At 45.8% G+C, this 57,671-nt stretch carries 50 protein-coding genes (2 of these 50 only partly in view); 35 read left to right on the plus strand and 15 right to left on the minus strand.

Going from position 1 to position 57,671, the window contains the following annotated elements; translation table 11 throughout:
- From FJ444_RS02010 to FJ444_RS02035, 6 genes are all read left to right on the plus strand, one after another.
- On the plus strand, positions 1-392 hold the final stretch of the coding sequence (locus FJ444_RS02010; protein ID WP_140956231.1) for a GGDEF domain-containing protein. Its footprint begins 1,117 nt before the window's first position; the window shows 392 of its 1,509 coding nt (coding positions 1,118-1,509); the start codon falls outside the window, past its left edge; it ends in the stop codon at positions 390-392.
- Positions 389-1,750 (plus strand): nucleotide 5'-monophosphate nucleosidase PpnN, encoded by a 1,362-nt coding sequence (ppnN, locus tag FJ444_RS02015; protein ID WP_140956232.1) that lies wholly within the window; start codon positions 389-391, stop codon positions 1,748-1,750. Before FJ444_RS02010 ends, ppnN begins: the two co-directional genes overlap by 4 nt.
- A gap of 96 nt (positions 1,751-1,846) precedes the next feature.
- Positions 1,847-2,221, plus strand: coding sequence for a DUF3192 domain-containing protein (locus tag FJ444_RS02020; protein ID WP_140956233.1), 375 nt, complete (start codon positions 1,847-1,849; stop codon positions 2,219-2,221).
- A gap of 5 nt (positions 2,222-2,226) precedes the next feature.
- A complete protein-coding gene (locus FJ444_RS02025; protein WP_140956234.1) occupies positions 2,227-3,900 on the plus strand; it encodes an HDOD domain-containing protein in 1,674 nt (557 codons plus the stop codon).
- Between the two features lie 281 nt (positions 3,901-4,181).
- Complete coding sequence (locus FJ444_RS02030; RefSeq protein WP_140956235.1) at positions 4,182-5,189, plus strand: isocitrate dehydrogenase; 1,008 nt, start codon at positions 4,182-4,184, stop codon at positions 5,187-5,189.
- 239 nt (positions 5,190-5,428) lie between these two features.
- Positions 5,429-5,743 carry a ComEA family DNA-binding protein gene (locus FJ444_RS02035; protein ID WP_140956236.1) on the plus strand — a complete coding sequence of 105 codons (315 nt, stop codon included), beginning with the start codon at positions 5,429-5,431 and terminating at the stop codon, positions 5,741-5,743.
- A gap of 52 nt (positions 5,744-5,795) precedes the next feature.
- Here FJ444_RS02035 and secF read toward each other — a convergent pair whose 3' ends face one another.
- The 6 genes from secF to FJ444_RS02065 all read right to left on the minus strand — a co-directional run bounded on the left by secF (position 5,796) and on the right by FJ444_RS02065 (position 11,893).
- Complete coding sequence (gene secF / locus FJ444_RS02040; RefSeq protein WP_140956237.1) at positions 5,796-6,737, minus strand: protein translocase subunit SecF; 942 nt, start codon at positions 6,735-6,737, stop codon at positions 5,796-5,798.
- Between the two features lie 10 nt (positions 6,738-6,747).
- Positions 6,748-8,592 carry a protein translocase subunit SecD gene (gene secD / locus FJ444_RS02045; protein ID WP_140956238.1) on the minus strand — a complete coding sequence of 615 codons (1,845 nt, stop codon included), beginning with the start codon at positions 8,590-8,592 and terminating at the stop codon, positions 6,748-6,750.
- Positions 8,593-8,643: 51 nt separating this feature from the next.
- Entirely contained in the window at positions 8,644-8,982 is a 339-nt protein-coding gene (gene yajC / locus FJ444_RS02050) for a preprotein translocase subunit YajC (RefSeq protein ID WP_140956239.1), read from the minus strand.
- A 20-nt stretch (positions 8,983-9,002) separates the two neighbouring features.
- Entirely contained in the window at positions 9,003-10,115 is a 1,113-nt protein-coding gene (gene tgt, locus FJ444_RS02055; protein ID WP_140956240.1) for a tRNA guanosine(34) transglycosylase Tgt, read from the minus strand.
- Between the two features lie 104 nt (positions 10,116-10,219).
- The gene (gene queA, locus FJ444_RS02060) at positions 10,220-11,266 is read right to left on the minus strand and encodes a tRNA preQ1(34) S-adenosylmethionine ribosyltransferase-isomerase QueA (RefSeq protein WP_140956241.1); all 1,047 of its coding nucleotides are present in this window, start codon (positions 11,264-11,266) and stop codon (positions 10,220-10,222) included.
- A gap of 375 nt (positions 11,267-11,641) precedes the next feature.
- On the minus strand, positions 11,642-11,893 hold the full coding sequence (locus FJ444_RS02065; RefSeq protein WP_140956242.1) for a DUF6471 domain-containing protein: 252 nt from the start codon (positions 11,891-11,893) through the stop codon (positions 11,642-11,644).
- A 300-nt stretch (positions 11,894-12,193) separates the two neighbouring features.
- Here FJ444_RS02065 and FJ444_RS02070 point away from each other — a divergent pair, with 300 nt between their 5' ends.
- From FJ444_RS02070 to FJ444_RS02110, 9 genes are all read left to right on the plus strand, one after another.
- Positions 12,194-12,583 (plus strand): DUF2170 family protein, encoded by a 390-nt coding sequence (locus FJ444_RS02070; protein WP_140956243.1) that lies wholly within the window; start codon positions 12,194-12,196, stop codon positions 12,581-12,583.
- A gap of 16 nt (positions 12,584-12,599) precedes the next feature.
- Entirely contained in the window at positions 12,600-13,280 is a 681-nt protein-coding gene (locus tag FJ444_RS02075) for a PspA/IM30 family protein (protein WP_140956244.1), read from the plus strand.
- Between the two features lie 165 nt (positions 13,281-13,445).
- Positions 13,446-14,471 (plus strand): potassium channel family protein, encoded by a 1,026-nt coding sequence (locus FJ444_RS02080; protein WP_255438901.1) that lies wholly within the window; start codon positions 13,446-13,448, stop codon positions 14,469-14,471.
- Between the two features lie 4 nt (positions 14,472-14,475).
- Positions 14,476-15,120, plus strand: coding sequence for a YjfK family protein (locus FJ444_RS02085; protein WP_140956246.1), 645 nt, complete (start codon positions 14,476-14,478; stop codon positions 15,118-15,120).
- Positions 15,121-15,137: 17 nt separating this feature from the next.
- The gene (locus FJ444_RS02090; RefSeq protein WP_140956247.1) at positions 15,138-15,554 is read left to right on the plus strand and encodes a DUF350 domain-containing protein; all 417 of its coding nucleotides are present in this window, start codon (positions 15,138-15,140) and stop codon (positions 15,552-15,554) included.
- 10 nt (positions 15,555-15,564) lie between these two features.
- Positions 15,565-16,182 (plus strand): DUF1190 domain-containing protein, encoded by a 618-nt coding sequence (locus FJ444_RS02095; protein WP_140956248.1) that lies wholly within the window; start codon positions 15,565-15,567, stop codon positions 16,180-16,182.
- Between the two features lie 3 nt (positions 16,183-16,185).
- Positions 16,186-17,352, plus strand: a complete 1,167-nt coding sequence (locus FJ444_RS02100; RefSeq protein WP_140956249.1) for a glutathionylspermidine synthase family protein — start codon at positions 16,186-16,188, stop codon at positions 17,350-17,352.
- A gap of 8 nt (positions 17,353-17,360) precedes the next feature.
- Complete coding sequence (locus FJ444_RS02105) at positions 17,361-17,912, plus strand: rhomboid family intramembrane serine protease (protein ID WP_140956250.1); 552 nt, start codon at positions 17,361-17,363, stop codon at positions 17,910-17,912.
- 23 nt (positions 17,913-17,935) lie between these two features.
- Positions 17,936-18,643 (plus strand): VC0807 family protein, encoded by a 708-nt coding sequence (locus FJ444_RS02110; RefSeq protein WP_140956251.1) that lies wholly within the window; start codon positions 17,936-17,938, stop codon positions 18,641-18,643.
- A 90-nt stretch (positions 18,644-18,733) separates the two neighbouring features.
- Here the strand turns inward: FJ444_RS02110 and FJ444_RS02115 are convergent, their stop codons facing one another.
- Positions 18,734-20,173, minus strand: a complete 1,440-nt coding sequence (locus tag FJ444_RS02115) for an alkaline phosphatase (protein ID WP_370298007.1) — start codon at positions 20,171-20,173, stop codon at positions 18,734-18,736.
- Between the two features lie 172 nt (positions 20,174-20,345).
- Positions 20,346-21,290 carry a chemotaxis protein CheV gene (locus FJ444_RS02120; RefSeq protein WP_140956252.1) on the minus strand — a complete coding sequence of 315 codons (945 nt, stop codon included), beginning with the start codon at positions 21,288-21,290 and terminating at the stop codon, positions 20,346-20,348.
- A 248-nt stretch (positions 21,291-21,538) separates the two neighbouring features.
- Between FJ444_RS02120 and FJ444_RS02125 the strand changes: the two genes are divergently transcribed.
- From FJ444_RS02125 to FJ444_RS02140, 4 genes are all read left to right on the plus strand, one after another.
- A complete protein-coding gene (locus tag FJ444_RS02125; RefSeq protein ID WP_140956253.1) occupies positions 21,539-23,131 on the plus strand; it encodes an isocitrate lyase in 1,593 nt (530 codons plus the stop codon).
- A gap of 321 nt (positions 23,132-23,452) precedes the next feature.
- The gene (locus tag FJ444_RS02130; RefSeq protein ID WP_140956254.1) at positions 23,453-24,391 is read left to right on the plus strand and encodes a LysR family transcriptional regulator; all 939 of its coding nucleotides are present in this window, start codon (positions 23,453-23,455) and stop codon (positions 24,389-24,391) included.
- 175 nt (positions 24,392-24,566) lie between these two features.
- The gene (locus FJ444_RS02135) at positions 24,567-26,741 is read left to right on the plus strand and encodes a malate synthase G (RefSeq protein WP_140956255.1); all 2,175 of its coding nucleotides are present in this window, start codon (positions 24,567-24,569) and stop codon (positions 26,739-26,741) included.
- Between the two features lie 186 nt (positions 26,742-26,927).
- Positions 26,928-27,776, plus strand: coding sequence for a patatin-like phospholipase family protein (locus tag FJ444_RS02140; RefSeq protein WP_140956256.1), 849 nt, complete (start codon positions 26,928-26,930; stop codon positions 27,774-27,776).
- A 22-nt stretch (positions 27,777-27,798) separates the two neighbouring features.
- Here the strand turns inward: FJ444_RS02140 and FJ444_RS02145 are convergent, their stop codons facing one another.
- Positions 27,799-28,815: an NAD-dependent epimerase gene (locus FJ444_RS02145; RefSeq protein WP_140956257.1), complete on the minus strand. Its 1,017-nt coding sequence runs from the start codon at positions 28,813-28,815 to the stop codon at positions 27,799-27,801.
- Between the two features lie 193 nt (positions 28,816-29,008).
- On the minus strand, positions 29,009-29,770 hold the full coding sequence (locus FJ444_RS02150; protein WP_140956258.1) for a serine protease: 762 nt from the start codon (positions 29,768-29,770) through the stop codon (positions 29,009-29,011).
- A 57-nt stretch (positions 29,771-29,827) separates the two neighbouring features.
- On the opposite strand from FJ444_RS02150, the gene FJ444_RS02155 reads away from it, so the two are divergent.
- The 15 genes from FJ444_RS02155 to FJ444_RS02225 all read left to right on the plus strand — a co-directional run bounded on the left by FJ444_RS02155 (position 29,828) and on the right by FJ444_RS02225 (position 51,901).
- Positions 29,828-30,601, plus strand: a complete 774-nt coding sequence (locus tag FJ444_RS02155; protein WP_140956259.1) for a YdcF family protein — start codon at positions 29,828-29,830, stop codon at positions 30,599-30,601.
- 204 nt (positions 30,602-30,805) lie between these two features.
- Entirely contained in the window at positions 30,806-31,603 is a 798-nt protein-coding gene (locus tag FJ444_RS02160; protein ID WP_140956260.1) for a PEP-CTERM/exosortase system-associated acyltransferase, read from the plus strand.
- Positions 31,604-31,861: 258 nt separating this feature from the next.
- On the plus strand, positions 31,862-32,698 hold the full coding sequence (locus tag FJ444_RS02165) for a PEP-CTERM sorting domain-containing protein (protein ID WP_140956261.1): 837 nt from the start codon (positions 31,862-31,864) through the stop codon (positions 32,696-32,698).
- A gap of 174 nt (positions 32,699-32,872) precedes the next feature.
- Entirely contained in the window at positions 32,873-33,715 is an 843-nt protein-coding gene (locus tag FJ444_RS02170) for a PEP-CTERM sorting domain-containing protein (RefSeq protein WP_140956262.1), read from the plus strand.
- Positions 33,716-33,819: 104 nt separating this feature from the next.
- On the plus strand, positions 33,820-35,451 hold the full coding sequence (locus FJ444_RS02175) for an FAD-binding protein (protein ID WP_140956263.1): 1,632 nt from the start codon (positions 33,820-33,822) through the stop codon (positions 35,449-35,451).
- 127 nt (positions 35,452-35,578) lie between these two features.
- Positions 35,579-38,314: an XrtA/PEP-CTERM system TPR-repeat protein PrsT gene (gene prsT, locus FJ444_RS02180; protein WP_140956264.1), complete on the plus strand. Its 2,736-nt coding sequence runs from the start codon at positions 35,579-35,581 to the stop codon at positions 38,312-38,314.
- 21 nt (positions 38,315-38,335) lie between these two features.
- Positions 38,336-39,424, plus strand: coding sequence for a GNAT family N-acetyltransferase (locus FJ444_RS02185; protein WP_181405029.1), 1,089 nt, complete (start codon positions 38,336-38,338; stop codon positions 39,422-39,424).
- Between the two features lie 144 nt (positions 39,425-39,568).
- A complete protein-coding gene (locus FJ444_RS02190) occupies positions 39,569-42,151 on the plus strand; it encodes a hypothetical protein (protein WP_140956266.1) in 2,583 nt (860 codons plus the stop codon).
- The gene (locus FJ444_RS02195) at positions 42,148-43,119 is read left to right on the plus strand and encodes a glycosyltransferase family 2 protein (RefSeq protein WP_140956267.1); all 972 of its coding nucleotides are present in this window, start codon (positions 42,148-42,150) and stop codon (positions 43,117-43,119) included. Before FJ444_RS02190 ends, FJ444_RS02195 begins: the two co-directional genes overlap by 4 nt.
- Complete coding sequence (locus FJ444_RS02200) at positions 43,109-44,227, plus strand: glycosyltransferase (protein ID WP_140956268.1); 1,119 nt, start codon at positions 43,109-43,111, stop codon at positions 44,225-44,227. The genes FJ444_RS02195 and FJ444_RS02200 overlap by 11 nt, the downstream gene beginning before the upstream one ends.
- Positions 44,228-44,236: 9 nt before the next feature.
- Entirely contained in the window at positions 44,237-45,250 is a 1,014-nt protein-coding gene (locus FJ444_RS02205) for a polysaccharide deacetylase family protein (RefSeq protein WP_255438904.1), read from the plus strand.
- Positions 45,247-46,281 carry a GNAT family N-acetyltransferase gene (locus FJ444_RS02210; protein ID WP_140956270.1) on the plus strand — a complete coding sequence of 345 codons (1,035 nt, stop codon included), beginning with the start codon at positions 45,247-45,249 and terminating at the stop codon, positions 46,279-46,281. Before FJ444_RS02205 ends, FJ444_RS02210 begins: the two co-directional genes overlap by 4 nt.
- A gap of 14 nt (positions 46,282-46,295) precedes the next feature.
- Positions 46,296-48,194 (plus strand): asparagine synthase (glutamine-hydrolyzing), encoded by a 1,899-nt coding sequence (asnB, locus tag FJ444_RS02215; RefSeq protein WP_140956271.1) that lies wholly within the window; start codon positions 46,296-46,298, stop codon positions 48,192-48,194.
- Positions 48,191-49,309 (plus strand): glycosyltransferase family 4 protein, encoded by a 1,119-nt coding sequence (locus FJ444_RS02220; protein ID WP_370298008.1) that lies wholly within the window; start codon positions 48,191-48,193, stop codon positions 49,307-49,309. The genes asnB and FJ444_RS02220 overlap by 4 nt, the downstream gene beginning before the upstream one ends.
- A 39-nt stretch (positions 49,310-49,348) precedes the next feature.
- The gene (locus FJ444_RS02225; RefSeq protein ID WP_140956272.1) at positions 49,349-51,901 is read left to right on the plus strand and encodes a PHP domain-containing protein; all 2,553 of its coding nucleotides are present in this window, start codon (positions 49,349-49,351) and stop codon (positions 51,899-51,901) included.
- Positions 51,902-51,906: 5 nt separating this feature from the next.
- Here the strand turns inward: FJ444_RS02225 and FJ444_RS02230 are convergent, their stop codons facing one another.
- A complete protein-coding gene (locus FJ444_RS02230) occupies positions 51,907-52,800 on the minus strand; it encodes a hypothetical protein (protein ID WP_140956273.1) in 894 nt (297 codons plus the stop codon).
- Positions 52,801-53,109: 309 nt separating this feature from the next.
- Here FJ444_RS02230 and FJ444_RS02235 point away from each other — a divergent pair, with 309 nt between their 5' ends.
- Positions 53,110-53,949: a hypothetical protein gene (locus tag FJ444_RS02235; protein WP_140956274.1), complete on the plus strand. Its 840-nt coding sequence runs from the start codon at positions 53,110-53,112 to the stop codon at positions 53,947-53,949.
- Positions 53,950-53,994: 45 nt separating this feature from the next.
- On the opposite strand, the gene FJ444_RS02240 is transcribed toward FJ444_RS02235, so the two are convergent.
- From FJ444_RS02240 to FJ444_RS02255, 4 genes are all read right to left on the minus strand, one after another.
- Complete coding sequence (locus FJ444_RS02240) at positions 53,995-54,711, minus strand: glycosyltransferase family 25 protein (protein WP_140956275.1); 717 nt, start codon at positions 54,709-54,711, stop codon at positions 53,995-53,997.
- Positions 54,712-54,728: 17 nt separating this feature from the next.
- Positions 54,729-56,195 (minus strand): oligosaccharide flippase family protein, encoded by a 1,467-nt coding sequence (locus FJ444_RS02245; RefSeq protein WP_181405030.1) that lies wholly within the window; start codon positions 56,193-56,195, stop codon positions 54,729-54,731.
- Between the two features lie 145 nt (positions 56,196-56,340).
- Entirely contained in the window at positions 56,341-57,204 is an 864-nt protein-coding gene (locus FJ444_RS02250) for a glycosyltransferase family A protein (RefSeq protein WP_140956277.1), read from the minus strand.
- A 12-nt stretch (positions 57,205-57,216) separates the two neighbouring features.
- Positions 57,217-57,671, minus strand: the end of a protein-coding gene (locus tag FJ444_RS02255) for an O-antigen ligase family protein (RefSeq protein WP_140956278.1). 892 nt of this gene lie beyond the right edge of the window; only the last 455 of its 1,347 coding nucleotides appear in the window; its start codon lies beyond the right edge, outside the window; it ends in the stop codon at positions 57,217-57,219.

Consider the following 57,671-nt stretch of genomic DNA (forward strand, 5'->3'; position numbering starts at 1 on the left):
TTGCCGTAATCGATGTAGATCATTTTAAGCGCATCAACGACCAATATGGGCACGCCGCCGGCGATAAAACCCTGCAAGCAATTGCCCGATACCTGAAAAGCCGGCTTCACGCCAATGAATTTCTGGCCCGCTGGGGCGGCGAGGAATTTATTTTATTGATCCCCGATCTTACTAGTTCTCAGTTACCCGAACGATTAGACGAGTTGCGAATTGGCCTGGCCCAGCTACCCTTTAAGTTCAAGCAGGAAAGATTAACCGTTACGGTTTCTATTGGTGGCACGGAATGCCGCACAGGCGAACAACTCGATGCTGCGTTCGAACGCGCAGACAAATGTTTGTATCAAGCTAAAGCCGGTGGCCGTAACCTGGTAGTTGTACAGGAATCCGCATGAAAAAAATTCAGTTAAACCCGGTAGGCTGGATGAGTCAGCTCTCTCAGGTTGAAGTAAGCCGACTCGAAGACACCACCAACAGTGAGCTGTACCGGATGTTTCGAAACTGCTGTCTGGCGGTGTTAAACAGCGGTGTTGATGAAGATAACTACGAAGCACTATTCTCCCCTTACGATTCGTTCGAAATCCGCCTGATTAAGCGTGAGCGCGGCGTAAAACTGGAACTCATTAATCCACCAGAAGTGGGCTTCGTCGACAACCGGTTGGTTCGTGGCGTACATGAACATTTGTTTTCAGTACTACGCGACATGCTCTACATGGGTAACAAATACGCTTTTGTTCACCGGCAAGCGCCACTGGACAGCAGCGGAATTACCGACATGGTGTTCGACATGCTGCGTCACGCCAAGGTAATTGAGTCAAACAACGACCTCAATACCATTGTGTGTTGGGGTGGCCACTCAATTGGTTTAACCGAGTACAAGTACACCAAAGAGGTGGGATATCAGTTGGGATTGCGGGAGATGAACATCTGCACTGGCTGTGGCCCGGGAGCAATGAAAGGCCCGATGAAAGGCGCTGCGATTGGCCACGCCAAACAACGTTTTAAGGAAGGTCGCTATATTGGTATCTCAGAGCCGAGTATTATTGCCGCTGAGCCACCTAATGCCATCGTGAATGAACTGGTGATCATGCCAGACATCGAGAAGCGACTGGAAGCTTTTGTGCGAATTGCGCACGGGATTGTGATATTTCCAGGCGGTGTCGGTACCGCCGAAGAGCTGTTGTATTTGTTGGGTATATTGTCGCACGAGCGCAACGCTCAGCAACCTTATCCACTAGTGCTAACCGGGCCTGCCGGCAGCGAAGGCTATTTCGAAGCGATACACGACTTTATCGGCTCTACTCTGGGTAAAAGTGCGCAAAGCAAGTACCAAATTATTATTGACGATCCTGCTGAAGTGGCCAGAGTGTTGTGCCAGGGCAGTAAAAAAGTAGAGCAGTATCGCCTGGCGATGGGCGATGCGTTCAGTTTTAACTGGTCGCTAAAAATTGAAGACGATTTTCAGCAGCCTTTCATACCCAGCCATAAAAGCATGGCAGCGCTGAACCTGCATCGGGATCAGCCGCTATCAGATTTGGCCAGCAACTTACGCAAAGCATTTTCGGGCATCGTTGCAGGCAATGTAAAAGCCGAAGGCGTGAAACAAATTCGTGAACTTGGGCCATTTCACTTGTCCGGTGAAGCCGATATTATGTCGCGGATTGATGCCTTGTTAAAACAGTTCGTTACTCAGCAACGCATGAAATTACCGGGCACGGAGTATCAGCCGTGTTATACCATTAACCGCGATTAATAATCAGTAACATTCAAGGTGCTGACAGCCATACGGAAATTAGGGTAGACTGATTGCCGAATAGCGACTACCCACTCAAAAATAACGTATAAATACATGAATAGTAAAGTTATTAAACTTATCTTATTTGGCGTGGCATCTTATGCGGTGCTGGCCTTTATGCTGATTGCATTTTATCCCGACAAGCCAGAAAACATGGACTGGCAGGACCGGGAAGAATACAACAAAGTACAAATTTCCAAGCTGGCTTTGGGGATTACCCGTGCAGAAGTGCTGGCATTGTTGGGTGCACCTGATATCACTGAAGCAAAAATGCAGGGAAGCCGCGAGATTCAAGTGATGTTTTATCGCACCCAGCATGTTCGCGCAGACGGGCTGACTACGCAGGATGAGTGTACGCCGCTGTTATTCGAAAATGAAGCCTTAGTCGCCTGGGGTGAAGGGGCATATCAAACCTACCTGAGTAGCTAACAAATTTGGATGCATTTGCCGATCAACTGGCTGATATAACACAACAAAGCTTGTCGTTACCGGTGCTTCCGGCAAAGCAATCCAGTCAAATTAACGCCTATCTTACCGTTAGTGCCAACTGGCTTGCGCTGGCAGAGCAATCTTTGCCTTTACTAGCAGCTATAGCGTTTTTGCCAGCGTCTCAACTCCAACCGCAAAGCAAATTGTGGCGCCGGCATATTGCCTTGTATGTGTTGTTGGGTCTTCGTTCCAATACCAATCATCATACGCTGCAACAGGGTATTGCAGCGTTGCTGAGCTTTTATCAGCTCAAACAATCGCAAAGTGCGCCAGCTCAAAAAAAGCAGGTAGCAGCTCAACTTGCCCGACTAGATCAACATTATTGGGCATTCAGGTTATTAAGAATAGGCGCAAATGCGGCGAATTCCGACGATGTATTCACCCTTGCCTGGCGGTGGATCACTTTTTTACATCGGCAGCCAACTTCAAATGTGGCAGATATCATTCAGCATTTGGCTTTAGAGAATAATAATTTGCTCATTCGGTCATTGTCTGCACTACTGGATTATCCGGGACTTGTGCATGAAGGAAGCCGGGTAAAATGGCAACAACAGCCAGCGCTGTTGGTAGGCCAACTGCCAGACAAAGTATTGCTGTATTTGCCGAAAAGCGAACAGTTTAAATGGGATACCCAGGATCGCATCACACCCGATAACGGGAAATCGGTGTCATTAACACAGTGGATTCAGGTTGTTGAGCGACTGAATATTAATCAGGCCGAGCAAGTTACTACCAATGGTAACGAGCAGACATTTACCCTGCCTGACTATGACTGGGCGATGCCCACGAGTTACCCGGTAAGTCGCCCGCCAGTGACTCTGGAACGTCTGTTACGCGCATTAAATGATCCGGACATTGCTATTAAAAAAGTGGTAGAGCTTATCGGTTGCGAACCGGCCTTCACCACCTTTCTCACTCAGGCAGCATCCCAGGACAACCGAATGCAACTGCCGGTTCAGGATGTAAAACACAGTATACTTACTTATGGTCTTGACCGTGTCGGGCATATGCTGGTGCAACACGCACTGTATCAGCGCCTTTCTCAGCATTATTTTCCCTTATTACCCTGGTTCAGCAAACTCACTCAACTCGCTGCGCAAATTGCCAGCGAATTAGCATCGATTAGTACATCACTAACACCACAAAGTGCCGGGCTGGTTGTTACGGTAGCCTTGTCACCTTTATTCACGTTGCCATCGGCAAAAGCGCAGATTTATCTTCCCGTCAACGCAACGAAGCTGTTCAGTGTTGCCTCGTTGGTTTCAGCACAACCGGATAAATTAGTCGCGGTTATAAGGCAGCATCAACAGTCGCTGGCTGCGGCATGGCAACAACAAACACTACAAAGCAAACTTATCGCCTGTTGGGGCAAATTACCTGAAAACGTGCCCCCTGCATTGCGTCAGGCGCACTGTATCACGGGTTTAAGTTTGATTTGGGCAAGGCAATGGTTATTAAATCAATCTGCGTGTTCATCGACTCAGGCGTTTATTGCCCAGACAAAACAGGCCTATCCTGCTCTGACATCGCAGGAATCCACCATCAGAAATAGTCTGGCGAGTCAACTTGTGTGCCCTTTGAACGAATTTGCCAGCAATCGTCATTCACCAGATAAATAGCGACTACAGCCACTGGCAAAAAGGCATAATTCACTACTCATTTCCGGGCCGATCGTTTAGACTTACTACCGGCTGTGAAGGGTTGCCTAACGGTGTGAAGCCACGTGTATAACCACGTGCAAAACACAGAATAACATCACACTAAACGGCCCCCGGTGTAGCAAAAACCGGTAGTATGAATGAGCGTCATCGGTTCAAAATCTGTAATTACAGAAATTTACGCTACACTTACCCCAAAGCAAATTACCTAACGAATCAGTACAAGTTATTAAGGATCTCTGATGACTCAACAACGTATTACTGTCATCCGCGGAGATGGTATTGGCCCGGATATCATTGATGCTGCCACGCAAATTTTAGACAAAGTGGGTTGTGACTTTGCCTACGATTATGCCGACGCCGGTCTGGTAGCACTGGAAAATCACGGTGAATTACTGCCTCAGGAAACACTCGACCTGATCGCGAAAAACAAAGTAACCCTGAAAGGCCCGTTAACCACCCCGGTAGGCGAAGGATTTACGTCAATCAATGTTAGCCTGCGTAAACAGTTTAAGCTGTATGCAAACGTACGTCCTGTGTTGTCGTTTAAAGGCACTAAAGCACGTTACGAAGACATCGACATCATTACTGTGCGCGAAAACACGCAAGGTATGTATTCTGGCCTGGGACAGGTAGTTTCCGAAGATGGAACAGAAGCTGAAGCGCTGAGTAAAATCACTCGCGACGGCGCTGAAAAAATCGTGACCTTTGCGTACGAATTAGCGCGCCGTGAAGGCCGTAAACAAGTTACAGCAGTGCACAAAGCAAACATTCTGAAGTCTACATCGGGCTTGTTCCTGAAAGTGGCACGTGAAATCGGTGAAAAATACCCGGACATCGAGTCTAAGGAAATGATTGTCGATAACGCCTGTATGCAATTGGTAATGAACCCTCACCAATTCGACGTGATCGTAACCACCAACCTGTTTGGCGATATCCTGTCAGACCTGTGTGCAGGATTAGTTGGCGGTTTGGGTATGGCGCCTGGCGCTAACATAGGCGGCGACTGTGCCATTTTTGAAGCCGTTCACGGCTCTGCACCAGATATCGCTGGTAAAAACCTGGCGAATCCAACCAGTGTTATTCTCGCCTCTGTACAGATGCTCGAATACCTGGGTATGGCAGACAAAGCGGAACGTATCCGCGCTGCACTGAAAGACGTCATTGAAAGTGGCGATCGCACTACCCGCGATCTGGGTGGCCAGCACGGTACCACTGAGTTTACCCAGGCTGTGCTTGACCGCCTGTAAATCTCATATCCCCCTGTTCTAAAGCAAGCCAATTGGCTTGCTTTTTTTATGCCTGTCCTTCCTCACTTCACTTCACTTCACGTAGCGCAGTGCAAAAACTGGCCTTTTTCAGTACTGCCCGACAAACCGTAACGGCGTTAAGGTGTATACACCCAGCCAGAAATGAGCGTTAGCCTAGCTGACAATCTCAGGTAATGGCCAGGTAATCCCATACCCATTTTGAAAAAGGAAGATAAAACATGAATACCCGTTTAATCACATTTCTGGCATTACTACTGGCCTCAGTTTGCGGCGCAAGTGTTGCGTGTGCAGAGGCATTGTCTGTAACCGATAGCGTGGAACATGTTGCCAGTAAAGAAACACTGGTAAACCTGAATGCGGCTAATGTTGAGCAACTGATGACACTGCCGGGCATAGGTAAAAGCAAGGCTGAGGCAATTGTGGCATACCGTGAAGCCGAAGGCCCGTTCAATACCGTTGACGATCTGCTTGAGGTAAAGGGCATTGGCAAAAAGTTATTAGCTAAGCTGTCAGCGTCTGTTGAAGTGCGTTAACTAAAAAAGCCGCCCGGGAAAGGGCGGCTTTGAGTCAATCAGATCGCAACCCCTAAGGCATTGCGTCTAAATCTTCACCTTCTTTTTCTACTTGCGGCGGCATCAGATCTTCTTTACTGATCCCCAGCGACAGCGCAACAGAGCTGGCTATATAAATCGACGAGTAAGTACCTACCACAACACCAAATAGCAAGGCTGTAGCAAACCCGTGAATCAAAGCGCCACCTACAAAGAACAATGCCAGCAATACCAGCACCGTAGTTAACGATGTAATAATGGTACGATTCAGTGTTTGGGTAAGTGAAATATTGATGATCTCAATGGGTTCACCCTTGCGGATCTTACGGAAGTTTTCGCGAATCCGGTCGGATACAACAATGGTATCGTTAAGTGAGTAACCGATAACAGCCAGTACCGCAGCCAGTACAGTTAAGTCGAATTCGATTTGCAATACGGAAAACAAACCCAGCGTAAGAATCACGTCGTGTATTAACGCAGATACCGAACCCAGTGAAAACCGCCATTCAAAACGTGCGGCAACATAGATAAGAATACACACTAACGCAACCAGCATGGCCAGGCCACCCTGCTCTGTTAATTCCTCACCCACGTTTGGTCCTACGAATTCAATACGACGTTTTTCCACATCCGCATTGCCCTGACGCAAAATAGAAATAACCTGATCACCGATAGTAGTTGCATTAACGCCTTCACGTGGTGAAATGCGAATTAACACATCGGTACTACTGCCGAAGTTTTGTACAACGGCGTCAGGAAAATCATTTTCCGCCAATTGCACACGTATGGCGCCCAGATCTGCTGCGTCCGGATAACCCACTTCAATCAGGGTACCACCTGTGAAATCAAGACCCCAGTTGAGGCTGTTAACCCCCAGGGATACCAATGAACCAATAATAAGCACCGTTGACAACACCATGGCCGCCATTCGCAGCTTCATGAAGTTGATGGTGTCGTTTAATTGTAGTAGTTGCATGATCGTACTCCTAGATCGCCAGTTTGCTTACACGGCGGCCGCCCCATACAGCGTTTACGATAACTCTCGTTACCAGAATGGCTGTAAACATGGAGGTGGTAATACCGATCATCAGTGTTATGGAGAAGCCTTTAATTGGGCCTGTTCCAACGGCAAATAAGATAAGCCCGGCAATAAAGGTGGTAATGTTGGCATCTAAAATAGTGGAAAACGCACTATCGTATCCTTGATTGATAGCGTGTTGCGGGCTTCTTCCATCGCGAAGTTCTTCCCGAATACGCTCAAAAATCAGCACGTTGGCATCTACCGCCATACCTACTGTTAATACAATCCCAGCCATACCAGGTAATGTGAGTGTTGCACCGGGGATCATAGACATGATACCCACCATCATGATCAGGTTTACTGCCAGGGCAATATTGGCAACTAAACCAAACGCCTTGTAGTACACCAGCATGAACAGCATCACCAAAAACAGCCCCCACACAATGGCTTGCATACCCAAATCAATGTTTTCCTGACCCAGGCTTGGTCCAACCGTGCGTTCTTCAACAATTTGAATAGGCGCAATCAGCGCACCGGCGCGCAGCAGTAAACTCAGGTCGCGGGCTTCTTTTGGTGAATCCAGACCCGTAATACGGAAACTGCTACCAAACTGAGAGCGAATGGTCGCCACGTTGATCACTTCTTCGTGACGTTCAAAGATCAATTTGCCATTGGCGTCACGATCCCCTGTGGCTTTGTATTCAATGAATACCGTAGCCATTGGCTCGCCAATATTTTCACGGCTGGCACGCGACATTTTGTTGCCGCCTTCAGAATCCAGCGAAATACTTACCTGAGGTAAACCGTACTCATCCACACCACTGTTGGCGTCGATGATGTGGTTACCTTTAACAATAACGCGCTTATCCAGCAAAACCGGGCGACCGTCTTTGTCATTCAACAACTGAGAACCCGCAGGTACTCTACCCTGCTGCGCATCGCGCACATCGTTGTCCTGGTCGACCATGCGGAATTCCAGGGTAGCTGTTGCATTCAGAATTTCTTTCGCACGCGCGGTATCCTGAATACCAGGCAATTGCACAACAATGCGCTCTGCACCTTGTTTTTGAACAACAGGCTCAGCTACACCCAGTTGGTTTACCCGGTTGCGGATAATGGTGATGTTTTGCTTTACGGCGTAATCGCGAATTTCAGCCAGTTTGGTTTCGGCAAATTGTGCGCGAAGAACCAGACTGTCGAGTTCCTGATAAGTCAGGTCGCGGTTGCGGTTTTTCAGGAAGAATTCGGCTTTATCGAGCGTCTCTTCATCGCGGAACTGAATATCGATATGGCCATCGCGCACATCTACCGACCGATAACGCAATTTCTCTTCGCGCAATGCGGTACGAAAATCACTTTCAGCGTCTTCAAGTGCTTTGGAGATGGCTTCGTTCATATCAACTTCCATCAGGAAGTGAACACCACCCCGCAAATCCAGGCCCAGCTTCATTGGCTCACCACCCAAACCTTCAAGCCAGTCTGGTGTATCCGCCGCGAGGTTCATGGCTACCACGTAGTCGTCACCCAGTTCGCGATCTAACAAATCCCGAGCACGGAGCTGACTATCAGAGTCGGGTAAGCGGATTAATATCTGCTCGTTTTCGAACTCTATGGCTTTACTTGAGATGTTATTGGCGGCCAGAATATCAGACACTTTGGACTCAAGGGCCTCAGTAACCGTTGCGTTACGCGAAGCTGAAATTTGCACAGCATTATCTTCACCGTAAATATTGGGCAAAGCATACAAGCTGCACAATCCCACCAGCACAAGTACCAGCAGAACCTTAAAAATAGAATTTTGATTTAACACGGACATTCCCTTAACCGGGCACCTATGTCCAAGGTACCCGGTGAGCGGTTATTAAATAGACTTCATTGTACCTTTTGGCAGTACAGCGCTTACCGCTGTTTTCTGCACAACAATGTTGGTTGCGTCGTTCAATGCAATTTCAATAAAGTCTTTGTCGTCAGACACTTTTGTAACGCGTCCTACCAAACCACCCTGGGTGAGCACTTCGTCACCTTTGCCCAGTGAAGAAACCAGTGCTTTGTGCTCTTTTACACGTTTTGCCTGCGGACGATACAGCAGAAAGTAGAAAATCAAACCGAATACACCCAGCATGATCAACATTTCAAGACCGCCGCCCTGAGCGCTTCCACCGGCAGATTGTGCATAGGCGTTAGAAATAAATAAACTCATAATGTTCCCCGTTTAAATTGTTATAAAGCCGGTACCGGCATGTTTTTCTGTGCGTAAAATTCTTCTACAAATGCATCCAGTGAATCACTGGCAATGGCATCGCGCAACCCTTGCATAACACGCTGATAATACCGCAGATTGTGAATAGTATTCAGACGTGCGCCGAGGATTTCATTACATTTGTCCAGATGGTGTAAATATGACCGTGAATAGTTTTTACAAGTGTAACAATCACATTTTTCATCCAAAGGACCAGTATCGTTTTTGTGCTTTGCGTTGCGGATCTTTATCACACCTTCTGTGACAAACAAATGACCATTTCGCGCGTTGCGGGTTGGCATAACGCAGTCGAACATATCAATGCCGCGGCGCACTGCCTCTACGATGTCTTCTGGCTTGCCCACGCCCATTAGGTAACGCGGCTTATTTTCCGGTATTTTCGGTGCGGTGTGATTAATGATGCGAATCATGTCCTCTTTCGGTTCACCCACCGATAAACCGCCAATGGCGTACCCATCAAAGCCAATGTCTTCAAGCCCTGCCAGGGATACATCACGCAAATCCTCGAACATACCCCCCTGGATAATACCGAATAACGCGGACGGATTGTCGCCGTGCGCTTCTTTACTGCGCTTAGCCCAGCGCAACGACAACTCCATAGAGATGCGTGCTTCCTGTTCAGTTGCGGGATAAGGCGTACATTCGTCGAAAATCATCACGATGTCTGATCCCAGATCACGCTGCACTTCCATCGACTTTTCCGGTGTCAGCAGGATCTTTTCGCCGTTAATAGGCGAGCGGAAGGTTACCCCTTCTTCAGTGATCTTGCGCAGATCACCCAGACTAAACACCTGGAAACCACCGGAATCAGTAAGAATGGGCTTTTCCCAGTGCATAAAATCGTGCAGGTCGCCATGTTGCTTAATAATGCCCGTACCAGGGCGTAACATTAAGTGAAAGGTGTTACCCAAACATATGTGCGCGCCACTGTCTTCAAGCTCTTCCGGGGTCATCCCCTTCACTGTACCGTAAGTGCCCACAGGCATAAAAGCCGGTGTCTCCACAACGCCGCGCTCGAAAACGAGACGGCCGCGTCGGGCCTTACCATCGGTATGTAGTAATTCAAATTGCATTGTGTAGATTATCCTGTCTGAACCAGATCCCGGCCGCGAAATTGGCCAAAAGTCATCTGTCCGGGTTCAATTGAGGGCGGATTATACCAGCTATTAAGCAGAGATCATGCGTTTGTCGCTTTTTCGATAAACATGCTGTCGCCATAACTATAAAAACGGTACTCCTGCTGAATGGCCTGTTCATAGGCATACAGCACATTATCCCTGCCTGCAAAGGCACTTATCAGCATGATCAGGGTAGATTCAGGCAGATGAAAGTTAGTAAACATAGCGTCGACTACTTTAAATTCAAAACCGGGATAAATAAAAATATCGGTGTCAGACTGATACACCTGCAGGATCTCGTCTTTGCTTGCTGCCAGCGCGGATGACTCCAACGAACGAACTGATGTTGTTCCCACTGCTATTACGCGTTTTCCAGCGGCTTTGGTCGCCCGCACTGCATCTACAACCTCCTGCGGCACAATGGCGAATTCGCTGTGCATCTTGTGTTCAAGAATGTTGTCAACCCGGACTGGCTGGAATGTGCCTGCACCAACGTGCAGTGTGACATACGCCAGTTTTACGCCCTTGGCTTTGAGTTTTTCAAGCAGTTGCTGATCGAAATGCAACCCTGCGGTAGGCGCGGCTACTGCACCCGGCGCCTGGTTATACACGGTTTGATAACGTTCCTTGTCACTATTTTCATCGGGTCTGTCAATATAAGGTGGCAGCGGCATGTGCCCATACTGCTCCAATTGTTCAAGTACCGTCGCATCTCCGTTAAATCGCAGTTCAAACAACGCATCCTGGCGTCCGGTCACTGTTACACTGACGGCATTTTCCAACAGTAAATCTGCACCTGGTTTCGGAGCTTTACTTGCACGTACGTGAGCCAGCGCATTGTGGTCATCCAGGATACGCTCTATCAGCACTTCAACTTTACCGCCACTGGCCTTTTGACCCAGCATGCGGGCAGGAATCACACGGGTATTGTTAAATACCAATAAATCACCAGGTTGAACTAAATCCAGCATGTGCTGGAACTGGGAGTGAGCAACCTCTCCCGTATTGCCGTTTAAATGGAGCAAGCGACTCGCGGTGCGGTCTGGGGTGGGATATTTGGCAATAAGATGTTCAGGGAGCGTAAAGCTAAAATCAGATAATTTCATGGGCATCGATACTAAATTTATAATTTTCTATGGCCGGTAACGACTAAATCATTAAACAAAAGGTTAAAAACAGTACAATTAGTTTTTTCCATACTTAATCGTTAAAGATAAGAAGAATCCTCGCAATCACACGTATTTAAGGGGATTCAGAGCAACACATTTTTTCTCGCATTAAGTTTAGGTATATTTTTCAATACTCAGGGATGCTCATTTATACACCAACGCTCTTCCCTAGTTGAATATTAGGTTTAGTATATATCCAGAAGCGATGATGTTCTCCCATCTTCCTTTTCCTTCTTACCCAGCCTTTTTGGCTGGGTTTTTATTTTCTATGGTTCTGCTGTACAAGTCCATTCATCTCTTCAGCGCTATCGGTCATTCGTGTTCATCAAGCACCGATGCAATGGTTTCAACTGATAGCGCTCTGGCGTTCAGCACAAACAATATCTGGAGTAGCAGGTCGGCCCCCAGAATCCCTTTGTTCACTTTATTTCTCAAATTATCGGCAGTTTGATCAATTCCCACTTCAGCAAGCCTGTCACTGAGCCCCTGATATTTCACGCCGCGTATCGACATTTCAGATCGCACAATGCGTTGCACCGCCATTCGCCATTGATTCCGGTCCATTAAAAACCCTTTTGTGAATTATATTTTACATTGACACATCTTTTTACACATAAAGACATAATAATTATTGACGACAATTACGCTCTTTGTCTACACTTTGTTGCGTTGATATTGAGAAAGCAACACAACAACACAGCATTGGTGGGATTTCCCAACAGGGTTTCCCAGCAGGATTTCCCAACAGGGTTTCTCAACAGGGTTTCCGATTGGGTTTCCCGCTAATTGTAGCAAAGTTGTTGCAACCAACCGATGATTCTGACTAGAGTGGTCGCGTTACTTTAATCGCTTAGGAGAGACGTTATGGAGTGGGATCTGGAAAAACTTGAATCCCTGTTTACCGACATGGATGACCTGGTAGTCACCCGCGAAAAGGAATGTTTGTTAATTGCTAATCAGGACGGGCTTGATGCCTGGCTGGCCATTAGCGGTGAACAAATAATAGTGGAGAGTTTGTTGTTTGAATCGTCGCAGGTAAAAGACAAAGCGGCTTTAGATCACGATATTCTGTCTACGCACATGTTGTTTCCATTAACTACCGTTGCCATCTCAAATATCAATGGAGAGGAATATTACACTGCTTTTGGTGCGTTAAGCGCGAAGTCGAAAGCAGAAACTATTCAGATTGAAGTTACAACGTTATTCCAAAACGTTGCGGCATTTCTTGATGCGTACGAAGCGCACCTGAAGTAACCCAAAGGAGAGTATTATGTCTGTTTGGAAAAAACTCATTACTGCGGTAAAAGGCGGGGCAACTGAAGCGGCTCAGGCAGTCGCAGACAGCCAGGCAATCAGAATCCTTGAACAGGAAATTCGGGAAGCAAAGGATGAATTGCGTAAATCAGACCATGCACGTACGCAAATTCTGGCCAAATGCAAACTGTCGCAGCAGAAAGTAGATGGTTACAGCAAGTCTATTGCTGAATATGAAGCACATGCCAGAAAAGCAATCGAAACAGATCGCCAGTTAGCTCTGGACTGTGCACAAAAAGTGAGCGACCTCAAAGAGGAGCGTGCACAAGAGCAACAATTCCTGGATCAGTTTAATGCCTCTGAAGCACAGCTGGCCAAAAACATTCAGCAGGCCAAAGAGAATCTGCGCCGCTTAGAGCAGCAGGTAGATATGGTAAAGGCAACTGAAAGTGTGCAAAAAGCGCAGGTAGCTGTGTCATCACGCCATATGGGCGCGAACAGCAAAATGAAAACAGCAACTGAATCGTTAAGTCGCATTCAGGAAAAGCAGAAGATGCGCAGTGCTGAATTGGAAGCCGCAGAAGAACTGGCCGCCAACGAATCGTCCAGCGATTTGGAAAAGCGTCTGGCCCAGGCTGGTATTAAAGGCGGCACGACGTCAGCTGATGACGAACTGGCAAGAATCCTGGGCAAATAAGCAGAATATGCTTTTGATACCCTGGCTACAAGCCAACCAACAGGGCATGCAATCCGTATGATTACGGGTTGTCATGCCCTTTCTTTTTTTGCGAAGATATAACATTCAATGTTAATAACACGGACGACTTTCTGACGCATTATGTGGATAAAAATACGACGCGTTATGCTGCATTATTTTGCAGGTTCAAGGTGGTATACCATTGCACTGGCTACCGCATTTTATGCAGCCTCTTCATGGATACTGCTGTGGGCTGCCGACGAATCGGCATTAACAGAAAGCGTTAATTTTCTGTACTGGCTGGCAGTGACGGGATCTACCGTAGGCTATGGCGATTTATCACCGCAAACAGACGCCGGCAAACTCGTTGTAGCATTTTATGTTATCCCGCTTGGGCTAAGCATTTTTGCTATGGTGATAGGCAGGATTGCGGCCTTTGTTGGCAACCAATGGAGAAAAGGATTAATGGGATTATCTGGTCTGTCGGTGTCTGATCACATTCTGGTTATTGGCTGGAACGAACAGCGCACCTTATTACTTTTAAAACTGCTGTTGCGAGAGCGCGAATCGCTTCAGGAACGCCCTGATATTGTATTGTGTGTCCGGGCAGACATCACCAACCCCATGCCGGGCAAAATTGAGTTTGTTAAAGTGGAGTCGTTCAACCGCGATGAAGATATGGACAAAGCTTGTATTGCCAGTGCGTCCACTATTCTTATTGATAATCCGCAGGACGATCTGACACTCACTACAGCGTTGTACTGTTCGCAAAAGAATCCATCAGCTCATCAGGTGGCGTATTTCGCTGATGAAAGCCTGGTGGGCTTGCTGCATCAACACTGCCCCCAAATTGAATGCACACCCAGTGTAGCAGTTGAAATGCTGGCAAAAGCCGCTTTTGATCCTGGCTCGAGTGCCCTGCATCACGATTTACTGAGTGTCGACGACGATGGACAGGCGCAATTTTCTATCACGGTGCCCGCTGCGACACAATCGGTAACATATCAGCAGTTATTTTTTGCATTCAAGCAGCGTTATGATGCTACGTTAATCGGTTTTGCGCCGTCTGGTCGTGCGCAGGATGTTACCCTTAACCCATCGCTTGATACTGTGATAGCGCCACAAGACAAGCTTTATTACATAGCAAAACAGCGTATTACCGAACTCGATTGGCATGCTGTAACGGAGTAACTTTATGTTCAGTAAATGGTTTAAATCAGACGAGCCTAAAAAACCCCGAGCGCCAGAAGTAATGGGGCTGTATCTGGGCGGGTCCTTCGAACTGGATCCCCTGAAACTCAAGTTGATCACGCCCGAGTTATGTATAGAAAATCCTGCGAATAAACACCTTATTCAGGCGGTTGGACAAGCCGAGCTCGACAGTGGCGGCACGCTATTGCGTTTCTATACTGACGACGACGCCTTTTTGCAGGTCGTGCTGGATGGTGGCATGACAGAAAACCACATCACTGACGTTAAGCTGTGGTATTTCTATTCCACCACGACGGTAGGCAACGAATCCCAGTGGAAACACTGTCTGGCGAATGACATTTCTAAACCAGAATATGCCCTGGAAGGGCATTCGTTTAAACGAGTTTGGGATGCAGTAGGCAACGATTCCCCGCCCGTCGCGGTAACAGAAAAGACCTATGAAGAAGACGGTGACGTAAGCGAGACCGACCAGTTTATGATGCTTTATGAACGAGAATTGTCAGATGGCAATACCGAATCACTACTGGTGGCGGGCGAAGAAAAAATTGTTGGGCATAACGCCGACCGCTGTCTGGTAATCAGTACAGGCTTTGATATTCAACCAGCGGATATCCGCATTAACGGCTAACAGAAGAGGAACAGAACATGGAAATAGTAATGGAATCGCTGGCCGGGTTAGCGAGTTTTGCAATGTATTTTGCCATCTCAATTGTGTACTTATTTATTTTTAAAATTGTCTATGCATTTGTTACCCCCCATGACGAATGGAAGCTGGTAAAAGAGCAACAAAATGTATCGGCTGCCATTGGTTTTGGCGGTGCCATGATTGGCTTCAGTCTTGCGTTAGCCAGTGCCGCGTCTAACTCGCTGGGACTGGTTGATTTTACTATTTGGGGCGTGGTGGCTGTATTAGCGCAAAGCTTTGCATTTGCTTTATTGCGCTTTACTTTTATGCCCAGAATTGCCGAACGCATCAGCAACAATGAAATGTCGGCGGGCGTAATGCTGGCAGCAGTTTCAGTGGCGGTAGGATTACTCAACGCGGCTTGTATGACCTATTAGGAGCCTACCGATGAGCCATTCACAAAAACGTTCAAAACATATTAATTTGCATAAAATGCGCAAGGCGTTTTCGTTAAAGCCTTTAGCAATTGGTGTTGCCATAGTGTTTTTGTCTGCCTGTGGTGAAGACGGTGATGCCTCCAAAATTTATGTGTCGGTTGATGATTGTCAGAAAGAAAACCCTGATGCAGTCAGCCAGTGTCAGGCCGCTTTCGAATCAGCAATAGAAGAGCACAACCGCACAGCGCCGCGATTTAACAGCCAGAATGATTGTGAGTATGAATTTGGCAGTGACCGTTGCCAATATGTACAGTCGCAATCCGGCAGCTTTTTCATGCCCTTTATGGCTGGATTTATTGTAAGCAGGTTATTGCAACCTTCACCCTATTATTCGCAGCCTTTGTATACCTCATTTTCTCCCTACTCGCCCTTTCGGTCGCGATGGGTTACCTCAAATGGCTACGTATTTGACGGCGATATTCGCCGCCGCTCTTATTACGCCCCATCGTCGGTCTACAAGCCCAAACCAGCGGTAAACCGCACTATTAACCGAGGCGGCTTTGGTAGCACGGTGCGCGCTAAGTCAAGCTGGGGCAGCAGTGGTAAATCCAGTGGCTGGGGCGGTTAACAGGTGTTTCGAATAGCCTGTCAGCCCAGGGCAAACTGGAAACAACTGGCTACAGAGTATGGATTTCACTTTCATACGATGTATGGTCAACCCTACTGGGATGAATCAGCTTATTACCAGTTTACCCTGAAGCAAATTGAACAAGACATTGAGGATCCCACCGCGGAGTTACACCAAATGTGTCTCCACGTAGTGAATAAAGTGATTCACGATGACAGCCTGATGCGTCGCTTTCAAATACCCGAGCAACACTGGGATTATGTTGCCGAAAGCTGGCGCCAACAGGCGCCCTCCTTATACTCTCGTTTGGATCTTGTTTACGACGGCAAACACCCGGCAAAATTGCTGGAGAATAACGCTGACACTCCAACGTCGTTATACGAAACCGGTTTCTGGCAATGGTTATGGCTGGAACAGCAAGTCAATTCTGGCAAGCTGTCACGTGGCGCGGATCAATTCAATTCACTCCAGGAAAAACTGATTAATCGCTTTGCCGAACTCAAGCATCAGCATGGATTTCATCAAATTCATTTTAGTTGCTGCGATGACTCTGAGGAAGACAGAGGCACAGTGCAGTATTTGCAGGATTGTGCGGCTACCGCGGGGGTCAGTACACCTTTCCTATTTATCGAAGAAATTGGCCTGGGCGACACTGGCTATTTTACTGATCTTGCCGATGAAGTAATTACCCACTGCTTTAAACTTTATCCCTGGGAATTTATGCTCAGAGAAACCTTTAGTGATGCCTTGCCCGGCGCAGAGGTTCAATGGCTTGAGCCGGCCTGGAAAGCGGTATTGTCAAACAAAGCATTACTGCCCTTGTTATGGCAGGAATTTCCGAATCATCCCAATTTGTTACCCGCATTTTTTGAGGATGACAACAGCCGGCCAGCCGATGGCAAATGGATTAAAAAGCCGCTTTTCTCACGAGAGGGGGCAAACATAACCTTAATCGAAGGCGGGCGGGATGCAATCTCCTTGTCAGATGGTCCCTATGGTGAAGAAGGGTTTATTTATCAGCAGTATCACGCGTTACCCAAATACGCAGAAAATTACGTGTTAATTGGTAGTTGGTTGGTCGACGATGAACCTGCTGGCATTTCCGTTCGGGAAGATACCTCTCTGATCACTCAGGATTTATCCCGCTATTTACCACACATTATACTTTGAGGAAATCAATGGCTTCCTGGACGTTGTCTACCCAGGTTCGTTGGGTTGGCGCCATCGCGCTGAGTTTACTGGGTGTTGAGTTTATTAACCTGCTAATGGGAAGCGGCCTGAATCAGTTTGGCCTTCGCCCACGGAGTCTGTCACACCTAAGTGGTATTATAACAGCGCCATGGCTGCATGCCAGTCTGACTCACTTTGCCAGTAATTTTTTACCGTTGTTATTCTTTGCAGGGCTTGCCATGCAATGGGGGCGCACTGTTTTCATTAAGAGTATTCTGTTAATCTGGCTTGGCGCAGGCATATGCGTGTGGTTGGTAGGCAGAAGTGCCATGCACATCGGTGCCAGTGGTATTGTTTACGGCTTGTTCGGATTCATTGTCGTGGCCGGCTTTTATAGCAAAAAGTTACATTTATTATTGATTTCGCTGGTGATAGCCTTCCTATATGGCGGTATGATATTCGGCGTGTTACCTACACAGCGATTTGTATCCTTTGAGTACCATTTCTTTGGTTTTGTAATGGGCGTAATAAGCGCCAGGTTATGGGCCCGGACAGGTTAACCCGCAAGAGACTGATATCCCCTATGAGTGAAACTTCGCAAAAAGCAAACAAGCCAGCAAACCAGGGCTTTCTTCCCAATTTAGCGTTTAACATTGTGATCCCCGTGCTGGTAATGAGCTACACAAGCTCTGAAGAATATCTTGGGCCCGCATGGAGTATTGTGGCCGCCCTGAGCTTTCCTTTGGGTTACGGCCTGTGGGACTTAAAACAAAGCGGCAAGGTAAATGGTTTTTCGATTTTAGGTATTATCAGTGTCATTCTTACCGGTGGGATAAGCCTGCTTAAATTACCGGCTGAGTACATCGCTATCAAAGAAGCTGCGATTCCTGGCATAATTGGCATTGCCGTGCTCATCACCCAAATGACAGACAAACCTCTGGTTAAACTCCTGATCCTCAACGAACAGATTATAAACTGGCCACATCTGAACGAAGTACTCGATAAGCAGGGTAAACAAGCGGTGTTTGGTGAAAAAGTAAAACACTGCTCGTACATTGTTGCCGCGTCTTTCTTTTTGTCTTCAGCCCTGAATTACATTCTGGCCAAGGTGATTTTAGTCAGTGAGCCGGGCACTACTGCGTATACCGAAGAGCTTGGCAGAATGACTGCGCTGAGCTATCCGGTTATTGTGGTGCCTTCAATGATCATGCTAGTGGGCGCACTTTGGTACCTGTTCAGTCAAATTGGCAAAATCACAGGCGAAGATATCGAGAGTTTTATTAATCAGTAAGAGTAAAGAAATCTGATAGAGCTGAATATATTTCATCTCAACAGACACAAAAACGCCGGCATCTGCCGGCGTTTTTATTCACTTAAATAATTACTGACATCGCCAGTCTTTTTCAAAGTCACACTGTCCGGCAGCGGATTTTGATTTTACTTCAGACGCATTGTCTGAGGCCTGGGCTTTCATTTCAGTCGGCAATAATGCAAAGATTTTCTTCGCAATATCGGTGTTGTCATATTGCCCTGTAAACGACTCATAGCCTTTGCCAAAGGCAAACACTTCTACGTCAACACCCGTATGCCCACTGGTTGTCCAACCGGTATTGGTGCGCATATCCAGTATAGTCTTGATACCTTCTTCAATCGCTCGTGTGCTTTTTAGTTTGGCCAGCGCAATTACCTGCTTCGCTTCATCTTCATTTAATGCAAAGCCTAATTTGTCGCTAACAAACGCAACCGGATCGACAGTCTGAGGCAACTGCTCGGCAATCACAGTAGGAGACGCAGACAGGTTTTTAAGCCATTCTGGCGCCCAGCTATATTCTCCGCGTGCTCCAAGGGTAAGTCCCCCTGTGCTGTGGTCAGCGGTTAACACCACCAGCGTGTCAGGATGCGTCTGCACATATTCGTAAAGATATTCCAGCGTTAAATTCAAATCGTGCATTTCAGCCATGGCCGATGCAATGTCATTGGCATGTCCAGCCCAGTCAACCTGACTTGCTTCAACTAACAGGAAAAATCCGTTGTCGTTTTCCAAGTGTTTAATGGCATGTTCAGTTAGGTAAGCCAGGCGATTTTTACGCTTGTCATCCAGTACCCAAGGCAACCCCACTGGTGCAAACAACCCAAGTACATCTTTACCTGCTGGGATAGTGGCCAGTTTGTTGTAGGTATCAACATATGCATACCCGGCATCGATAAACTGTGCGGTGATATCGCGGTCTTCACGCTCAAAATATTGTGTACCGCCACCAAGCATTACATTGGCGGCAAACTGACCGTCGACTTTATCGTCGTAAAAACTTTCTGCAATCTCGTTATAGTTTTTACGGCTTTCATTGTGCGCCATATAAGCGGCTGGCGTGGCGTGCACAATTTGCGAAGTGACGGCAATACCGGTTTTCATGCCCAGCGCTTTGGCTTGCTGTAAAACAGACTTAACCGGCTGTTTATTTACATCAACACCAATCGCACCGTTATAACTTTTAACACCCGAGGCCAAAGCTGTTGCCGCCGCGGCAGAATCAGTAACAAAGCCTGACTCGTGAGCTGGATAGGTGCTGGCATTCCCCACAAAAATACGATCGAAAATAACGGGTTCCACTTCGGGGGTAGCCGGATTATCGCGGAAATTGCGATAGGCCGTAGTGTAGGCAGGTCCCATTCCATCAGACACAATCATGATCACGTTTTTGGGTTTATCCGAAGGCTGAGACGTCTTGGGCAAAAGTGCGCTGGACGTATCGCTAAACGTGGCATTACAGGCAGTCAAAAAGAGTGTTGCGGCTGCTACCGCAAGCAAGTTCTGTCGCACAGTATTTTCCTTATGAGAAATCGAATGACCGCAGTGTACAGTGCCCACTGTTCAACCAGCAGTACGAATCCGACGAGCTGAATATTCAACAGGTTAAAACCTGACCCAGTATAACGGGCGTGCAACAGAATTCACATGAGAAAATATAAAATCAGACCAAATAGTCTGTTTTCTATAACAGTTCTCGCATACGTTGCTGAACAACGTCTACCAGCATGTCTGGCTGAAATTTGGAAATAAATCGATTACACCCGACCTTTTCGACCATTGCTTCATTAAAACTGCCGCTAAGTGATGTATTCAGGGCAATAAATAACGAAGACATTCGGCTATCAGCCCTCACTTCGGCTGTTAATCGGTAGCCATCCATTTCGGGCATTTCCGCGTCGGTAAACATCATTAGCAGCTTATCCGTTACATTAATACCTTCATTAGCCCACTCTTTTAACAACGCCAGCGCTTCAGCCCCGTTGTGGCATTCAATAATATCAATACCCAGTTGTTCAAGGGTATCGCGTATCTGCTTTCTGGCGGTGGAAGAATCATCGACTATGAGTATGCGCTGCCCTTTAAGATGTTCAACAACCTGCGCATCCAACACATGTTCCGATATGGTTACGTCGTATTCGATGATTTCTGCCAGTACTTTTTCAACATCGATGATTTCGACTAACTCTCGCTTACCCCCAATATCAATCTGAGTGATAGCGGTTAGAAAGTTGGTTTTTCCGATACTTTTTGGCGGCGGTTGGATATCTTCCCAGGATGTATTCACAATACTCACCACTTCGCCAATCATAAATCCCTGCACTGAGCGATTGTATTCAGTAATGATTACATTGCGATTAATATCTGGTTGAGTTTTGATAGCGCGAAAATGAATTGCCTGGCGCAAATCTATAATCGGAATGGTTAGCCCCCGATACACGGTTACCCCACACAGATTACCGTGTGCACCTGGCATTGTGTTCAGTTTTGGAATGGTAATAACCTCTTTCACTTTGAACACATTTATGGCGTATGTGTGCCGGGTGCCTAATCGAAAAAGCAGCAATTCCAGACGGTTTTCACCGACTAATTTGGTTCGCTGATCAACCGAGGAAAGAATATTACTCATTGCAGATTCCTGTCATTACTGTCCCTTAATAATAGTTTTTTTTCATCGCTTTGCCCATTAATCCATTGAATAGTCTTCGCATAAAAATCAATTTACCAACCCATTATCATTCACAAAAATTATGCCGACAATGAACATTATATATTTCTTTTATCCACATTCACCGCCTAGGATGGAAAAGAAGTCGATGACAACGCCCTCGGTGTTTTCACCAACGCTTATATTAATTTCGGGAAGGAGAGACAGTCATGTCAGAATACCAAAATGCAATCGACCAGGTTGCCACGCTTAAGAGTCAACACAAAGGTACTTGGAATGCCATTAGCCCAGAATTTGCTGCGCGTATGGTTGTACAGAACCGTTTTAAAACCGGTTTAGACGTTGCTAAGTATACCGCTAAAATTATGCGTCAGGACATGGCCGAGTACGATGCAGACTGCACTCAGTACACCCAGTCATTAGGTTGCTGGCATGGTTTCATCGGTCAGCAAAAAATGCTGTCTGTTAAAAAACATCAGGGCACGACTAAAAAGAGCTACCTATACCTGTCTGGTTGGATGGTTGCGGCTCTGCGTTCTGAGTTTGGTCCTCTGCCAGACCAGTCAATGCACGAAAAAACCTCTGTCGCTGCATTAATCGAAGAACTGTATACATTCCTGCGTCAGGCTGATGCACGTGAACTGGGTGATTTATTCAAAAAGTTAGATGCTGCTAAAGCAAACGGTGGTGATGTAGCTGCTATCCAGGCGCAAATCGACAACTACGAAACGCACGTTGTGCCAATCATCGCAGACATCGATGCGGGTTTCGGTAACGAAGAAGCCACTTACCTGTTAGCTAAGAAGATGATCGAAGCGGGTGCTTGCTGTATCCAAATCGAAAACCAGGTATCTGATGCCAAGCAGTGTGGTCACCAGGACGGTAAAGTAACCGTTCCTCATGAAGACTTCCTGGCTAAAATCAACGCTGTTCGTTATGCCTTCTTAGAGCTGGGTGTAGATGATGGTGTTATCGTTGCCCGTACCGATTCATTAGGTGCTGGTCTGACTCAGAAGATCCCGGTATCAACCAGCGAAGGCGACCTGGCTTCTCAGTACAATGCATTCCTGCAAACCACGCCGGTTAATTCAGTAGCTGACCTGAAAGAAGGTGATCTGGTACTGAAGCAAAACGGCGAGCTGGTTAAGCCTGAGCGTCTGCCAAACGGTTTGTTCCGCTTCAAGCCTGATACTGGCGTAGCGCGTTGTGTACTTGACTGTATCACCAGCCTGCAAAACGGTGCTGACCTGCTGTGGATCGAAACCGAAAAACCACACGTACGTCAAATCGGTGACATGGTTGATCAAATCCGTGAAGTTATTCCGAACGCAAAACTGGTTTACAACAACTCTCCGTCATTCAACTGGACCCTGAATTTCCGTCAACAAGTATTTGACGCATGGTCAGAGGAAGGTAAAGACGTGTCAGCGTACGACCGCGCCAACTTGATGTCTGTTGAGTACGATGAGACTGAACTGGCTATAGCGGCTGACGCGAAGATCCAAAGCTTCCAGGCGGACGCTGCTCGCGAAGCCGGTATCTTCCACCATCTGATCACGCTGCCTACTTACCATACTGCTGCGCTGTCTACCGACAACCTGGCAAAAGGTTACTTCGGCGACCAGGGTATGCTGGCCTACGTGAAAGGCGTACAGCGCCAGGAAATCCGTCAGGGTCTGGCGTGCGTTAAGCACCAGGCCATGGCTGGTTCTGACTTAGGTGATGTTCATAAAGAGTACTTCTCTGGTGAGCAGGCACTGAAAGCCAGCGGTGAAGACAACACCATGAACCAATTCGACTAGTTCCAACCAGCAGCCTGCCTTTTCAGAGACGTTCGGGCAGGCTATTGAGTTTTTTGGCTTCCCTCGGGAAGCCTTTTTTATGCCTGAGACACGCTATTAATCCGTTATTTGCAGCAAAAATCCTGATATTCATCTGAATTATTCAATCTAATTCATTCACAAAATATATTTCTCTAGCACAAACAAACAAAATAACCTTTACTATCAGACAAATAAAAATAAAACATCCAAAAGCACTAAGACTAATGGCCTATCTGACAAGCAGGTAATAACACAGTATAATAGAAAAGTTTAATAAACTTGATACGGGCTATTACATAAATGAATATTGCAAAGGTTGACCTGAACTTACTGGTATATTTAGACGTCTTATTACGCGAAGGCAGTGTCACCCGGGCAGCAAATCAACTCAGTATTACCCAGCCAGCAATGAGTAATGGCCTTAAGCGCCTGAGAGATTTATTCAAAGACCCGCTTCTGGTAAGAACCAGTGACGGTATGACCCCAACCAAGCGGGCACTGGAGCTGCAACCTATTATCCGGGATGTGCTGAGTAAACTGGAAAGCTCAATTCAACCAGAAACGGATTTTAATCCCGCCACCAGCGCCCGGACCTTCAGGATCATGACCAGTGACTATGCCGAATCAACGCTGCTGTTGGAGCTGGTTGGACGCCTTGCCAATTCTGCCCCCAATATTACACTTGATTTAATCACTCCCAGTGATGTTACGTTTCACGATGTCGAGCAAGGCAAGGTTGATATGGCCATCAACCGTTTTGACGAACTCCCACTGTCGTTTCACCAAAAAGTCATTTGGTACGACACGTTTGCCTGTGTAATGAGTAAAACCCATCCACTGGCCAGTCACTATGATCTTGAAACCTATTTAAAAGCGCAGCACATCTGGGTAAGTAAAACCGGATTTGGCGTGGGTGTGGGTATCGACCCCAATGAAGTTCAAAAATTGGGATGGGTAGATGCTGAACTTACTAAAATTGGTAAACAGCGGGATATTCGCGTGTTTACCCGGCATTATCACGCCGCGCTGCAAATTGCCAAACGTCAAAATCTTATCGCCACCTTGCCAAGTAAAGCGGCCAAGATTTTTAAGGATGACCCCAGCATAGTGCTACGCGAGCCACCATTCGACATTCCACCGATTGCACTGAAAATGGCTTGGAGCGCCCTGCTCCATCACGATGCCGGACATATCTGGCTTCGTCGCCTGATAGGCGAGGTTGCGGCAGATATGCAGTAAAATGCAAATCGTGCTTTTGTAATGTCGCCGGGCAACGCTTTTGCCCGGCAAGCGAACGTTATCCCTGCACCAACCAATGATTCACTATATTTATGGCTACAATAAAAACCATAAACTTAGAAATTATCTGTTAACCCTCTACACTGTAGAAAATACTTTGATCCAGGGGACTATTATGCAGGATTACATTCAACGTGGCCGTATGCAGGTTGCGTCCGTTCTCGACAACTTCATTAACGAACAGGCACTACCTGGCTCAGGTGTCGAGCCAGCTGACTTCTGGCAAGGATTTGAAGCCGTGCTTGCTGAGTTTGTTGCCCCTAACAAAGCACTATTGGAAAAACGGGATAGCTTGCAAGCGCAGCTTGATGCCTATCATCAGGCTGGCAAACCAGCGACAGGCCCCGATTATAAGCAGTTTCTGCAAGACATTGGCTACCTGTTACCTGAACCAGCCGACTTTAGCATTGAAACCAGTAATGTTGACGCCGAAATGGCAACGATGGCCGGCCCGCAACTTGTTGTGCCAATTAATAATGCACGTTATGCATTAAATGCGGCAAATGCGCGCTGGGGTAGTCTGTATGACGCCTTATATGGCACTGACGTTGTCAGCGAGGACGATGGCGCAACAAAAAGCGGTGGTTACAATCCAATTCGCGGAGCCAAAGTGGTTGCTACTGCCCGCGAATGGCTAAATACCTTATTACCTCTGGCCTCTGGCCGTCACGAAGATGCTGTAAAGTACAGCCTTGCAGGCAACACAATTACTGTGAGCATGAAAAACGGCGAGTCTGTGACGTTACAAAATCCGGACCAGTTCAAAGGCTATCAGGGTAGCGTTAAAAGACCGGATGCACTTTTGTTTGAACACAACGGCCTGCACTTCGAATTACAAATCGACAGCTCTCATCCTATTGGCAAAACAGATCCGGCTGGCGTGAAGGACATCCTGGTTGAAGCCGCGCTTACCACTATTATGGATTGTGAAGATTCAGTTGCGGCGGTAGATGCAGAAGATAAAACGCTGGTTTACTCGAACTGGCTGGGCCTGATGAAAGGTTCGTTGAGCATAACCATGGATAAAGCGGGTAAGTCATTCACTCGCAGTATGAATGCCGACCGTCAGTATCAAACGCCTAACGGAGACAGTCTGACGCTCTCTGGCAGAAGCCTGATGTTCGTGCGCAACGTAGGCCATCTGATGACTAACGATGCCATTCTGTTCGACGGCGAGGAAGTACCAGAAGGGATTATGGATGGCGTGATCACATCGTTAATTGCCAAGCACGACCTGCTGGGTAACAGCCCATTTAAAAATACCCGCACAGGCAGTATTTACATTGTTAAGCCCAAAATGCACGGCCCGGAAGAAGTGGCCTTCAGTAACGCATTATTTGGCAAAATTGAAGAGGTACTTGGCCTTGAGCCCTTTACTCTAAAAATGGGCATAATGGACGAAGAACGTCGCACCAGTGTTAACTTAAAAGCCTGTATCGCGGCAGCCAAACAGCGCACCGTATTTATTAATACTGGTTTCCTGGACCGCACTGGTGATGAAATTCATACATCAATGCAGGCTGGCATCTTCGCTGACAAGGCCAGTTTAAAAACCATGACCTGGATTCAGGCGTACGAAAAAGCAAACGTAGCCACCGGTCTTGCTTGCGGTTTGTCGGGTAAAGCCCAAATCGGTAAAGGTATGTGGCCAATCCCCGATCAAATGGCACAAATGATGACTGCAAAAATTGGTCATCCGAAAGCAGGCGCAAACACCGCCTGGGTACCCTCACCTACCGCAGCCACATTACATGCACTCCATTACCATCAGGTGGACGTATTTGGTTTGCAACAAACGCTGGCCGCCGAGCGCTTTAATGGTATAGATGATATTTTGACGATTCCATTGCTAAGCGACACAAGTAGTTTGTCGGATGACCAAATTCAACGTGAAATTGATAACAATGTGCAAGGTATTCTGGGTTATGTTGTGCGTTGGGTGCATCAGGGAGTGGGTTGCTCTAAAGTACCAGATATTAATAATGTGGGTTTAATGGAAGACCGGGCAACGCTGCGTATTTCCAGCCAACATCTTGCAAACTGGTTAGCGCACGGTGTGATTTCCGAAACACGTGTTCAGGAATCACTGGAGCGCATGGCTGCGCTGGTTGATAAACAAAATGCCGACGACCCGGAATACCTTCCAATGACGCCAGATACTGCAAGCTCAATAGGTTTCCAGGCCGCCAGTGAGTTGATATTCAAAGGCAAAGAACAGCCCAACGGTTACACCGAGCCATTGCTGCATCAAAAGCGCAAAGAAATGAAAGCGGCATTACGCGCTCAATAATTTCCAAAGCCACGTCAAATCAAAACGCAGGCCTAATTTCACTTCTTGAAATATGGCCTGCTTTGTTAATATCGTCACTAATCAACTCGATAAACCTCGTTTTTAGTATATGCTCATAAAAGGGTTCCGGAATAAAGCCAGGCCCTCAAAGTGAATTGCTAACCGTTTTACAACACGGGTGAGTGAATGCCAGCAGTAAATAAAATTGTTCCCATTTTTTCCGGAGGCGGCACCAGGCTGCTTGCGCACATTGGTATTTTAAAAGCACTCAGTGATCTTGATGTCCAGTTTTCGTCTTTGGTTGGCATTTCCGGCGGCTCCATTGTTGCAGCACTTCACAGCTACGGGCTGTCGAATACCGATCTGTACAACCTTGCGGTGAATACCGATTTTAAACAGTTCAGGGATTTTTCAATATTTCGCTTACTCCGATATGGTGGGCTTTCATCTGGTGTTAAATTTGAGCGTTGGATGGACAAACAAATCGACGGAATGACCTTTGCCGATGCACCTATCCCGCTACATATTCTTGCTACAGACGTAAACGGTGGCGGACCGGTTATTTTTAATAAAGAACAAACGCCAAACATGCGTGTTTCTCATGCGGTACGGTGTTCCATGTCGATTCCTCTGCTTTTCAGTTTTAAAGTGTATGAAAAGCACATGCTGGTAGACGGCGCGATCCTTGCCGAAGATGCACTATTTCAGGATTGGCAGCGCGATGGCACACCCAATGTGTGTTTCCGGCTTCGCAGTGAAGCGAGAGAGCAGCCGTTTAACCCCAAACGGTTCATACTGCCACAGTATATTGGCTTGTTGATCCGCACCTTTATGACGGCGCTATCGCGGGAATATGTGCATGCCGAGCACTGGCATAACACATTGGTAATCAATACCGGTTCAGCATCTTCAGTTGATTTTGATATGGATGAAACCGATAAGGAAGCCCTGTTTCAACAGGGCTATCAAACGGCAATGAATTTTCTACCGGCAAAACTTCAGCGGTTAGAGCGACCAGTCATGCCGGTTTTGTAACCCGCATACCCCTCCCCGCAAGTTACACGTTATAAAACTCACGATACCAGCTAACAAACGCCTGAATCCCCTGCTCAACACTCACCGATGGCTGATACCCTGTATCAGCAACTAAACGAGAGACATCTGCATAGGTATCAGGCACGTCTCCAGGTTGCATAGGCAGCAAGCGCTTGTCTGCACTCACGCCAAGCGCTTTCTCAAGTGTTTCTATAAAATGAAGCAGATTCACCGGGTTTTGCGCCCCAATGTTGTACACTCGATATGGCGCTTTGCTGGTGGCCGGATTCGGTTCAATGCCACTCCAGCTGTTATCAGTTGCTGCCGGATTATCTAGCGTGCGAATCACCCCTTCAACGATGTCATCAATGTAAGTAAAGTCGCGTCGGTGGTTTCCATAGTTATAAACGTCAATAGGCTCGCCTTCCAGCATTGCTTTGGTGAACTTAAACAGTGCCATATCCGGGCGTCCCCAAGGGCCGTATACGGTAAAGAAACGCAATCCTGTGGTAGGTAACTGATAAAGGTGGCTGTATGTATGCGCCATTAACTCATTGGCTTTTTTACTGGCGGCGTACAGGCTTACCGGATGATCAACATTATGCGATTCAGAAAACGGCATAGTTTCATTGGCGCCATATACTGAACTGGAAGACGCATAAACCAAATGCTTAACAGCGTGATGACGGCACCCTTCAAGAATATTCATAAACCCAACCAGGTTGGCATCAACATAAGCATGAGGATTTTCTAATGAATACCGCACTCCAGCCTGGGCAGCCAGATGTACAACGCAATCGAACTGTTGCGCAGCAAATAACGCCTCCATACCCTCGCGCATTTCCACACCGAGTTTGATAAATTCAAAACGCCCTGAAAAACCAGCCTCTTGCAGTGCTTTTAAGCGTGCGAGTTTTAAGTTTACATCGTAGTAATCATTGAGATTATCCACCCCAATAACCGTATCGCCTCTGGCTGCCAGTACTTTGCTGACAGCAGCCCCGATGAAACCAGCAGCCCCGGTAACGAGCACTTTCATTCTACACTCCTGAGATCTGTGACCCTCACAGACTTTTACTTAACTTGTTTACGAAAGCGCCGTTAGCCTCTAAATACTCTCTGGAACATACACTAACAGAACCGACGTGAAATCGTGCCAAAACAATAAACCAACTCAGTTAGCATTGCCAGCCGCGATAGATCATCCGTTGATCACATCCACTTCCTGTACATCAGATATCGATATTGTATTTGGCCGCCAGCTCTCGCAGATGCACTACGGGTATAGCGTATGATATGCCTGATGGCTTGCTGAGTACGTTTTCCTTTCCTTCAGCAACAAATACTTTATTCATCACGCCTATTACTACACCATTATCTGCACGGTACATAGCGCTGCCACTGTTACCGGGATAAGCCGTTGCATCAAGTTGATAAATCATGAAGGTTTGCTTCAGACGGTCCAGCATGTTGATTGAGAGTTGCGTTGAATTATAAGCAGGCATTGCATCGGGCGTAATAGCAGCCACCATGCCTCTGTGCGTTGCTGGGTATAACCCCAGCACAGCGCCAATCGGATAGCCGGTAAAGCCGACGATTGTGCCTTCGGGCACGTAGGTATCAGCACCAACTTTAAACGGCTTGAGAGCTTCGTCTATCTTGAGAATAGCCAAATCATGCACCGGATCGAATCCCACTACTTCAGCGCGCAGAGTACGGGTGTTTTTTGCGTTACCAACAAATACCGCACGGTATTGCACAACTTCCGGATCCAATGGTTCCGCTATCACATGGTAGTTGGTTGCAACAAATTTGCCGTTACCAATAACGAAACCCGTACCTTGTAACTGATTGGCTGGTGCATTCATTGGCGTGTGTAAGCCAATTCCTACCACCGAGGGTTTTACCTTCTGAATAATATTTACCCAGTTAACCGCGTCCTGTGCGTTGGCAACAAAACTGAAAAATAATAGAAAAAAACACAATCTCGTCATTGCAACTCCTGTCAGTTTTCGTAAGGATGATAGCATGGATGTTTCAGGTCATCGTGCATGGAATCGCTATTTATAGGCTTCGTTAAATACACCGTCAAATTAATGCTGTCACCACTGGTACTAGCATTTATAGTATTCGTTATTGCGTGGGTATGCCATTTAAAACGTCCACAAAAGCGCGTGGCATCGTGGCTCGTTACCTCAGCAATAACGTGGCTTTTTATCAGTAGCCAGTATGTTTTCAGCAATTATCTGCTACGTCCACTCGAGTATGCCTATCCGGTACTTACGCTGCAAAGTACGCGCTGGCAGGAAGCTGCGTATCTGTATACTCCCGGCTGCTATTTTTACGATGTTGATACTGTTGAAGTAAGCCAGTGGCCGCGCTGCTCACTCACCAGATTAACGCAAACGGCTATGATGGCCAGAATATCGGGCCAAACCATTATTGTAACGGCAGGTCATTTTCTGGAAGATCCGCAAACCGATTATGCTCAGGAGGCCAAACGCTTTACCGGGTATATAACAAACAGCCCGGTTATTGCCTTGTCAGAAGGTTCGAATACCGAAGAAGAGCTGATTGCACTGTACTCGTTTACTGGTGATGTCCCCATTTCGGTAGTCACTTCGGCAACTCACATGAAACGCCTGATGCTCATTGCCAAACGTGTGGGATTTTCCCAACTGATTGCTGTGCCAGTTGAACATCTAAGCCCGCCAGACTTTGATATTGTGTTAAATATGCCGTCGATTAGCAGTGTTGAACACACTCACCGGGCACTTTATGAATACGTTGGCCTTCTGTTTGAAACATGGTCAGGTAAAAGGTGAAATCACAAAAAATCCATTCAAGTAAATGTTATTTATAGCGATAACAAAAATAATCCAGTAACAACAGCACCATAAGTATAAGAACGATTTTTATCTACTTGTTTAAAAAGAGTGCTACTATTATTCCAATATGAATGATTGGGTCAACGCCTTATCCAGCCAAATCAATGCCACTGCTAAAGTGGGGTTTCGTCAGAGGTAGATGTGTTTAAGAGTACAAGCCAAAAAATCGGAAAATTATGGCAGGCCTACAAGCGTTTGCGGGAAGCTGACGCTATTTCAAAACACTTTTCTACATTTTTAACCCCGGTTATTGCGCATTCAGACCTGTTACGTGATGAAGTGTATAAAATTCGTCACAACGTATACTGCGAGGAACTTGCTTTTGAGCCCGTCAGAGAAAATGGCATGGAAACTGACGACTTCGACGCCTGGTCACAATATTGTATGATTCAGCATCTGAATACCAAGGCATATGCAGGTACCGTAAGACTGGTAACACCAAGAAGCTCAGATGAGCTGCTTCCTTTGGAAAAATATTGTCTGCATTCCATTGCCCACCCTGAATTTACGCCAGGACATTTCAAGCGAGAGGAGATTTGTGAAATATCCCGCCTTGCCGTACCTGCACAGTTCAGACGACGGGCGATGGATAAATTTGCCGGGGCAGCAACCGGTGCAATTAACGAAACCACCTACTCTGAAACAGAGCTTCGCTGCTTTCCATTTATTGCTATCGGCCTGTATTTAACGGCAGCATCATTAGCGCTTAGTCAGGGTATTCGTCACGCCTTTGTCATGATGGAACCACGACTAGCGCGCAGTATGCGTTTTATTGGCATTAAGTTTGTACAAATTGGCCCTACCATTGATTATCACGGTCAACGAGCGCCTTATTATATCAATGCAGAGTTGCTGTTAAAAAATCTGACACCTGGATTTAAATACATGCTGAAAGACATTCAAACTCAGGTTAACAAGCAAATTCAACAAAACTCCTGAACAACTCGTTCAATAATCAACCAACCCGTTATCCAAATTACCCGATACGTTGTATAAATAGTCTTTTTTGAGCAGGCGTATTAGTTAATTTAAATAACGTCAGTAAAACCGTCATATATGTCGAAAAACTTTACAGCAGCTATTTCCCAGCGACTTGAAGACAACTTAAGTTATTGTTAATTAATATTATTTAAAAACTGGCACACATGATGCTAATAGCTAAGTGCGGTAACTTTCGAATCTTAGAGGACAGTACTAATGAAAGCATTATCAATTTTATCAAAAGCATTACCATTGACGGTAGCCCTGGCTTTTGCATCTACTACTCAGGCTGCAACTATCAGTTTTGGTGGTGTAACTGCGAATGATGGTTCAGGCTTAACCAGTTCATACATTGATCCACTGACTGGTGGACAAGCAGATTATTTCATTGAATCGTTTGACCAAGCAACTAACTTTAGCGGTCTTCCAGGTTCTATTGCATACAACGACCCAGGTTTTGATCAGGAATGTTCTGTTAACAGTGCTAACGGCGGTCCTGCTGGCGTTACAGTAACTGCAAACGCTTCTGAAGTAGGTATTCGCAAAGGTTCTGTTGCAAACGTTGCAGCTGCACCAGCCGGTGACACAACTTGCTTCGGTTACCTGACCAACAACGGTTCTGGTGTTGCTACTACCGTTTTCGATTACAGCGCGCTGTTAAGCTACTACACCACTCTGTATAGCTCAAACACCCTGTTAGGTATTACTTATTTAGGTTTCTACTGGGGTTCAGTAGATACTTATAACGATTTCGAGTTCTACTCAGATGGTAACCTGGTAACATCAATTACCGGTTCACAATTGCTGAGTGCGTTAGGCGGTCAGTCTGGTAACCAGACTTCTTCTAAGTCAAACGTTTATGTAAACATCGATTTCTCTATCGCAGAGCAGTTTGACACTCTGGTAATTAAAACCAGCGGCATTGCAGGTGAGTTCGACAACATCGTTGTTGGTCTGAGCACCCGTGAAATTCCAGTTCCTGCTCCTACAGGTCTGGCACTGTTCGCTTTCGGTCTGATTGCATTAGGCCTACGCTCTCGTTTGAAAAAATAACGAGGTAGAAAGTTTACCGCTAAAAAAGCCGGCCAAGTGCCGGTTTTTTTTACACCTTAACATCCCCGTCGCTTTGCTAAATTCGCAACTCATTGAAAGATAAATTATTTATTTTTTGGCACAATTGATGCTTTATTGTTCAGTGTAACTTTCTTTTTTACAGGGGATAGTAAAATGAACAAATTTTCCAGCTTTACAAAAGCCCTCACACTCACTGCTGCGGTAGTTTTGGGGTCGTCAAATGTTGCAAATGCAGCAACTATTACCTTCGGTGGCGCAACGGCCAATGACGGTTCAGGCTTAACCAGTTCATTCATTGACCCGGTTACTGGTGGTTTATCTGGTTATTTTATTGAAACATTTGATATCGCTACAGGTGATCCTACATTCCCAGGCTCAACTGCTTATACAAAGCCCGGGTTTGAAAGTGAATGCGCGGTAAACAGTTTAAACGGCGGACCAATCGGTGTAGATGTAACGGCCAGTGCATCTGAGATAGGCGTAAGAAAAGGTACGCTTAACAATGTGGCAGCAGCCCCTGCTAACGACACAACCTGTTATGGTTATGTTACCAACAACGGCTCTGGTACATCCTCTATCACGTTTGACTATAACGATTTACTGACTTATTTCACAAGTACGTTAAGTTCCAACACGCTGTTGGGAATTACGTATCTGGGCTTTTACTGGGGTTCAGTTGATACTTACAACGATTTTAAGTTCTATTCCGGCGGTAGTCTGGTAACTCAAATTACAGGTTCGCAATTGTTGTCGGCCTTAGGCGGACAGTCTGGTAATCAATCCAGCCCAGCCTCTAACACCTACGTGAACATAGCATTCTCGATTGCTGATCAGTTCGATACACTGGTAATAGATACCAGCGGTATTGCAGGTGAGTTCGACAACATTGTAATTGGTTTAAGCACTCGCGAAATTCCGGTGCCTGCACCAACTGGTTTAGCGTTATTTGCTTTTGGTCTGGTTGCGCTGGGATTGCGTTCACGTCTGAAACGCTAAAATGACATAAAGTTTTATTTTTTGAGCCGGCTTAATGCCGGCTTTCTTTGTTTTAGCAAAAAAAAAGCTATAGTAGTGGTTACGAGGAATAACCAAGCACTATTATGGATATCTACCAAACACTTCGAAACCATTTCGATTCTCATCCACACGCCGTCATTATCTCAACTGAGCACGCAATTAAAGCTTACAGTGGCACCACTTTTAGCGACCATGCTGCACTGGCGGCAGCTATTAAGATTTCGCACAGAGAAATCATACCGTCTCTGTTAGCACTTGCGAACTCGCATAATTTTGTTGTTCACCCCGTTAGTTCCAACAAAAACTGGGGATATGGTTCAATTACTCAGGATAGTGCCAATCGCCCTATTGTATTGCTCGATTTGTCGGGCATGTGTCAAATAATGCCCACCAGTAAGTCACTAGGGCTCATTACCATTGAACCAGGTGTTACGCAGCAAATGCTCTACGATTACTTGCAGGAGCAAGACTGGCAGCATATGGTGCCTGTAACAGGTGCGGGTCCCAGTTGTAGTGTGCTAAGTAATGCGCTAGAGCGCGGTTATGGCATTACGCCGCATACTGACCACTTCTATGCCTGCACAGCACTTAAGGCATTTATTCCTCATCCTGATTTGTGCCAACAGGAGTACGCTTCTGCTGTATCAGCACTCGATAAAAGCGAAGACGATTTTATAGACAAAACCTTCAAATGGGGCCTGGGCCCTTATTTGGATGGACTCTTTACCCAAAGCAATTTAGGCATAGTGTCAGAAATGACCATAAGACTGGCGAAGAAGCCAAATGCATTCAGCGCCTTTTATATTCAGGTATTCGACGCGGAAAAATTTAAGGAAAGTGTTGAGTTTATTCGAACGCTGCTGGAATCCCAGGCCGGCATGGTTGGCTCTATTAACCTGATGGACAAACGTCGTCTGGTTTCAATGACCTGTAAAAATCCAAATATTGATCAATCCCCTATCATGCCGTTAACGGATGAACAGGTTAATTCGCTTGCTGCTGCTAAGCGCTTACCGGAATGGATGATTGTGGGTTCAATTTACGGCGATCAACCCGTGGTGAATTATGTTAAGAAATACGTCAAAAGACATGCCCGAAAACTTGGCAGAATACTCTTTTCTGATTCACTATTACTGAAAATGGCGCATCGATTTGCGTCGATGCCGCTCGACTTCATTCCCATGTTTAAAGATGTAAAAGCGCAACTTACTTCATTGCAAGAAGGGGTTGAGATTATGCTAGGCAAACCCAACCAGGTTGCACTCCCTCTTCCTTACTGGCGCAATCCATCCAAACAACCAGACAAAGCCTTACCGTTACATCCCGCGGACGACCAGTGTGGCTTACTTTGGTATGCACCGCTTATTGCCATGGATCCATCTACGCTGTCCCACTTTGTCGATTTCGTAAGAAATACAATGCTTCGATTCGAACTGGACCCTTTTATTACGTTTACCAACCTTAAGCACGATTGTATCGACTCGACAGTTCCATTGGTATTCGATAAGCAGGATCCTGCACAAACAGAAAAGGCACATGCCTGTTTGAGGGCGTTGATTGACGAAGGGTGTAAGCAAGGCTTTGTGCCTTATCGTTTACCCATCACAGAACAAGCCAGACTGGATAAAGGCACCCCGTTCTGGCAGTCGATAAAAGTGATAAAACAGGCTATGGATCCGAATAATATTCTGTCGCCAGGAAAGTACGATGCATAATCAGTATAACAATATCCCAGTTCCAGTTACCGCACTGGCCATACCGTTCGTTGAGTAACGGTAGCCAGTCCGCAAGCAAACTGTTATCTTGAAGCAGCACTGAAAAGAGTAGTAGTGAGAGGAAAGGATGCAAATAAAACGTCTGAACGCACTTTGGATTGTTATCGCGTTATCGGCCTGTACGCCAAAGTCGGCCGAAGAGCAACTTGCTAATGCAATGGCATTGGTAGCAGAAGGTGAAAAAGTTGCGGCCATTGTTGAATTAAAGAACGCCGTAATCACTGAGCCGAATAATGCAGAAGCGCGTTACCAATTAGGGCGTCTTGAATTTGAACAGGGACTCTTTGAAGAGTCAGAGAAAGAAATTCGCCGCGCGTTAGATCTAGCCTATCCGGTTGTGGATGCTTACCCAGTCTTAATCCGGTCAATTTTCTATCAGAATGACTTTGATCGCGTATTGTTAGAACTCGATTCACAACCCGTGATTCAGGATACGCAGGTTAAAAGCACACTTGCCTTGTTTAGCTATTTGTCAAAACTAAAAGGTGGAGAGCAGGATCCGGTGATCCCTGCTGAATCACTGAAGCAGGAAGAATTACTGATTGCTCAGGCCTACCAGACACTTGAGCAGGGCAACCCAACGGTTGCGCTGAACATTACACAAAAGTTTACCACGCCCTCAATTGAGCCTTTTGAAAAGCAGCTACTCAAGGGAATGATCTATTCTCTCCAGAACGAACATGTAAATGCCATCATTGCGTTCACTGACGCACTGGAGATCTTTCCCAGTTACCACGTAGCTCGCTTTTTACTTGCCGAACAGTTGATTGAAGATAAACAACTTACTCGCGCCGATGAGCAGGTAGAACGCTTATTGCTGTTAAATCCCAATAGTGGACACGCCAATTACTTAAAAGCACTGATCTATTTCTACCAGGATAATTACGAACAAGCTCTTCAACTTGCAAATGTTGCGTTGCAAAACGATGCTAAACCCGCTCTTGCCAGTTTTGTGGCAGGAACAAGTGCCTACCGCACCGGGCGATTAGAAAGTGCTTTACGCTATTTAAATACAGCGGCCAGCACTTTACCACCTGGCCACCCGACTCACCGCTTGCTCGCACAGGTTAAACTGGAGTTAGGCTATGTTGAGGATGTTGCCAGTAGCCTTGATGGCCTGAGTATAGAGCCCGGTCAGGGAGCTGAAATATATAGCCTCGCAGCCCTGCAAAAACTCCAAAAAGGCCAGCGCGCGGAATCAGAACGTTATCTGTCAAAAGCCCGGACTCTCGATCCGAATAACCCAGTGAGTTTGCTGCGTGAAGGTTTTATCCTGCTGGATGACAATCAGGCATCGGCAGTTGATTCGTTAACACAGGCGTTAAATATTGACCCCAATCTGGGTGAGGCGTGGATCCTGCTTGCGCAGGCAAAATATGAAGAAAAAGGCTTAGCAGCAGCACTCGCCGTTGCTGAGCAATGGGGTGAATTAAGCGCAATCAATGGCGAGTTCCTAAAAGGTATTTTGTACCTTCGCGACAATCAGGAAGTCGAGGCGGGTAAGCATTTTAGTCAGGTACTTAAGTATGACCCTGAAAATACTGCTGCCCTACGCTATATGATGATTGGTAAAGCTCGCCAGGACAAGTTTGAAGACGCCATGGTATATGCTGAAAAGCTGCTGGCTCTAACCCCCAATGATTTGCAAAACCTGATTGATGTTGTCAATATCAAAATCGGTCAGGGCCAGGAATCTCAACTTGAAAGCTACCTTACCCAACGAATAGCAGCATTCCCTGACGCCTCAGCCCCCGTTTCAGCCCTGGCATTTATTTATTTGCGCTCACAACAGCCAGATAAAGCCATTAGCTTACTGAAGAAAGTGGAAGACCCACAGAATTTTGGTATCTACCAGGCATTGGGTGATGCCTATGTAGAAAACGGTGAATTCAGCCAGGCCGTAGAAACGTATAAAGACTGGACGGATAAATTCCCAACCGACAGAAGAGGCTGGTACCGCTTGATTTCTACTTACCAATTCATGAGTAATTTTGACGGAGCAATGGAAGCCACACAACAAGCCAGAACCTACTTCCCGCAAGATAAGCGCCTGGTGTTACTGGAAGCGCATTTAGCCGCATCAACCGGCAAGTTTGCACAATCCAAACGTGCAATTTCTATTCTAGAAGAAGATGGCAGTGAATTGGCCGCGCTGACCCACACCCGGGGACTATTGGCACTGAATGAAAAGCGTTACTCAGACGCAGTAAAGTTGCTTACCGCTTCCTACGAAAATAACCCTGGATTTGCGGTCGCCAGACTGCTGGCTTTTGCACTGGCGGGGGCCGAAGATGCAAAGTCTGGTTTGAACTATTTACACACTGAGGTCGGCAAATCTCCGGAAAATACGTTATATAAATTTGTAACAGCCGAGTACGCTACTGCTTATGGCTTTTATAGCGACGCCATTACCCTGTATGATCGTATCCTCGTAGAAAAACCTAACGACTTTGCAGCACTCAACAATCTGGCAGGCGTTCACACTCAAGCGGGGAATTACGACAAGGCGCTGGAGGCGGCCAAAGCCGCGTTTAGTATTGCACCAGAGTCTGAATTTGCACTTGATACTCTGGGTTATATCCTGATCAAAATGGGTGATGTTAAACAAGGCCGAAGTTACATTGAAAAAGCACTTGGCAAAGCAGCAAATAACAAAGAAATCCAGTTACATGCAGCAGAAGCAATGATTCTTGACGGCGACAAAGCCAGAGCCAAAAATATGCTCGGCAGAATTTATCCAACGTCATCCGCGCAAAAATCCTTACACAAGGCGCTAATGAAGAAGCTCGAAGAACAACAATAGCGGTAATATCAGAGCATGCCGTTGCAACTGTTAGTCCAAAAGACCTTCAGCCTGAATGATGTCGCACATGCGACATCACTTCTGGCTGCAAATATTCCTTCTGCCACACCATTTACTAAGCCATTTTGGCTCATACCCTGGCTGCAGCAGAATGAAGACAAATCACCGTTATGGCTGCAATGCTTTAGTGGCGATACCCTGGTTGCCTCGGTGTTTGTGGTCCTCTCTCCTCCCAAAGGGATCCGGTCTCCCTTTACCTGCGGATGGTTCAACAAGACCGGCGACATGCTGCGCGATCAAATCTGGATTGAGTTTAACGACCTGTTAGCGCTGCCAGAGTGGCACGACAAAGCGGTAAGGTTAGTTCTGAATTGGTGTAAAAGTATAGCCCGGGAATGGCGTTTGGAAATCACTGCCAATCCCTCCTCCTGGTTGAATCACCCGGATTTTTTCGCCGAATCAACCGCGATCCCTGGCTATGCAGTTTTACTGGAACCCGCTTTTACCAGCAAGGACAATTATCTTGCACAATGTTCCAGCAATACCAGAAGCCGAATTCGCAGAGCGATTAAATACCTGCAAGCGCATTATGGAGACATCACTGTCCGCTCGTTCGGTAGTAAGCCGCCTGAACCCGTTCTGGAAGAATTAGCTCGGTTTCATGCAGACCGCTGGCAACATACCGATCAGGGAAGCGGATTTAATAACCCTACGTTTAAGGCATTTCATCAAAGCCTGATGCGGTCTTCATCAAGCGACCCACATTGTGAGATTTTAGGCTTTTTTGCCGGTGATCTCTGTATTGGTTATACGTACAACTTGATTTCAAATGATCAAGTGTATTTTTACCTGTCTGGAATCAATTATCTCGAATCCTCCAATCGTTTTCAGCCCGGACTGGTTTTACACACCTACGCGATAAGCTATTACGCACAACGCGGCTGTTCCAAATATGATTTTATGGGCGGCGAAAGTCAGTACAAACAGTCGTTATCTAACCATCATTACCACCTTTTCATGATTCGGTTATTGAGAAAAGATTGGTTAACACGTCTATTCGTAGTCGCAAAAGCGTTGAAATCTCAAATTTTTAATATAAAAAAGCAATAGATTTATCTTTTCTGTATTTTTACACAGCGAATAACGGTAGAGTTTAGCTAACAAATAATTAAACAAACTCACTTTGACGCATTCAGACGATTTGGCAGTGCTAAAAAGCGAAGTTCATAAGTTCGATCAAGCAATCTTTGACACATGCAATCACAACATCACTTTTCATTACGTGTGCCAGAATCCGGTAAAGCCGATACTGCGTCGTTTTCTATTGGCATCCCGTTGTCCCAGGGACTCTGTTATGTTCACCAGCCACTTCATTGTAAACGCAACGACAACCAACTTGTAATGTGTGCTTTTACCCCCTTGGCATGGTGGCCTGATCACTCCGTAAAATGGCTACTGTTAGAAGGTCATACGCCTGTAGCTGGTATTAACGAGAGTCAGTTCTGGGTCGAACCAAAGCAAACAGCTGCTATAAAAGTGAATCAGGAGCATGTCGCATCGCTTGAGTCAGAATCAACGATTTCACTCACTACCTGTAATTGGGCGTGCCAGTTAAGTAAAACCACATTGTTCGACGGCTATTTTATGCTGGCTGGAAAACGCTGGACGTTTTCGTTTAACAGCCAATTTACCGGTGAATTCAGCGAATACCACAGTAGCCTGACTGACTGGCATGTCGAGCCCAAATATTGCGATCAACCCGATGGCTCTCCGGCCTTTATCCACCTTGCGTTGTACTATGAATTGTCTTCCGGGCGCCCTGATTTAGCCCCAATTAAGCTTCAGGTTAAACTGGGCTTCGAGCCCGCCCTGGGGCTCGCCAGGATTACCACTACAATAACGAATACCAACCCGGCTGAACACAACGGCGGCACCTGGGATTTGGGCGATCCCCGTAGTGTATTTATCGACAATATGTCCCTATCGATTAGTAGTGAGCAAGCCTACGCAGCTATTCAGGTATCACCAGATACCGCTATTGTTTCGATTAATCTCGATGGCCACTTATGGCAACGAGCCAGTGGAGGGTCCCGTTGGGATAGCCCCAATCACTTAAACCATGCCCGCGAGCTTTCAATACATGATCCAGCTACACACTTTATTGTTGATGGCATCACTCAACAGGCGCCTGCGCGTCCAGAGCCTGCCGCACTGCTAACAAGCCAAAACGTACAGTTATCTGTTTCCCCAGACAGGTTCTGGCAAAATTTTCCAACCTCGCTGGCTGCAGAGCCCGGTAAAATTTCCTGGTCTATGTTTAAAGCTGAGCCTGGGTTGCCAGTAGAACTGCAACCAGGCGAACAAAAAACACACAGCGCGATAATACAGGCCAAGTCAGAAACCGTTGCCAAAGCCATCATTGCTAACGCAACAATTTCAGCGGATTGGTTTGCATTAACCGGCGTATTTCCCCGTTTGTCTGAACATTTGTTAAGTGACCCGTTGCAATCACTGATAGGCGAGGGCCTTGACGGACCCAGCTCGTTTTTTGCCAAGCGCGAAGCGATCGATGAATATGGCTGGCGGCACTTTGGTGATTTATATGCCGATCATGAAACCGATGGCTACACAGGCGACACTCTGTTTACATCGCATTACAACAATCAGTACGATCCCTTACTGGGTTTCCTGAAACAATGGCTCATTAGCGGCGATCAACGCTGGCGCGAACTGGCTGACGATCTGGCCAGACATATCATTGATATTGATATATACCACACCGAACTGGACAAGCCAGAATACAATCAGGGGCTATTCTGGCACACCGACCATTATTTGCCGGCTGAAACCGCAACACACCGCACGTATTCCAGGCACCACAAGGGTAATGCCTATCAGGATCATGCTGGCGGTGGCGGCCCGGGTGGCCAACATTGTTACACTACCGGATTACAACTGTATTATTTTCTTACCGGTTGTCAGGCTGCTCAACAGGCCGTGCTGGGCCTTACCGACTGGATCACAACGGTATACGAAGGCGACGATACCCTGTTTGGTTTGCTGTTAAGCTATAAAAATCGCCATCGCATCGATTTGAAGAATATCAGCACCGGCACTTACCCACTCGACCGGGGTACAGCCAATTACATGATGGCGCTGTTAGACAGCTTTGAAATCACCAACGATCTGCAGTACTTACAGCAGGTGTCGTACATTATTCGCCATACGGTATCACCAGATGACGATATTGCTGAAACACGAAACCTGGAAAATGTGGAAAACTGTTGGTTTTATACTGTATTTCTGCAGGCAGTGTGCCGCTATCTGGACATTCAGAGCGTCGTGGGTAAAAACCAGGACTATTATTACGCGGTTGCCTGTTTAGTGCATTACGCCCACTGGATGGCAGACAACGAATATCCTTATCTGGAAAAGCCTGACATTCTGGAGTACCCCAACCAAACCTGGTCGGCGCAGGATTTGCGCAAAGTAGCGGTACTGTCTATTGCTGCCACCTATACCAGTGAGGACAATGCGTTGCGTTTCAGAGCGAAAGCCGCCGAAATAAAACACTACGTTGTAAATGCAATTAGTAGCAGCAACGAAAAACACTACACGCGCATCTTAGCGTTACTGATGCAAAACTATGGCATTGATACTATAGAATGCACAACGTCGCCCACTGTCGTGGAAACCGCTGGAAAATTTCCTGTGAGTATTCAGCGCGATAAGGGCTGGCAAGGTTATGTTTTCCATGTAATAAAGAGACTGTCCGTTAAGCGCGAGTGGCAGCAGCTACAAAAACGCGTGCCAGCATTGCGAAGGAAGCTGTCATGACAAATCACACAATCAGCTTTGTGATCCCACACAAAGGGCGTGAGGAAATGCTGCGCGAGACACTGTTATCCATTGCAGCTCAGGATTACCCGGCAGACGCAATGGAAATCATTCTGGTTTCGCAAAATACCGAAGTATCGGAGGCGCTTAAGCAAGCCTGCGGCGAGGTATCGTTTCAGGTGATTTTTGCCAAACCAGAGCAGACTATCTCTGCCTCACGTAACCGGGGCGCAGAGCTGGCGAGTGGTAATTATCTTGCGTTTCTCGATGCCGATATTCAACTCTCTCGCAACTGGTTAGCGGCCTGCCTGGCGGTATTGACAGAGCGCCCTGGTACCAGACTGGTCAGCGCCATGCAAATACCATCCGACAGTCCCACTCCGTTGGAGCACATTCGCGTGGCTCTGAGCAATGCCGCTATCGACTGCCCGGTTGACTTTTTACCCGGCAGGAACCTGTTGCTAACCAAAGAAACATTTTATGCCGCGGGTCAATTCCCGGAGCACCTGATAACGTGTGAAGACTACTATTTTACCGACAAGGTAAATCAACTCGGTGAATTGTTCTATACCAGTGCAGCTCAATATGTGCATATTGGGGAAGATAAGCAATTAGGTGCCATGTTCGAGAAGGAAATATGGCGTGGCCAGTCTAACCTCGCCTCCGTTAAAGACCGTAGAATCCCATTACGTGAGTGGCCGAGCTTTATTGTGCCACTGGCCATGCCCGCCTGTCTGCTAGTGGCTTTGCTTAGCCTGATTGCAGGTTTTACCGTGTTTGCGGTATTGTGTTTGATAGCAGCCGGACTTCCAGTGCTAGCCTACAGTACACGACTGTATAAGTTAGTCAGACCAAACACCTCATTGCTTGAGGTGATAAAGTTTTATTGTGTGTATTTCCCAGCCCGCACCATTGGTACACTGGGAGGAATAATAAAAACCTTTGGAACATCGTCTTATGGAAAATAAAAAAATAAAAATATTACAGTTCATTTGTTCCACTGGTTTCTATGGTGCCGAGCGCTGGGTGTTGGCCCTTGCCAGCCACCTACCTTCCGACACCACTGAGTCACTACTGGCCACCACGCTGGAAACAGATTCACAGGATTTGGAACTGGTTAAACAGTTTAAGCAAAAATGCGGCAGAACGTTTGAACTGCCAATGAAGCACAAATTCGACATTTCAGTAGTCGACAAACTGGTAGCGCTAATTAAACAAGAAAATATTGATATTATTCATACACATGGATACAAGTCAGATATTCTTGGTGTGTGGGCGGCGAAAAAAGCCGGTATCCCTTCTGTTGTTACCCCACACGGCTTTGAAAACGCTAAGGATTTGAAGCTACGCGCTTTTATCTGGCTGGGTTGTCAGGCTATGAAGTACGGCGATGCAATCGTGCCGTTATCCACGCAACTGATGAAAGATATGCACCGCATTGGTGTTCGCAAAGACAAATTGCATTACATTCAGAATGGAGTGGACTTATCGGAAGTAGAAGCGGTTCGCACCGATGAGACTATACCGGCAGAAACCGAGAAGCTGCGAGTGGGTTTTATCGGACAAATGATCAGTCGCAAAAATATCGACGATATCCTGACCATTTTTGATGATTTACATCAGGAAGGTATGCCAGTTGAACTGTTGTTCCTTGGCGACGGAGACGACCGCGCCCGCCTGGAAGAAAAAGCACGCTCGCTGCCCAGCACACCCGATATTCACTTTTTAGGGTTCCGCGATGATCGCCTGGCTATGCTCAAAACCTTCGATTTATTTGTGATGACATCCACCTTGGAAGGGGTGCCACGTTGCCTGATGGAAGCCTGTGCCATGGGCACCCCCGTAGCGGCTTATCAAATTCCGGGAATCGATCAGTTAATTACTCACAATGATACCGGTCTGCTGGCGCCACTGGGTGAACGGGAAACACTGAAAGGCTATTGGCGTGAGATGTTATCTGATACCATCAAAGCAAAAGAATATGGTCTGCGTGCAAAAGCGTTTGTAGAGGAACACTTCTCTGCACAACGCATGGCCAATGAATACATGGCGCTTTTTAAAGACTTGCAACGCTAAGGAATGGCTATGCTGCATCAACAACCTGCTTCAACCTTGTTTATTCTCACCATTGACACCGAAGAAGAGTGGCAGTGGGATGGCCCTTTTCCGCAGGATAATTGCCAGGTTGAAAACGTGCAGCGCATTCCACAATTTCAGTCTTTTTGTGAAGAGATGGGTATTCGCCCTACGTATTTTGTCGATTACGCTGTAGCAGCTAATCCCAATGCGGTAAAAGCCATTAATCAGGCGCGTCAGAATAATCACTGCGAAATTGGTGCCCATCTGCATCCCTGGTGTAACCCGCCCTATTTTGGCCAAACCAATGAAGCAGAATCCCACGTGGTGAATTTGCCATTAGCGCACATTGAAGCCAAGCTGGACGAATTAATGCGGGTTCTCACAGAACAGTTCAATACGCAGCCCAAATCTTTTCGCACTGGCCGTTGGGGGATCGACAGTAAAGTGCTTACTTTGTTGGCTGAACGAGGCTTCCGCGTCGACTCCAGCGTATATCCGTTTTACCGAAATGAGTATTTCTCCTGTGAAGGCTCGCCTCTGGTACCTTACTGGCCTGATTTTAATGACCCTTTATCACCCGGCCACCAGCGCCAGATTATGGAAATTCCGGTTACGGCCGGATTTAACCGTCGGGACTACGGTTTTAGTGAAAAACTACACCGACTCGGAGAAACCGCGCCATTAAAATTACTCCACACCATTGGATTATTGTGGCATTCCCGACTGTTAAGAAAAATCTATCTGAGCCCGGAACTAAACGATGAGCAAAATCTGTGCATGCTGGTAGATACAGCCATAAAGCGCCAGCACCGGGTAATCCATATGTACTTACACAGTTCCAGTCTGATTGACGGCGCCACTGGATTTTTTGAAGAAACCAACTCATTGCAGATTATTTGCCAGCGTATCCGCGCGACCGTGGAACATTTGCAGCGCCTCACTCCCGTAGAATTTTGTACCATTACCGAAGCGTGCGAGATACTCAATGCCCGCAGTACACAACAAGCAGTATTAACATGAAGATAAGACCCGCCACGCCACATGATAAAAATCGTTGGGATGCGTACGTTGAAACACATCCACTGGCCACCCCTTATCACCGATTTGCCTGGGGCCAGGCGTGCGAGCAAGCTTATCAACAGCCTATGCAATATCTGATAGCAGAGGACGAGCAACAGCAGTGTTGCGGCGTGCTACCCACCATTCAATTTAAGCGTCCTTTTTCTGCAGCAAAAACCATCGCATTGCCCTATTGCGACACCGGTTATGCACTTGCCGACGACGAGGCAGTGCAAACTGCCCTGCTGCGTCAGTTGGGTGCAGGTGCCGACTACCGTGATGTGCTTCACCAACCCGCCGATCCTGACACATTGCAATCCGGCCAAAAAGTGGTGCTTAGACTCCCTTTGCCAGACAACAGTGACGCACTGATGAGCGGATTTAAATCGAAGTTGCGCAGCCAGATTCGCAAGGCTGAAAAAAACGGTTTACACACGGCGTTGAGTGACAATACCCAGCCACATCTCTCGCTGCTTCCTCACTTTTACGACGTGTACAAGCAAAACATGCGATTACTGGCGTCACCGGCGCATGCGTATTGCTGGTTTGAGGCCATCGTCAGCGAGTATGCAGACAATGCAAGAGTGTGTGTGGTTTATCAGGGTGATACGCCTATCGGTGCCGGCATAGTGTTAATCAATGGTACTGTTGCTGCCATTCCTTGGGCGTCAACCTTGCCTGAATATAACCGTCTTGCGCCAAATATGTTGTTATATTGGTCATTACTGGCGAACGTAACTGATGCTGGTATGCAAACCTTTGATTTTGGTCGCTCATCATTTGGTGAAGGTACATTTAAATTTAAGACCCAATGGGGCGCATTGCCTTACTCTTTGAACTGGCATGATGGTTCATCAGGCAACCAGCCACAGGCTGTGGAAACCGGTCCATCAGGTACTATCAGACAACTGGCAGAAACCCTATGGCCCAAACTGCCATTAGGGTTCACTGTAGCCATTGGCTCAGCTATTCGGCGTTACATTAGTTTATAAATCGGGAGAGCCTTATGTGCGGCATTGCAGGATTTAGTCGTTTTCAATTCGAAGCCGGGGATGAGTCACTTCTGACCAGCATGGGCCAGGCCATACTGCACCGAGGCCCCGATGCTGGCGGTACCTACATAGATGAACATGTTGGATTATGTCACCGCCGTCTGAGTATTCTGGATTTGTCTGCTGCAGGCAACCAACCGATGTTCAGTAAAGATCAGCGCTACGTTATTGTCTTCAATGGTGAAATTTACAATTTTCTGGAGCTGCGTGCCGCGCTGGAAACGGAAGGTCACGTATTTTCAACCCACACCGATACCGAAGTCATTATTGCCCTGTATGCCAAAATGGGCGTGGAATGCCTTGCTGAACTCAACGGTATGTTTACCTTTGCTATCTGGGATAAACAAGAGCATACGCTGTTTATTGCCAGGGACAGAATGGGTAAAAAACCGCTGTATTACACCTATGAACAAGGCAAGCTGGCTTTTGCATCGGAAATCAAAGCCCTGCTGCCTGTACCATTTGTAGAACGCGAGATTCGAGATGACGCGGTATACGACTTTTTTGCGTATCAGTATATCCCTGATCCAAAAACCATATTCAAAGGTGTGCACAAGTGTCCACCTGCTCACTACATGTTTTACAAGAATGGAGAATTGACCTGTCAGCAATACTGGGATGTTGATTTCAGTAAGGTAAGTCAGGCCAGTGAAGAGGAACTCACCAACCAACTTCGGGATTTAACCGCCCATTGCACACGCCAGCGCATGATTGCAGATGTGCCGTTAGGTGCCTTTTTAAGCGGTGGAGTGGACTCCAGCGGCGTGGTCGCCATGATGGCACAACAGTCTGAAAGTCCGGTAAAAACGTGTTCTATCGGATTCGACGAAAAGCGTTTTAATGAAACCGAATTTGCCAGAATTGTCGCTGAACAGTACCACACCGAGCACCACGAATTCATTGTGCACGATAATGTAAGTGATAATCTTGAACACATTGTCAGCTTTTTTGACGAGCCCTTTGCCGATCCGTCATTGGTACCCACTTATTTTGTATCGAAGCTAGCACGTCAGGAAGTCACGGTAGCGATTGCCGGTGATGGTGGTGATGAAGTATTTGCAGGCTACGAAAAATACAGCATTGACGCCATTGAAAACGATTTGCGCAACAAGGTACCAACATGGATAAGAAAAGCCATTTTGCCTAAAGTGGCCAATTTAGTGGCGGGCTCAGGTATTTCCGTGTTGAAAAAAGTGAAGTCGTTGTGCGATAGCTTGTCGTGTGATCCAGCTATGGGATTTTATATCACTAACTCACAAATCGACGACCGTCAGTGGCAACAGCTCGTGAAGCCCGATTTTGCCGCCAAGCTAGGCGCTTATCATCCCAGTAAAATTACCCTGGACGCTTATGAAAAAGCCAATGGTCCCGACCATTTGTCGCGTATTTTGTATACCGACATGAAAACCTATTTACCAGGCGGCATTCTGGTAAAAGTGGATCGCATGAGCATGGCACACTCACTTGAAGTGCGCGCGCCAATTTTAGATCGCGACGTGATTGAGTTTGCAGCCACCGTACCGTCTGCTTTCAAATTCAAAAACGGCGAGAAAAAACACATTTTAAAAGAAGCATTTAAACCGCTTCTTCCAAACGACATTCTGTACCGTAAAAAAATGGGCTTTTCAGTACCGCTCGACCAATGGCTTCGGGACGAAATTAAAGCCATCGCAGAAAAATATTTGTTTGCTGAACAAGCAGGCTTGCTCACTTATTTTAATGCCAGTGCCATCAAACAGTTATGGAACCAGCATCAATCGGGTTCTCACCAGCACGGTACGGTTTTGTGGAGCTTGCTGATGTTTGAAATGTGGTATCAGCGTTATATGAATAACACCGGAAAAGCCGCGTGAGTAAAGCCTTCAACGTAATGCATATTACCTATGACATGCGCATAGGTGGCACGGAGATGGTGATCAGGAACCTGATCGAGGGATTTAACAACCCGCTTGTTCGCATGTCTGTGTTTTGTATCGAGGAACCATTGGGCCCTTGGGGGCAGGATTTAGCGAGTAAAGGCATATCTATTACCACGGTAGCAAGACAACCCGGTTTCGATCGCTCGCTCATAAAAGCAATTCGGCATCATATAAAGCATAACAATATCGATATTATCCATTGCCACCAGTACACCCCCTGGGTTTACGGTGTATTAGCGGCAGCCGGACTCAATACCCGGGTGATATTTACTGAACACGGCCGTTTCTACCCCGATTTTGGCACATGGAAACGCAAACTAATCAATCCGGTTCTGGCTTGGTTTACCGATGCCAGTACGGCCATTTCAGCGGCTACAAAGCAGGCACTCATTACTCATGAACATCTTTCTGCCAGTAAGATTGAAGTGATTTATAACGGTATCCAACCGGTTAGCCCGGTCACCATTGATGAACAAGCCGCGCTAAAATCAGCGCTGGGCATAACAAAAGATCAAACAGTATTTGGCACCATTGCCCGATTTGATCCGATAAAAAATCACCTCATGATGTTGCGCGCGTTTAAGGATGTACTCAATGCGGGGGTGAATGCGGTGTTGGTGATAGTTGGCGATGGCGAAATGCGCGACGCTATTACAGCATTAATTGATGAATTGGACATTGGCAATCAGGTGATCTTAACGGGTTATCAACCCCAACCTGCCAGATACCTGTCGATTATGGATATATTCCTGTTGTCGTCTTTTAGCGAAGGGACATCAATGACACTGCTTGAAGCCATGTCACTGGGCAAGCCTTGCGTGGTAACTGATGCGGGCGGCAATGGTGAAGTGATTGCGCATCGTCAAAACGGGCTGGTAACAGAGAACGACAACCAGGCGGAGTTTGCCAGCGCGATGCTGGAACTGGTAAACGACTCGTCGCTTTATCAGGCTTACCAACAACAAAGCCTGGCCCGGTTTAATAACCTGTTTACGGTAGACGCCATGTGCGATGCTTTTCAGACGATTTATACTCGGGTAATGCAGTAAATCCCCCGGTTACCCGCAGGTGCAAAGTGAGAATGAACTATGACAGCAACCGGTCAACATCCTGTTAAAAAGCGGTTTTGGCATAAACGCCGTATTATTAAATACAGTGTTGTTTCACTGTTGCTGATCCTGATTTTTTCGTTGTCACCGCTGGTACTCCCCACACATGACTTAAGCCCATCACAGGCGGCTCAAGCTCGTGCGGGCGCAGCCAGAATTATCAAGCCGCTGATGTCGGCCAATGAAACCGCCACAATCACCGTCACCAATGAGCAGCTAACAGCCATTTCTGATACGGTAAGCTACACGGTACCAGCCGTGCAACTTCGTCTGAACAGCAGTGCCATGGGCATATTAATGGCCACGAGTATCACCACCATTCCTGGTACTGTGTACCTGAACGCCCAATGCATGTTAATGCCCAATCTGGATGGAAAACTGGAATTTACGCAGTGCCGTTTAGGCAGTTTGCCGTTGCCAGGTGTAATGGTTGAATATTTCTTTAAAGGCGTTGCCCGGGTCTTTTTTGGAGAAGAAGCATTACAAACGCTGAATAATATTCAGTCTAACGCACAGTTAGGCAACGACCGGCTGGTAATTAACTTTAATAAGCCTGGTAATTTAAAAGCGTCAGTAGAAGACAGGATCACCGACACCTTTAAAGTGATACAAGAACTTCGGCAAATTGACGGCTCCGATACAGAAACTATCCAGCTATATCTCGATTACATTCAGTCTCACGCAAAACGCGCAGACAACACCGCCGACCTGGTAGGTAAAACCTTTCTGTTTGCTCAGTCACGCTCGGTAACCGAAGATCCTGTAGACGAAAACAGTGCAGCGTTGTGGGCGTTAACCATGACCCTGGGCGCTCCAGAATTTGCGCGCATTGTAGCAATGCCGGTTGATTACAGCCTGATGTTACCGGAGAAATTTGTGCTCAGAAACCGCATGGATTTACGCCTGCACTTTTTCTTTTCTGTTGCACTACGCCTCGCCAGTGAAAAGCAATTAAGTATCAATATTGGTAAATTAAAAGAGGTAATGGACTCGGCTCAGGGTGGTTCAGGTTATAGCTTCCGCGACTTAACCGCCGATAAATCCGGTGTGGAGTTTGCCGACTTTGCCATATCATCATCCGACAATGCCCGCCGTGTTCAGGCTGTTCTGGCAGGCAGTAAAGATGAAAACCTGTTTATCCCCCTACTGCATGATCTTCCTGAAGGTTTCAGTGAGAAGGCCTTTCAGCAAACGTTCGGCAGCGAGAGCGATGAACGCTATCTCGCCATGGAAAACACCATAGACGGCCGGATTGCCGCCTTGCCGCTTTACACCGATAAAGGCACAACAACGATCAGAAGGCCACAAACAGTGGCTTCCAGTGACGCTCCCACTACCAGAGATGATATTGGGTTAAATCAGCAATGGTATGAAGTTGATACCCATATTCATACCCGTTACTCCGACGGAAATTACTCGGTCGCGCAAATAGCCAGCAAAGCGCGTGATTTTGGCTGTGATGCCATTGCTATCACAGACCATGGCGATCAGAACTTAAAGCAGGTGCTGTCAGAGGCCTTTTGGCAGGATTTGAGCACTGCAACAAAGAAAACGCCTGAATTAACGATTATGGCCGGACTGGAGTGGAATATTCCGCCATTTGCCGGCCGTGAGCACGTTACCGTGCTGCTTCCTCAAAATGAACAAACCCCTGCCATGCTAACTGCATTCAGGGACCAATTTGATCATTATGGCAACACTACCCCAGTGGATATCGACGAGTCTGCTGCACTGAAATGGCTGGCGCAACAATACGGCCAGCAGGCTGATACCCCGGTAATTATGTACAACCATCCTAGCCGCAAAGATACCTCCGAAGGTGAGAATCAGCACGACATGGAAAAATGGTTGAAGTACGGCCCCTATGTGATTGGCTTTTCTGGCGCACCTGGGCATCAGAAAAAAAGGGGTGATGACAATGGTTCTTATACCTTTAAATTCAAAACCCGGCACGGCTGGGATCCCACTATCGCCACACCAGGTAAAGATTGGGATGCGGTGCTGTTAACCGGTCAACAGGTATACGGTGCACGAGCGCCGTCCGATTTTCACAATGACAAAATGGATTATTGGCCTTGCGAGTTTTCTACCACCCACGTTCAGGCAAGTAGTCGTGAAGCCCGCCATATACTTGCGGGGTTCAGAAGTGGCCATTTTTGGGCGCAGCACGGAAAATTCGTCGCGAACCTGACGGCTACCGTTGAAGACAATAATGGCAAAACACTGGCCGAGGCAGGCGATGTAATTTTTACCTCACAAACCACATTACAAGCACGACTCACCATAAATCTTGCTGCAAAAGACTGGCAAGGTTTTCCTACGTCGCTGGACGAAGTAACGGCGGTAATAGTTACAGATCAGGGTGTTGATACGCGCAGCTTCTACCCCGAAACGGCAACGAATCCCTATGTGTTTACGGTTGAGCTGCCCAGAAACAGCTCATTAGTAGCCGTCAGGTGGTTTGGCAGAAGCATTCAGCCGGAGCAACATCACTATCAGTTTGCAACCAATGCCGTGATGATTCAGCGCTGATAAAGCTATTGTTGTTGGGTGCGACGTCGCATCCACCAGAGCGGTAATAGAATCATGGCTATGGGTAACACCCATTTCGCCACGTAAGCAAACTTTTCGAAGTAGTATTTTTTGGTGATGAAATGCGATGTACCATTCCAGACTTGGTAACCTTCCTTTTGAAGTCCAGATGCTAAAAAATATTCGCCGTCATTCACTCTTCCTAATTGCGTTTGAAAACCGGCAATAAAATTTTCTGGATTTTGACGATAGAACTCCACTCCGCCTTCGTCTAACACAACACCATAATCAGCGTCTAACAACTGCTTACCTCCATTAATTTCTACTTCAACCATAACGTGGCCAGGCAAAGTAATAATCTTATTTTTAATATCTTGTTCGTCTAACAGTCCAGACAAGGTCATTGACGCATCGCCACAAATCCCAATCCCTCTTTCCAGACTCCGGTGAGGATTACTGTAGTGATATCGCTTAAATTCAGGAATCGGCGTAATGACGCCCATTAAAAACAAAATATAATTTTCCCAAATTGGTACACGTTGATGATACAAATCAGGCTCAAATTCTTCCCACTCAAGATGAGCAATTCCCGACGCTAATACATATGTGAGTCTTCGAACGTAGTCTTCGTCTGATTCGTTCGGTTTGCGGACAATATCAACTTTAGTCTGTGAAGGGGAAATTGTAACGTCATTGACACCAAAACGTAGTACATCCGGCTCCAGTCCCTCGGGACGCAAATCTCGTGTTAATCCGTAAAGATTTATAACAAGAAGGGAGCAGCCCAGAAGGATACTGATATTACTTATAAACTTAATAATACTAGTAATTTTATTTGGCACTAAACTATCACTTAAAGTAATGATAACAATATTGTACGGTCCTAGATATCCTGCCACTGGCATCTCTGCGCACAACAATCAAAACGCTATTTCAAAAACGCATAATTTGCTTAACACAGTCATATGACGAATATGACTGCAAGTTATTGCCGCGAGACAACATCTGGGTTAGATGGCCTACACTCAAGTTCTATCACTTTTTTTAATTATCGCCCGTTAATTCGGTCAACTCAAGCAAGCATTGCAAAGGTGAACAATTGGAATTATTCTTTGTTACGACACGGCTCCATTCTGTGGTTAATTTGTGCTTGGCTGCCATTGATTGGCTAAGTATTTAAGTAATAACACTAATCAAGACGCAACCAAATGACATCAAGCAACAAAGATTTTTTACTCGGCATAGTGATACCACTTAAGTCGAGAATGGTTTCAAATTCCTGGCATGATGTAACCGACGCCCTATCCAAAACACTTAGAAGTATTCTTAACCAAACTAATAAACAGGTAAAGACTATTGTAGTCTGCCATGAGGTACCCGGCATCCCTCTCGAAAGTATTGAAAGTATTCAGTTTATATCTGTCAACCAATTCCCCCCACCAAATATCAAAGGTCTGGAGAGAAAACAAAGACAGTTATTATATGAAAAAGACCGTACCCAAAAAATCAACATCGGTGTAAAAGCACTAATAGAACAAAACTGTACTCACATTTTTAGTCTGGATGCAGATGATCTGATACATCAAGACTTCACTCAAATTATTAAAAATAATGCGCATGCTCAAGCAGTTTTACTGAAGCGTGGCTATTTAAATTTTCAACAATATAATGTTATCAATCACACCGACAATTTTGATGTTTTCTGTGGTTCCTGCTGCGTTATGAACGCATCATCTGTGTATTTACAACGAGACAACAAAGAATACACTATTTTTGAGTGGTATTCTCACCCAAATTATGAACAGTCCTTCAAAATGCTTGGTATAAATTACTTTATTCCCGAAGAATACATTGTAATGTATATGCGAGAACATGGAGAAAATATAAGCGCGGACGACGATGCGTTGCCAACACCGTCTCTATCTCTTTCCTGGAGAGAAATAAAGTGCATCATTTCGAGAATAACATATATAGCGAAACGGTACTTGCTTGCAAAATTTCGAAGTCTCTCAGTTCCCAAAAATATAAATTCTCGATTTGGACTCTAATGGTAAATCAGGTAAAATTAATAGTGAGTATAATTCAGCTTTCAGTCAAAACTGGCCTTTTTTCAGCCGAAAACGCTTTAGAAATCCCGAAATTATTCCTTGCAAATTGTCCACTGGATAAGACCAAAATGAGTCAATCTCAATAGCTGCACTGCCTGTAGTAGTTGGCGAGTAAATATCTTCAAATATGATAGGGTTTTCAATAAAAAGCACGTCGATACCCATTTTATGATAAACTCGCCAATCATCAGCTTGCCACCATATCTCATATTGATTGCTTATTAATTGACAAGCCTTGTCACTCACCAAATAAGCAACAGCACCACAACCTGAGTGATTACTATTTCCAAACTTCAACCCACTTAACTTAATCTTATTAAATTTTGGCCATTTGAGTTTGTATAGCCAAACATTCTTGGGGCTCAACTTAACGTAACCAAATATCAAAATTACCGGTCGTTCAAACTCATGATTAATAAATTCTAGATATTTCTCCTTGAACATAGGCGAAACTATAGCATCATCTTCCATGATTATAACGTTTCTACTATTTTTTGAAGTGCTTTTTATGATTTCAAAATGACTAAGTGCGCAGCCAATTTCACCGTTGGTTGGGTAACGACCATATTTTGCTTCAAATTTCTCTAGGTTAAATTTAAACTCAGACTTTCTATTTTTATTATCTATCCCATCAAAAAATGAATACTGAATACCTAGTGGATTAGAAAATTGGCGATTGAGAGATATAACTTTAACTGACATTATTGCACCCAAAACTTTTAGTGACGCTTAAAAAATTTATCATATGACTTTACCAAAATTGGCTTCAGTGTATGCCAAAGATAGCCCACTTCTTTTTGATCTCGCATGATAAGACAGAACATGAGCATAAATATTGTAGACGAGAAAAGCACAATAATACCTGTATACAATAGATTCAGATAAACATTTGAGTCAAATAACGGAAGTTCGACAAAAAAGCTAACTAAAAATGTAAAAACTATCGGAACAACATTGATTTTCATAAAAGAAGATAAACTGTCAAAGTAACTATTATATACGTATAAGATAAACAGCAACCTAGAAACAAACTCTAGCAGTATCAATGACCATACAAACATCTCAAAATTTCGTTCTGAATTAAAAAACACTACCAGTAAAAACGACATTGTCATTACGAAATCAAAAGTAAACAACTTTTTCACTTCGTCCTTTAATATAATAACTTGATTCAATACCAGACTAAATGCTCTAAAGAAATATAAACTAGAAAAGGCTGCTAGCAGAAAACTATATTCTGTCCAGTTTGGCCCCAATACAATCAATACCACGTCATGGTGACATGCGGTCAGAAATATAACTGCTGGAGAGATTAAAATAGAAAGAAACAGAAAAGTTACATTAACCCTCAATCTAACTTCATCTGTGAAGCCAATAAGCTCTCTTATATTGTTAATTATTGGGCTGGTAAGTGGTTGTAAGAAACTAGAAATGGGCATATTAGAAATAAATTTAATATTGTTATAGGCGCCTAACTCAGCTTTCCCCATAACCACTCCCGTAAGAGCTACATCTATTTGATCTCTACTGAACCCCAGTATTGATTGAAGCAGTATCCAACTTGAAAATCTAAATTGCTTGCTAATTCGAGAGGTATCAAATTTTGGCAGATAGTGATAAATCACATAGCCGCCAAAAAACTGGACTAATGTGCCGGTTGCATGACCCGCGACTAACGCCCAGTGGTTTTTCCAAATGATGGCAGTTGTTACTGTAACCGCAATACGCATTAACTTAGCGGTTATGCCAACAATGACGATTTTCTTGTACTTGTTTTCTCTCCGCAAATAAACAACAGCAGGATTATTAAAACAAGAAATCGCATTTACAACAGTCAGCGCAATGATTACTTCAGTCAGTTCTGGTGTCTCTAACCACTGAGCAACGAACTGACTACAAAGGGCTAAAACAATAAAAACGCTTAACTTCAATAGGATATTTAAAGTAAAAGCAGAGTTAATGTCTTCCTCGTCAAGCACTTTTCTCGATTGCAGATATAACTCACTTCCCGTTGCGGTAATCGTGGTGGAGAACCAGATCACCATCAGTGCCATTGTGACTAGTCCAAAATCTTCAGGAAGCAGTATCCTGGCCAAAATCAGCGTACTTAACAGTCCCGCTAATCGTTGAAGAAATCCATCCAACGCGAGTAATGATGAGGCTTTAAATAAGTTTGCTCTCGTCAAGGTAATCACCTAACCCAATTAAATCTTTCAATATCCGGTTTTTTACTGAATTGCCCTTACCGGTTAGCCAAATGACTTATTACTCTGTATTTAGTAATAAAACCTGATAAAGATCGCAATAACTCTGGTTTACTCACATCGACTTTTACTTTTTCAGAAGCTTGATCAGGCGCCTTTTAACCAGTCTTTTTTTCAGATAACCTAAATGCCCAGTTAACGTTTCAAAATTATCGAAAATCTTTTCGTTGATTCCATTCATATTTTCGGGCCAATTTTCGCAGGGAATTTCGTCCAGAAAGTGTTCCTGTATTTTACCCAGTTCGTAGCGAGCGATTCGGTTGATGTAAAGTTGAATGTCACTGCGTTTGAACAATGACAGCTTGTCAAAATTGTACCCGACACCTTCAATCCACGTAGTGCGATTAGGCAAGTTATGTTGGGTAAAATTCAAGTCTGTATTGACTGCCTTAGTTAGGAATGAATCAATCCAATTTAAACCTATTGGTAATTTAAATGGCTTCTCGCGAATACGTGACACAAAAGCGTGCTTCATACCGTATAAATTCCCAAAAAAGCATGACCTTTCCAACACTAAACTGCGATAGAAATCCACATTTCGCCCGGAAAGCGGAAGGCCTGCAATAACCATGGTACTGTCGGGAGCATCCATTAGTGCCGATGTCATCTTGCTAAAGCAATGCTCGGAGAATTGAACATCGGCGTCGGTAAAAAAATGTACATCAGCATTGTCCGCCAGCTTGTGGACGTATTTATTCCAGGCATTACATTTATCGCCCAATTCTATTTCAATAACGTTCATATTTTCGAATTGCAGTGACTTTTTAATTTCATTCGCCATTCTTACTGTATTATCACTGCAACCATTAGCTAATAAATAAAAGCAATTAAGCCCTTCATCACTATTCTGATAAACACTGGAAATAGAATTTGCGATATTGTCTTCTTCATTATATGCAAACATTACAATGTTGTATCTATAACGACTCATGTTAGCTTTTTCCTATCTTATATTTTTATTTATGATTGATTTATTCTGAAACACTTTAACATCTGATTCATATTGCAAAATTGCATCTCTATTTTTTGAATTTTTTGCTAGTACGTAATTAGCACTGATCAGCAAAAGTAAAAAATAAAATGGTTCAAATATAATGAGATCCAGAAAGAACGCACCGACAAAATATCCGACAAGACCAGACATACAAGATAGATTGATGTAGTCGAATATAGAATTGTCCCGCACTCTCTTCTTTACAAATCGATATTGCTTGTAAGATACCCAGAAGAATGACAAGTAAATGAAACCTGCAAAAAAACCTGTATTCGCGCTAAAATTAAGAAACGTATTGTGCGCGACATGTGGTGACTTACCTGGGAAAAGCTGTCTGGATGCGAATTGGAAGCGTTGAGGACCTGCGCCTAATAATGGATATTCCATAGCAATATCGATACCAA

The sequence above is a fragment of the Aestuariibacter sp. GS-14 genome (genome assembly GCF_006494365.1).
Taxonomy (GTDB): Bacteria; Pseudomonadota; Gammaproteobacteria; order Enterobacterales; family Alteromonadaceae; genus Alteromonas; species Alteromonas mangrovi.

Bases quoted from the DNA above. Each gene is read 5' to 3' on its own strand.
- FJ444_RS02200 (WP_140956268.1), top strand. From the start codon at position 43,109: ATGGAAAATAAAAAAATAAAAATATTACAGTTCATTTGTTCCACTGGT.
- FJ444_RS02145 (WP_140956257.1), bottom strand. From the start codon at position 28,815: ATGAAAGTGCTCGTTACCGGGGCTGCTGGTTTCATCGGGGCTGCTGTC.
- FJ444_RS02095 (WP_140956248.1), top strand. From the start codon at position 15,565: ATGAGCCATTCACAAAAACGTTCAAAACATATTAATTTGCATAAAATG.
- yajC (WP_140956239.1), bottom strand. From the start codon at position 8,982: ATGAGTTTATTTATTTCTAACGCCTATGCACAATCTGCCGGTGGAAGC.
- FJ444_RS02170 (WP_140956262.1), top strand. From the start codon at position 32,873: ATGAACAAATTTTCCAGCTTTACAAAAGCCCTCACACTCACTGCTGCG.
- FJ444_RS02135 (WP_140956255.1), top strand. From the start codon at position 24,567: ATGCAGGATTACATTCAACGTGGCCGTATGCAGGTTGCGTCCGTTCTC.
- FJ444_RS02030 (WP_140956235.1), top strand. From the start codon at position 4,182: ATGACTCAACAACGTATTACTGTCATCCGCGGAGATGGTATTGGCCCG.
- tgt (WP_140956240.1), bottom strand. From the start codon at position 10,115: ATGCAATTTGAATTACTACATACCGATGGTAAGGCCCGACGCGGCCGT.
- FJ444_RS02235 (WP_140956274.1), top strand. From the start codon at position 53,110: ATGACATCAAGCAACAAAGATTTTTTACTCGGCATAGTGATACCACTT.
- FJ444_RS02075 (WP_140956244.1), top strand. From the start codon at position 12,600: ATGTCTGTTTGGAAAAAACTCATTACTGCGGTAAAAGGCGGGGCAACT.
- ppnN (WP_140956232.1), top strand. From the start codon at position 389: ATGAAAAAAATTCAGTTAAACCCGGTAGGCTGGATGAGTCAGCTCTCT.
- queA (WP_140956241.1), bottom strand. From the start codon at position 11,266: ATGAAATTATCTGATTTTAGCTTTACGCTCCCTGAACATCTTATTGCC.
- FJ444_RS02210 (WP_140956270.1), top strand. From the start codon at position 45,247: ATGAAGATAAGACCCGCCACGCCACATGATAAAAATCGTTGGGATGCG.
- FJ444_RS02165 (WP_140956261.1), top strand. From the start codon at position 31,862: ATGAAAGCATTATCAATTTTATCAAAAGCATTACCATTGACGGTAGCC.
- prsT (WP_140956264.1), top strand. From the start codon at position 35,579: ATGCAAATAAAACGTCTGAACGCACTTTGGATTGTTATCGCGTTATCG.
- FJ444_RS02020 (WP_140956233.1), top strand. From the start codon at position 1,847: ATGAATAGTAAAGTTATTAAACTTATCTTATTTGGCGTGGCATCTTAT.
- FJ444_RS02130 (WP_140956254.1), top strand. From the start codon at position 23,453: ATGAATATTGCAAAGGTTGACCTGAACTTACTGGTATATTTAGACGTC.
- FJ444_RS02110 (WP_140956251.1), top strand. From the start codon at position 17,936: ATGAGTGAAACTTCGCAAAAAGCAAACAAGCCAGCAAACCAGGGCTTT.
- FJ444_RS02225 (WP_140956272.1), top strand. From the start codon at position 49,349: ATGACAGCAACCGGTCAACATCCTGTTAAAAAGCGGTTTTGGCATAAA.
- FJ444_RS02195 (WP_140956267.1), top strand. From the start codon at position 42,148: ATGACAAATCACACAATCAGCTTTGTGATCCCACACAAAGGGCGTGAG.
- asnB (WP_140956271.1), top strand. From the start codon at position 46,296: ATGTGCGGCATTGCAGGATTTAGTCGTTTTCAATTCGAAGCCGGGGAT.
- FJ444_RS02065 (WP_140956242.1), bottom strand. From the start codon at position 11,893: ATGGACCGGAATCAATGGCGAATGGCGGTGCAACGCATTGTGCGATCT.
- FJ444_RS02250 (WP_140956277.1), bottom strand. From the start codon at position 57,204: ATGAGTCGTTATAGATACAACATTGTAATGTTTGCATATAATGAAGAA.
- secF (WP_140956237.1), bottom strand. From the start codon at position 6,737: ATGCAACTACTACAATTAAACGACACCATCAACTTCATGAAGCTGCGA.
- FJ444_RS02125 (WP_140956253.1), top strand. From the start codon at position 21,539: ATGTCAGAATACCAAAATGCAATCGACCAGGTTGCCACGCTTAAGAGT.
- FJ444_RS02070 (WP_140956243.1), top strand. From the start codon at position 12,194: ATGGAGTGGGATCTGGAAAAACTTGAATCCCTGTTTACCGACATGGAT.
- FJ444_RS02205 (WP_255438904.1), top strand. From the start codon at position 44,237: ATGCTGCATCAACAACCTGCTTCAACCTTGTTTATTCTCACCATTGAC.
- FJ444_RS02175 (WP_140956263.1), top strand. From the start codon at position 33,820: ATGGATATCTACCAAACACTTCGAAACCATTTCGATTCTCATCCACAC.
- FJ444_RS02150 (WP_140956258.1), bottom strand. From the start codon at position 29,770: ATGACGAGATTGTGTTTTTTTCTATTATTTTTCAGTTTTGTTGCCAAC.
- FJ444_RS02155 (WP_140956259.1), top strand. From the start codon at position 29,828: ATGGAATCGCTATTTATAGGCTTCGTTAAATACACCGTCAAATTAATG.
- FJ444_RS02190 (WP_140956266.1), top strand. From the start codon at position 39,569: ATGCAATCACAACATCACTTTTCATTACGTGTGCCAGAATCCGGTAAA.
- FJ444_RS02105 (WP_140956250.1), top strand. From the start codon at position 17,361: ATGGCTTCCTGGACGTTGTCTACCCAGGTTCGTTGGGTTGGCGCCATC.
- FJ444_RS02120 (WP_140956252.1), bottom strand. From the start codon at position 21,290: ATGAGTAATATTCTTTCCTCGGTTGATCAGCGAACCAAATTAGTCGGT.
- FJ444_RS02080 (WP_255438901.1), top strand. From the start codon at position 13,446: ATGCTGCATTATTTTGCAGGTTCAAGGTGGTATACCATTGCACTGGCT.
- FJ444_RS02240 (WP_140956275.1), bottom strand. From the start codon at position 54,711: ATGTCAGTTAAAGTTATATCTCTCAATCGCCAATTTTCTAATCCACTA.
- FJ444_RS02035 (WP_140956236.1), top strand. From the start codon at position 5,429: ATGAATACCCGTTTAATCACATTTCTGGCATTACTACTGGCCTCAGTT.
- FJ444_RS02140 (WP_140956256.1), top strand. From the start codon at position 26,928: ATGCCAGCAGTAAATAAAATTGTTCCCATTTTTTCCGGAGGCGGCACC.
- FJ444_RS02090 (WP_140956247.1), top strand. From the start codon at position 15,138: ATGGAAATAGTAATGGAATCGCTGGCCGGGTTAGCGAGTTTTGCAATG.
- FJ444_RS02085 (WP_140956246.1), top strand. From the start codon at position 14,476: ATGTTCAGTAAATGGTTTAAATCAGACGAGCCTAAAAAACCCCGAGCG.